Below are 43,946 nucleotides of genomic sequence, written 5' to 3'. Positions count from 1 at the left end.
TAATCGAGGGATCTCCTGAATGTGGAACAGTGCCAGTATTTGGAGATCCTTCACTATGCTCAGGATGACGTGATACCCAAGGATGACGCTATACCCAAGGAACACGTCATCCCGAGTGAAAACGAGGGATCTCCTGAATGTGGAACCGTGCCAGTATTTGGAGATCCTTCACTATGCTCAGGATGACGTGATACCCAAGGATGACGCTATACCCAAGGAACACGTCATCCCGAGTGAAAACGAGGGATCTCCTGAATGTGGAACAGTGCCCGTATTTGGAGATCCTTCACTACGTTCAGGATGAGGAAATTATCGGAATTATTTAGAAAAATCCGAATTAACAGCTGAGCATAGGAGAATGCATCAAAAATACTTTGTTCTCTTTATAATGAATTGTTGCAACAGGAGTAAATTTGGAAAATAACTCAGGAGGTATCTGCCCTACATTAAGCGCATTGATCACCAGATAATTATCTAAATGATTGGAGAACAATTTACATAAATTATTAATGTCTCTTGTGGCGATTACGTTCCCGGAAGTATAAAATTGTGCTGAAAACCAAGTAAAAAAGTCCCAATAAACCAGTTTACTTCCTGGTGCAGGATGTTGCTTCAACCAGGCGGTAACTATAGGTTTTTGTGTTTTAGCAACAATCTCGGGTTTTACTTCAAAGACCAATGTCGCAACCAAAAAAATCAAGCCACAAACTAATGATAATTGCAAAATCCATTTACTATGATCCAAAGAATGATTCGAACGATTCCAAAGCTCTGTAAAAAATATCGCAAATGCAGGTAAAGAGGGGAATACATAAGGATAAATAATATTGCTGGCAAAGGTAAAAAATACAAGAGGCCCTATCATACATATGAATAGATAGCTCATCCATCCATCGTCATCACGAAAAAACGCAGGCAGGGTTTTACCATGCTTTAACAACCACTTGCCCCCAAGAATACTCCAGGGAAATACACCAGCAACCGCATACAGCCAAATCATACCTTTGGGCTCATCATGTGCCATACCGTATTTGTCACCGGTCCATCCAGGAGTTAAGAATCGATTTAAATGCTCACCAATAATAAAATAATTCAAAAACCCAGGGGTACGAATTTCAGCAAGAATATACCAGGGAAGCGCTATAGCCAGAAGAACTAGCGTACCTTTGAACCAGGGAAGCCTCTTCCATAAATTCACCCATTCATTACGTAATAAAACCCAGAAAAAAACAGGAATTCCAACCAGAACAATCGCTATTGGACCTTTTGCCAATAATCCTAGACCTAGCGCGATAAAAAACACATAGGACCAGATTTTGTTTTGATTCACCACGGCATGCCAGAAAGAAACGGTTGCCAAGGTCGTACAAAAGACCAGAGAAGGGTCGGTCATTACTACGCCAGCGTCCAGAAAAAAATATAAAGTTCCAGCAAGCACTAGAGTAGATACAGTTGCGACAACTGAGCCACTGTGTTTTTTCGCTAAATCCCATATGAGCCATAATACGCCGATGGAAAGCAATAATCCTGGCAACCGCGCAGCGAATTCATTAACACCGAATAATTTCATAGAAAAGGCGGAAAGCCATACAGATAAAGGAGGCTTAGCCCAGAAAGGGACTCCATAATCATGCTGCAAGGTCACCCAATCCCCAGTTTCAAGCATTTTTCGCGCTATTTCACCATAACGGGCTTCTGTAGAATCATTGAGAGGAATAAAGTAACTGGCTATAATGCGACATATCAGAAGAAAAACCAGCACAAAGATTGCGTTAGTAAAAAATTTCTGTCTGTACAAATCATCACTCTTAATATTCAAATTATACCTCAAATACGGTATCCAATAGATCATAGGATGGTGCGGACAAGCCCTGAACACTCTTCACTTTTTATGCATCATCCTCGCGAAGGAGAGGATTCATGCAACAATGTGGTATTGTGCTAATGTTTAGGATACCTCCCCGCATGAGCAAGGATGACAATCCTATAGATAGTGCAAATAAAGATTAATCCATGCGCATTTTTAAAAGCGAGGTTCTATCAGAGACGCGCTCAAAGAGATCCTTACTGAATAGAAAGGCTTTAAAAATCAATTAATCTCATGTGCCCTAAGAAACGCTTTAACTCAAACCACAAATCTTAGCAACACAAGGCGTTGTACGCATTTAAATCATGTTACGATCTAAAACTAAAAAGCTGAGTATATTACTCCTTAAATAATTTTGTTCAATATTATTTTGAATTGATACAGGAGTCATATATAAGTGATCCGATATAACATAATGATTTTTAAATATTTTTCTAGAGATTACAAATTGTATAATGAAAATACATGACGTAAAGAAAAGTTTAGTTTACACTGAGTCCTGTAAGTAGTTCTTACATTATCTTGTTTGGAATTTTGGAGAATAACATGACGTTAGTTTTAAAGGATTTTGATGAGTTAGAAAGACAATTTAATGATTGTGTCGCCTTCGTACTTAAGCGAGAAAAAAAAGACTCGATTGCAGCACTACCTTCCAGAAGAAGAGATGAACTTCAATTTTTAAGCACTATAATCCATGAACTGAAAACACAGATTACTAATGCAAAATCTGGTGAAAAACGTGCAGTGGCAACGCGATCTGTTGACGTACTTTATGCCGCTATGAATGTAATCATTGCAGATATCGATAGAAGCAAATCAGCATATGAGTCAAGTGGCAAAGTAAAAGAGCGTTTAAATATTGCGATGGGAATTTCAGTTGAACATCAACCAAGTCCCGATCAAGCTGCAAAATTCTATAAGTCGCTCAACCAATTTATGAAGCAGATTTATGTTGATGATGATTCACGTAAGGGATTTAAAAAAGATCATATACTTCAAAGCGTACCAATGGATAAATTAGTCAAATTTGCAAAAATTTGTTTCGAATTTGAACTATTGGCACAAAACGACATAAATAACAGTTTAGTAGTAGGAGAAAAAGCTAAATCTGATGGCGCTTGGTATAAACCGGGTAAAGAAGTCCCAGAATCTATTGTAGCTCCATTTAAAACTTTTGCTAATTTAAAAGATGAACTGCATAACTTAATTATCACAGAATCAGCAGATAAAAATGCAGCGGATATCGCTTCACTGGATGATAACAGAGCGGTTCAGCTCCAGTTCCTGAACTCTCTGTCAATCAGTCTGTCAGGCCCCAAAGCTTCCGGTATAAAAGAAACGGAAAAAACTGCGATCCTAGCTGGAGCGATGTACCTTGTTCGTGGACATATTGCCACGGAATATGGATATGAACCATTAAGCCATGTTGATATTAAGCCTTCGCTACTAAGAAATGGCTCTGTAGTTCATACTGAATTGACCACTATTCTTAAAGCTAAAGAAACCCCTGTGGAAGATATTGAAGTGTTGGTTACTGCTGCCAATCAGTACATTCGCCATATGACAGTTCAGAGCGTAGAATCCAAAGAATCTATTAAACCTGAACACATATTTTCCACCATCAAGAACTTTCTCTTGAATCCAATTCTTTCAATGGCACAATTAATCATTCGGTCTTGCCGTGATAAAGCAATTGATCATTGCGTTGTAGAACTGAATAAAGAAATTGAAGCATCCAAGCCTAAAGAAGCCAGTTCCTCCTCCTATGCTTCCAGTTTGTATAGCTGGTGGAAAAGGCCATCAAAAGTACAGGATGAAGAGGAAGATCTGGAAGAACAAAAAGCGGACACTGCCTCCTCTTCAACAGATATCACTCAACCAACGCTCTAATTTAATTTAACAGAATCATCTGATTCCTAAATTAAATTTCTTTAATTAAGCAGCAGTTATTAATCAAGCATTAATTGCTGCTTAATCATGTTAAATGATTATTTTTCTATATTATCACTTGGAATAAGCCATTTAGCTTAAATTTTGTTACAATAACCGTAATAAATTAACCCAACTACCATAAAGACAGCTAATTTCTAATGAAAATCAAATCAATTATCAATTCCATATTACTTTGCTTCATGCTTTTAACCATTGCATCGTCAATGTCTTTTGCTCACAAAAAAGAGATCGCCATTACAATTGATGATCTACCCTTTGTAGGCGAATACAGAAATTTTCATTTAAATATGATGATGAATACAATGAAAGTACAACAGATTCCTGCTACCGGTTTTATCATCGCTAAAGAAGTTCGCAATGATAATTGGGAAGTCTTGCAAAAATTTCGTGATTCAGGTTTTGGCCTGGGCAATCATACCTATTCTCATGCCAATTTGAATGTACTTAAAACCAAAGAATACATTAAAGAAATTAAGGAAGCAGACAAGATTCTGGCTCCCGTTCTGACTGAGCCTAAATATTTCAGATATCCTTATCTGGCGATGAGTTCAGGTAGCAAAAAAAATAAAGTACTCTGTTACCTTGCCAAAAAGCACTATCAGGTTGCACCCATCACCATAGACAGTAAAGATTTTGTCTTTAATCAACGTTTATTATCTGTACCCGAATTGAATAGACGCGATTATCTAAGTGAAATGAAGCCTTTTTACCTTGATTTTATCTGGCAGCAAACTGTAAAAGCGGAAGAACATACTGAATATCATCATAATCCGGATCAAGCGCAAATTCTGTTAATTCATGCCAATTTACTGAATGCCTATGTTTTGCCCGATATTATTAATTTATATAAAGAAAAGGGATATACCTTCGTCAATCTGGAAGATGCCCTTAAGACATTTAAGGAATCAGCACACTGTTCTAAAATCAACTTTAAACCCAGATTATTTGCCAAAAATAAAGTGAATACCCCTGCTGTTCCAGATACAGAGATTGAATCTTTTGTCGACTGGGATTGAGTGTTCCTAATCGTCTCCTCATTTTGTGTGAAATGAGAGCTCTTAATTAGTGTCGATAAAGTTTAATCAGTGTTAATTTTTAAAATGCGAGGTTCTCTAACTATTAATTAATTTCCCCTAATCCAACTTATCAAGCAAAAATCATGATACAATTGCACCAAAAATAGTCAAAGAATCTGGGCATCTAGAACAATAGCCCCAAATACCCTGCACATTTAAGGAAACAACATGAGTTTTTCATCATTGGGTTTAATAGAACCAATACTCAAAGCCGTAGAAGAATCCGGCTATACCCAACCTTCACCTATTCAGGCTCAAGCCATCCCTGCGGTATTGCGTGGAAGTGATGTCCTGGCTTCAGCACAAACAGGGACTGGCAAAACCGCCAGCTTTGTTTTGCCCATTCTACAAAAACTGAGTGATAAACCACGCGCTAAAAATAATCGTACCCGTGTATTAATAGTAACTCCAACTCGAGAACTGGCAGCACAAGTACATGAAAGCATCGTCCAATACGGACGCCATCTGACGCTTCGTTCCGCAGTAGTTTTTGGAGGAGTAAAAATAAACCCCCAAATGATGAAATTACGCTCTGGAGTTGAACTTCTGGTCGCAACCCCTGGACGATTGCTGGATTTGCATCAGCAAAGAGCAATTCAATTAGATGAAGTAGACACTCTGGTATTGGATGAAGCAGATCGCATGTTGGACATGGGCTTCATTCATGACATCAAACGAATTATTAAGCTGCTCCCAAGAAACAGACAAAACCTGATGTTTTCAGCAACGTTTTCTGAAGAAATACGCACCTTGGTTAAGGGAATACTGAATCAACCTGTTGAAATTGATGTTGCTCCACGCAATACAACTGTTGTCGCGATTAAACAAAGAATCCATCCTGTAGATAAAGGCCGTAAATCAGCGTTACTCAGCCATCTTATTCATACCAATAAATGGGGACAAACCCTGGTATTCGCACGTACCAAACACGGAGCGAATAAACTGGTTAAGCAACTGGCCGATGATAATATCTACGCCGCAGCCATACACGGCAATAAATCACAATCGCAACGTACAAAAGCTTTAGCAGACTTCAAATCAGGAGAACTGCATATCCTGGTAGCTACAGACATTGCTGCTCGTGGTATTGATATTGATCAATTGCCTTGTGTTGTTAACTTTGATCTCCCTCAAGTTGCGGAAGATTATGTTCACCGGATTGGCAGAACTGGGCGAGCAGGTGCATCAGGACTGGCCGTCTCACTGGTTAGCGCGGATGAAATCGGTCAATTGAACGCGATTGAAAAATTAATCAAACGCAAACTGGAACGAATTGAAATAGATGATTTTGAACCCACGCATAACCTGCCCACTACGTCTGCGCCTGTTCAACCCAAAAGAAATGTTCCTTTTAAAAAGAAATCTCCTCAATCGTCTAAAAATACAGAGCGGAAACCTTTCGCTAAACGATCTGGGAAATAATTTATAACCTGCTTTTAAGACACAGTGCAGGACGCACTGTCATTAAATTACACCTTGTTCCAAAGTACTCTTAATTCGTTCACGTCTCGAAGCCCAGTTTCCCAGGCTTCGAGACGAGGATATAGCCTCTCCTCAGCCCGAACGGCTCGAAGCAGAGTCCTCAATTTAATGACAGTACATCCATCCACCTTTCCACAATCCAGTCATCCCCTGTCGCAACTCCGTCATCCCGAGCAAAGCGAGGGATCTCCTTGATTTAGCACAATGCCATAAAGGGAGGATCCCTCGCTTTACTCGGGATGACGTATCAACTTAATAGCAATGTTCTAGTGATCTCCGTCACAATAATAGATCAATAAATAGACTATAATTAATAGAGCAGTAATTTCATGGTAAAAAAAGGAACATACTTTGGACAGGATGTTAGTTGGTTCACATACTATGGCAATAAAAAATGCAAATAATGTTGTATTATTTCGCGTTTGCGTTATTCCTTTGTCCATTCAAAATGAATTGCAGCCATTTAAAAAAAAATTCAGGACACCATTTAAGCAAACCAGAAGCAGATCCTGTCTTGCAGCATTTACCCTGATTGAACTTTTAGTGACCCTCTTGGTACTGTCCATCCTTTTAATGGTGGCAATACCGGCATTCAGAACTATGGTGTTAAACAATCGTCTCGCATCAAATACCGACTCATTGGTCAATGCGCTCAATTATGCACGCAGTACCGCATTAAATCAGGCAATGACCATAAAAGTGTGTCCCCTGGGTAGTCCTGGTTCGACTACCTGTGGCGCAGATTGGAGTGCAGGATGGATTATCGTTACACAACCTACTTCGGGAACAGCTGCCCTTCTTAAAAGTCAACAGAGTTCTAATACAGATCCAACCTTATCGGCTAATACCACAGAAGTGGTTTTTGACCGATATGGACTATCAACTACACAGAGTAATTTCACTTTATGTGACAACAGAGGCGGAACTTTTGCCCGTTCTGTTGAAGTTCTTGCAACAGGCTACGTACAAACCGGAACAACACCGGGACAAGCAGTCTGGAATAACGGTTCCCTAACCTGTCCTTGATGGAGATTTCATTATGTATGCTGGATTGAGGACAAATTCACGACAAAAAGGGATGACCTTATTGGAAGTCCTGGTTTCTGTTGTCATATTTGCAATTGGATTACTTGGAATAGCCAGTATGTTAATGCTATCCAATAAAGCCAATAACTCAAGCTATGCAAAACTCCAGGCAGTTCAATCTGTATACGACATTTTTGATAGAATTCGTGCTAATTCTCAAGCAGCAATCAATGGAAATTATAATATAAGTAATATTGGAACTAATGGTTTCCCAACATCAGTTTCTACTCCTTCGGTGATGTGTAATTCTGCAACGTGTACACCAACACAAATGGCCACTTATGATACATGGTATTGGTTAACGAAGGACGTTTCCAAATTACCCAATGGTAGCGGTTCAATCACTTCGGCACTTTCTGGTGTTGCAGGAAATACAGTGATTACAGTAACGGTGCAATGGGATGATAGCCAGGCACAAAATCAGTTAGGCGCAAGCAGTGCCGCAGCTGCTAATCCTAATTTTGTGCAATTAAGCATACAGAGCCAAATATGAAAACTTACTCAACACATCAAAATGGTTTTTCATTAATTGAGCTAATGGTAGCAAGCGTTGTTGGGCTCTTGTTGAGTTATGCGGTACTGGAAATTTATCTGGCACAAAGCCAACTTTATAAAGCATCGAACTCTCAGGATCTGGTTCAAAGTTCAGAAAATGCCATTACCAATTTAATTGCCCCTGTCATTCGATCAGCCGGTTTTACAGGTTGTGGTAACGTGACATCGGCTGTCTCGAATTTAAACGCCGGAGGTCCTTCTCCATTAGGCTCAATCAATAACAGCCCTGCGATGCTGACAGGCTATAATGGCAGTACCACAAGTTTTACCATTACCCAGGCAAACCCTGCCAACAGCAGTAATGCCAACAACTGGAGTCCAGCATTGGATGCATCTCTGGTAGGAAATGTTCAACAAGGTAATGATGTTCTGATTATCCTCGGTTCAGCGCCCAATACAGTCCCTTTAGGAGTAACAACCATAGATTCAGGAAGCAGTTCTCTGACGCTACAAAGTGTCAGTGGTACCACTCTATCCAGCGGACAATTCGGGGCTGTCTCTGATTGTATTAAATCAGTACTATTTAAAATTACAGGTGTTGCAGGAACAACAATTACTCATGATGCCGGTACTGGTGTTCTGGCAAATATATCAAGCAGCTTTCCAGTAAATTTTCAACCTGGCGCGCAATTCGTCCAAATGCAACAAACCGCTTTTTTTGTCGGGCAGGGACAGGGAGGACAAAGTGCCTTGATGCGTGCTCGATTAATTGGAAACAGCTGGACCATTGAACCTCTTGTGCCAGGCATCAACATAATGAAAGTACAATACGGAATTGGATCGAATGGCGTGGTAAACCGATACGTCACGGCGAATGCGGTAACAGACTGGACTCAAGTTTATTCTGTACGATTGGGTTTTTTAATAGAAGGAAAAATCGGATCAGGTACTTTGACTACCAACCAATATACGGTCCTGGACACAGTAGTAACAGTACCCGCTGACAATCGTCTTCGTCATGTATTTGAAATGACGATTAATTTGAGGAATGCCATATTATGAATACTCTATCCTCACTAACTCAATTAAAACAAAAAGGTTACATCCTGATTACTACTCTTGTGTTAATGAGCATGCTCACTATGATGGGTTTGACCCAATCATCACATAATACAACACAAACCCGTGTAGCAACCAATGCCACTGATTCAGAAATCAGTTTTGAAAAAACTGAAGGGGCTCTGAATGAAGCAGTGAACAAGATTCTCAACGCGACCTACACCACTCAAAATTTTCTTAATAATACCAATGGACTTTATTTATTTGACTCAAGCACAACACCGATTTGGAAAACCGTAAACTGGTCAAGCAGCTCCGCCGTAATAAATAGCTTCCAAGGTGGTTCAGGTACTCAATCCAGTTATATCATTGAACAACTTCCTTCCGTCATCCAACCCGGACAAAACATGAAATCGCCTACCCATGTTTATCGAATTACTGCACGTTCGGTTGGATCAAACGGAACCTCTTCCGTACTCATACAAAGTACGATACAACTTCAACAATAGGTTATTATCATGGACAGGCTAATAGACACGCTTCAATTCAGAAAGGGAAATTACAGAATAATTAAAATGGTCTCAGGGGCAATACTGACGTTACTGTTATGTGCCATAACTTCCTTATTTAATGCTGCTCATGCTGCGTCCACTTTAAACATTCCCAACATCCCAATAATCATGGCCAGTCCAATTCATCCCCAAGTATTTATTGCTATAGGAAATTCTGAATCCATGGATGGTAATTTAAGTGGCGCCATTATGACAGGCTCAGGTTCCCTCGCATCCAGTTTAAGCTCACTGAGCAGTTCAAGCTCACCACTGAAATACCTGGTACCTACAGGTTTTACACCTCCGATACAGGCAGCAGATGGTACTGGTCAAGCACCTTATACCGTTACGCAAAGTGGCGTTCTTGTTGACAACAGCCCCAGTCGATTAAATGTCGCTAAACAAGGTGTACAGGCTATTCTCGAGAATTACATACCGACTACAGATTTTGCTTTGGCAACATACAGTACTAGCAGTGTACAATCTTATAACACCTGGGTCTATTATATGTCTCAAGGCGACAATAATTTCAGCTTTACCAATACCCAGGTAGCTGGAAGTCGATACGTCATTAATCCTTGTTATAATTACGGCTCCGCATCATCAACTGTATCCAGCAATTGCAGCTCAATAGCCGGTTTTTATGGCGGAACCGTTGTCTCTTCGAGCCAATACATGAAAATAGGAGCCTCAAGTGACGATCCGGAGATCAGTGACGTCCTCTACTCCTCAGGCTCATTAGCCGGAGTGTTTCTAACTTATACAGGGCCTACCCCAGCCACTCCGTTTCCACCTAACTTTTCCTTAAGCAATTATAACTCAGGAAGCGTATTACTTAGCTACTCCAAGTCTTTACCTAATATTGGAAGCTTTGCTACTGGTCCTACAAATGCCGGATTTGTGCCTTACTCAAAACAGGTAATCTACGCCAGGCGAGGATTTGGTTACTATGGTAATCAATCAGCATCAACCGGTACTGTACTGGTCCAGATGACTTCAGCAGGTACCGTACCTACAACAACCACGGTCACTAATGCACTCAATGCTTTTTTACCGTATTTGAAACCTGAAACCAACTCTACATCAACAACTGAAATCAAAGCTTCTGCACTACAATCCCCTATTGCCGGATTGCTGTCCAAAGCCAATAGCTACCTTACTGCTCTTGGTACAACGAGTGGGAATGGCTGTCCGCAACAAAAATTCGTCATATTAATTTCTGATGGATTACCCACCATGGACCTCAGCGGAAAACGTTGGCCGCCATTAGGTAGTGCTGCGGCGGCTGGTTATGGCGTCACAGCAACTTTTAATGCCAATGGCTCCTTAAACACTACGAATAATCAGGCTCTGACTGATGCCATTAATACCATAAAAACATTGAAAAGCAATGGAATACTCACTTACGTAATCGGTTTGGGGGCAGGAGTCGATCCAACCATTAATCCATCAGCAGCTTCAACACTTACGGCTATGGCGGTTGCAGGGGGTACAGAGAATTACTATCCTGCAACAGATCCTAACACCCTTGTAGACAGCCTGAATACCATTATGGTGGCCATACAAAACGGAACCTTCACCACTTCAGCAGCTGCGGTCAGCTCTACTCATCTGAACGGTGAGACAGTAGAATATCAAGCCAACTTTGTATCCAGTGATCTGCCTTACCTGGATTGGACTGGAAATTTAGTTGCGATACAACTGGATCCTAGTACCGGTGCTCCTACTTCAACCATTAACTGGTCCGCTCAAACGCAGCTGGATAATTTAGTTGCAGGTACAGGATGGTCAAGCAGTCGTTTTGTCGCCACCTGGGATCCTGTGGCTTTAAGCGGAATCCCATTTCGCTGGGCAAGCCTTAATACCACTCAAAAAGCCCAACTCCAACCCTCCGATCTTTTAGGACAAAATCGATTAGATTATCTTCGTGGTAATACGGCTCTCGAAAAAAGAAATGGCGGTACCTTCAGAAATCGCTCTCACATATTGGGTGATATTGTTGACAGTCAGGTTATCTATGTTGGTGCTCCAGAATCTCCTTATTTAGATCCAAGCTATGTCACTTTCGCCAAGGCGAAAATCAACCGTCAACCCATGCTTTATGTAGGAGCAAATGATGGAATGTTGCATGCAATTAATGCGACCAATGGTGAGGAGCTCTTTTCATTTATACCCAATGCAGTATTTGCTAATCTGCAAAAACTGACTGCCCCGCTTTATAACCAGAGCCATCAATTCTATGTCAATGGTTCACCACAAAACGGTGATGTGCAATTTTCAGACAGCACGTGGCATACCATACTGGTTGGTGGTGAAAACGCTGGAGGTAATAGCATTTATGCATTGGATATTACTGATCCATTGGCTATCACTTCAGAAAATAATGTAGCCAATTCAGTACTTTGGGAATTTACCGATACGGATATGGGTTTAAGCTACAGTAGGCCACAAATTGGTCAGATAGGGACGTCAACGTCAACACCTCTCACTTTTGCGGTATTTTTTGGCAATGGGTACAACAGTACAATTAATTCATCAATACTCTATGCGGTCAATCCTCAAACCGGTGCCCTCATTAAAAAAATTGATCTTTGTGCTGCTGTATCGGGCGCCTGTAACTCGACGTTACCTCAGGGTTTATCATCTGTCGCTCTGGCACAGAAAGATGGATTACAAGGACAACCCACTACGGTGGTGTATGCCGGTGATCTCCAGGGAAATCTTTGGTCAGTGAATGTATCTGATTCTAATCCTGCCAATTGGACCGTTCGCCTATTATTTCAGGCACGCGACTCGAGCGGTACAGCTCAACCCATTACCACAGCTCCCATAGTCACTCTGAACCCCAATTATCCTAGAAAACAGGGTTTGTTCATTCTGTTTGGTACTGGACAATTAATCGCGTCCAGTGATCTGCTCAACACGCAAACTCAAACTGTCTATGGCGTATGGGATAAACCATTAACTACGGTTACTTACGCTCGTACTGATCTGCAACAGCAAACTCTGAGTCTGATTGCTCCAGGTACTTCCGGCTTATCCGCATCCATCCTTACGGTGACCGCCAATACAATTAACTGGAATAATAAACTGGGTTGGTTCGCGGATCTTGCTATTCCTGGTCAACGTATAATAACAAACCCGGAATTGATTAATGGAACATTCATTGCTACTTTAAATACACCTCCATTAACGGCCTGCGGAATTGGATTTTCCTCAATGTTATTGGAACTGAATTACCTTACAGGCGGATCCTTCCTCCGTGCGCAGATTGATATCAATGGCGATGGTGGTTTTAATGCTCAGGATCAATATAATGGATCATATCCTGTTGGTATTACCTTGTCGGACAGTTATGCAAATTCCCCAACAGTTTTAGGACCCAACCAGGACAACCACATCGTTATATTAATAACTCAATCGAATGGGGTGCAGACTTCAATTATCAACCCTAATAATACTCCAAGGAAAATCGGATGGTGGCAACTTCAATAAGGGATAAAAAATGAATAGGGATAATAGATTAATTAATAAAATCGTACGAGGTATGAAAGGATTTACTTTAATCGAACTCCTGATCGCGCTGGTTATCATTGGAATCCTGGTCGCATTTGCCTACCCTTCTTATTTACAGTTTATCCAAAAATCAAGGCGGGCAGATGCCCTGGCGATACTTACTCAGGATCAAATTATTTTGGAGCGATGTTATTCCCAAAATTTCTCTTATCTTGCTGCCTGCGGCGCAAAACCGACATTTCCTCAAACAACTCCTGAAGGCTTTTACAGTATAAACGTTTCAAACCTCACTGCTACAACGTATACCCTGACAGCAACGCCATTAGGCAGCCAGATACAAGATACAAAATGCGCCAGTATGAGTGTGAATCAAGCTAACGTGAAAACTGCTGTTGACTCAACGGCAACAGCTCAAACCGAATGTTGGAATCCGTAGCGCTGTTTCCATTGAGTTTTGACAGATAGCGCTATACAAAACGAGTTATTTGTGTACATCCGAGCCGCGCGTGTTAGCAAGCGGTATCCTGTTTCAATTTCCGCTCCCTGACGGTCACGGCTCGGTTCAACCAATTAAAACTCAATGGAAACGGCACTAGATGATCTAAATTGTTCTTTACTTCACTGCGTTACATCTATTACATTTACCCTCCAACGGAAAGTCCAACACTAAAATCAATGGAAATTTTTTGCTTTTTCATGGGTATACTCTATCTGTATACCTTTAATCATTTCTTACCTGCCATAACGCTGATACTGTTTTATATAACACCACGTTACCCCATTCCTGTCTTATTTTTTATGGGAATAACTCTTGCCTGGACTCATCAATGGATGACTGCGCCACATGGAATGCCTGATAATCCTGTACTACCTGATGCTGTGATCGTAGGAACCGTTGCGTCTATTCCAATTACCAGCTCTGATAAAACTAAATTCAATTTTAAAATTGAACGCTTGAATAATCGTCCAGCACAGGGCCTTATTCAATTATCCTGGTATCACAAAGCACCGACATTACATGCTGGTCAACTTTGGAGGTTATCAGTCAAATTAAAAAAGCCGCGAAATTACATGAATCCTGGGAGTTCCAATTACGTTAGAACTCTTTCTGCGCATCATATTTACTGGACTGGATATATTCGCTCAGGAGCTAATCAATTAATCAATGAGAACTCCACCATAAACTGGTTGCAGCTTCGTGAACGTCTGGGGACTGCCTTGACACAACGTGCTCCCGATGAAAGAACGGCTGGAATATTGGAAGCCCTTACTTTAAATGTAACGACACACATCAACCAGGAATATTGGGAACTGTTCAGACGAACTGGTACCACGCATTTATTTGGTATTTCAGGGGAACATATTGCCTTGATATCCGGATTGGTATTTTTAATTCTGCGCTGGTTGTGGTCTCGAAGCGTCCGCTGTTGTTTATTTGCTCCGGCCATCTCCATTGCCAGTATTGGTGGATTTGGAATAGCTCTCCTCTATTCATTTATGGCGGGTTTTGAACCACCAGTACAAAGAGCGTTGATCGGCTGTTTTTTTTATACCTTATACTGCCTTGGCATACAACGGTATACCATCTGGCAAGTATGGCGCTATGCTCTTTTTGGCGTATTATGTCTTGAACCGCATGCGGTATTTATGCAAGGATTTTACTTTTCTTTTCTCGCTGTTGCCTGCCTGCTGCTCACCCAGCAACGCTGGGGATTAAGGGGAGTTAAAGGTAATCTGGCATTACAATTAAGCTGTTTAATCGGTTTGATGCCTTTGACCCTGTATTGGTATTCCTATGGTTCAATAAATGGATTTATCGCGAATTTATTCGCAATTCCTCTGGTAGGGTTTCTTATCGTTCCATTAGCGTTAATGACGCTGGCAATCAGTTCTTTCAGTTGGTCCGTTCTATTAATGCATCCCCTGTCCTGGCTTGTATCGCTGCTGTTTAAAATTTTGATCTGGACCGAACATCTGGCAGGAATCAATATCCTCTGGTCACTGAATTCCATAATATCTGTACTTTCTTTAATGGCAGCTTTATTGGTATGGATGGTACTTCCAGTAAAACCCTTTAAATATCTGGCCATAATCTGGATCCTGTTTCCCTTCTTTCCCTATAAAGAAGTAATAAAACAGGGAGAGGCTTTAATTCGGGTTCTGGATGTTGGTCAGGGATTGGCTGTAACCATACAAACCCGAGATCATGTATTGCTTTATGATACTGGTGATCAATTTTTTCAGGGAAGTGACTTAGGTAAAATGGTTGTCCTTCCTTACTTTACGGATATTGGGATAAAAAAAATAGACAAAATAGTCATCAGTCATCCTGATAAAGATCATCGGGGAGGACTCAAATCAATTGAAGCTGAACTCAAAGTCGATCAATTGATTGTCAATGATCCCCAGTTCTATCATCGGGGCTTCAATTGCCATAATTATCCGGAATGGGAGTGGAATGGAGTGCGCTTTCGTTTTTTTTCTATTCCTATTCACTTCAATGATAAAAATAATAACTCCTGCATTTTACAGGTAAGCACCTCAAGCAGCAGCATTTTATTAGCGGGCGATATAGAAAAAACAGGAGAAGATTATCTGGTACGAACCTATGGCGATCAAATTGCCTCGGATGTTTTAATTGTTCCTCATCATGGCAGTAAAACCTCGTCCTCCTATCGATTTTTATTGGAAACAGCTCCTAAATATGCCATTGCTTCCTTAGGATTCGATAATCGCTTCCATTTTCCTCACAATAAAACATTGGAAAATATGAATACTTTGCTCATTCCCTTCTATAGGACAGATGAGTGCGGAATGGTGCAAATGGTGCTCCCAGCAACAGGTACACTAAAAAAACCATCGTGTTTTAGTGGAATTAATTAATAAACGTCCTTCATACGATTCAAAAAAAGAACAATCCTTGATAGAATCCCTCCCCTCTTTATATTTGATGAGCATCATGGCTAAATCACGTAACTCTATTCTCTTTCTTGGTCTTCTCTCAGCTTTTTCTTTGGTAACATTTGATTTATACCAACCATCGCTTCCTTACATTACCAGTTTATTTGAAACCACGCATAGCCTGAGCCAACTGACTTTAAGCGTTTATCTGTTTGTTTTTGGTGTGACGCATCTCTTTTGGGGACCTCTTATTGATCATTTTGGACGACGTGTTCTCCTCCCAGGAAGCCTGTTACTTGCTCTGATCGGCAGCGTACTCTGTGCCTTTGCCCCGAATATAACGGTTTTGATCTTGGGACGAGCCATTCAGGGTTTTGCTTTATGTTGTTCCAATTTAATCGCTTTTTCAACATCGCGGGACTTTGAGGATGAAGTTGAACGAGCAAAGGTACTTTCCTATATCTCCATGATAGTATCTGCTTCACCCATTTTTGCCCCAGTTTTGGGTTCTCTAATTTTTACGTGGTTTGGATGGCAATTTAATTTCATAGTTATGGCAGGAATGGCTTTGATTCTCTACATCCAATCGCGCAGGATATTGGTTGAATCACCGTTCTGGAGTCCGCCAGAAACCTCATTTAAAATTAACAATTTGCTCAACTCCTACAAGGCAATCTTACCCAAAATGTCCTTATGGTCTGCTTCGTTTATTATGATGTTCAGTTTTACGGCTGTTATGCTTACTGTTATTAATTCGTCCTATCTGATTATTGATGTTCTTGGATTTTCTCCTTTGGCTTTTGGCATTATCTTTATCTTTAATGGATTAAATATAATCATTGGAAATTATATAGGGATATGGTTACGAAAGCGCTTCAGCATGACATCAACCATTTTCATGGGAAACTGGTTAATTATTCTGGGTGGAATGGCCATGTTATTGAGTTCAGAACTTTATGGTTTTAGCCTCATCGCTTTATCTTTTGCTTTAATCTGTAATTTAGGGATCAGCGTAAGCGCTGCACCAACGATGTCTCTGGCACTCTCTGATTTTAAAGAGAATGCAGGAATGGCTACTGCCTTTATAAGCACTGTCCGTCTTTTTGGCTCCTCTATTCTATCCATGGCAGTAGGTTATTTATTAACAAAAAATCTCTATGCTCTACCAATAGGTTTAATCAGTTGCGGTGTTTGCGCTCTCTATTCTTCATGGCTGTTTAAACGTCAAATAACACCTTCCGATGACACGGAGGTGGGTGGTCTTCAGGCAAGCGCCTGATTCTATTGCCCGCTATGACCTGAGTTTAAAAATTCGATGCCTGAATTTCGGTCGCTCATTTTTATAAACTCGCTATAGTTACTATTAAGATTCATTATTATGAGATTTTAATTCTACCATGGTAACTGCAGCGATGAACAATGAGTACTATCAGGCTTTACTCGAAAGAAACAGTGAATACGAAGGAGTTTTTTATGTAGGGGTTAAAACTACTGGCATCTTTTGTCGCCCCACATGTCCTGCCAAAAAACCCAAATTGGAACATTGTGAATTTTTTCAGACCGCTCAGGATGCATTGCTCGCGTCTTATCGCCCCTGTAAACGTTGCCGTCCTCTATCCAACCCCAAACAGGTTTCCGAGTTAGTACAAAAATTGGTTGCCGCTGTTGAAGCCAATCCGGAAAAAAGGTGGAAAGACAGCGATTTTGATGCCATTTCGGTAGATGCGTCAACAGCGCGTAGACAATTTAAAAAACGATTTGGTATGACTTTTGTAGCCTATGCCAGGGCAAGACGCATGGGCATTGCCATGAAACACATTAGAGACGGGGATCAGGTCATCGAGGCTCAACTTAATGCAGGTTATGATTCAAGTAGTGGATTCAGAGATGCCTTTACTAAAATCATGGGCACCGCCCCAGGCAATTTTGCCAAACACCCGAACATTCTTAAATCATTCTGGTTGGATACTCCTCTTGGTCCAATGCTTGCTGTTGCTGATGATCAGTCTCTGTTTCTTCTGGAATTTGTTGATAGAAGAGGATTGGAACGTGAAGTAGAACGATTGAGAATTAAAACAAAAGCTGCGATTATTCCTGGAAAATCCGAACCCATAACTTCAATTGAACACGAACTTAAAAAGTATTTTTCTGGTCAGTTAAAACAGTTTCTAACGCCAATTCATCTTATTGGCAGCGACTTTCAAAAGAATGTTTGGCGGGAATTAACAGGCATCCCTTATGGTGAAACCAGAAGCTATTCACAACAGGCACAGCGACTCGGTAAACCCTCAGCATTCAGAGCTGTAGCCAATGCAAATGGCGCAAATCAACTTGCCATTATTGTACCGTGTCATAGAATCATCAATCTTAATGGTGAGCTAGGCGGTTATGGCGGGGGAATTAGCCGCAAAAAATGGTTAATCGAGCATGAAGAGCGAAATAAATAATGAGCTGGGAAAACACGTTAAAGAAAATATCGAGGGAAACGGCATTAAATGCGGCATTAAAATGGGTTGATTCTCCTGAAAATCTCCAATTGATTAATAATCAAATTAATTGTGTTTATCGATTTGAGGATCAGGGACAAGGGTATTACTTAAGGATGACGCATCACGAAATAAGATCATGGCATGAACTGGATTCAGCCATTGATTATCAACGTCATCTGTTTCAGGAAAATGCTCCGATTTGCCGGGTAATTGCATCGAAAAGCGATCAATTTATAGAACATGTCAAACAAAATGATCTTGCGTTCCTGACTCATGTCTGTCTGGAAGTTCCCGGAACCATTATCGATTTTAATGACCAGAACCAATCAAAATATACGGCATGGGGAAAAGCACTGGCTGAATTACACCGCGCAGCACAATCCTATCGTCCCTTAAACCGCAAATTTTTATCCTGGAAGGATCTGTGGCGAGAAACTGAAACTTATCTGCACAATGAAGATAGGGAATTGCTGCAGTTATATCAGCGTATTGATGCACAATTTAATCAGATGAGTTCTACAGAACATAATTTTGGTTTAACTCACGGCGATCATCGCCCTGGAAATGTACTGTATGATGGAAAGCAAGTGCATCTTATTGATTTTGACGAACCCGTTTATCATTGGTTTATGGCCGATATCGCCAAACCGTTTTTAGATTTGTGCCAAAAACCATTTCAGGAATGGCAGCACCTGTTTCATTGGTATCTTGAGGGTTACCGCAGTATTTTACCAATTGATGATCGCGACTTACACCATATCAATGGATTTATCCAAATGAAAAGTCTGGATATTTATCTCTGGTGTAAAAACAACTGGTTTGAACCGACTGCTCCAGGGGGTAAACCTAGAGAATTGTGGTTAAAGGAACTCAAACACATGGCGTTGACTCCCCTGTTTAAATTGAACTAATGAATCCCTCGTCACCCTCCGCATCCCATCCTCGTCACCCTCCGCATCCCATCCTCGTCACCCTCCGCATCCCATCCACGTCACCCTCCGCATCCCATCTACGTCACCCTCCGCATCCCATCTACGTCACCCTCCGCATCCCATCCCCGTCACCCTCCGCGAAGGCGGAGGGTCCATTCTTTATCATTGTGTTTGTGATTCACATAACCGCATTATTCGTGTGTACCCAGACTCTTTTAATGAGATTCAATGTACTGATATGAATATTTTTTATAGTGTTTCTGTATCGGACTTACCATACATTGACCCTCCTGTGTAGCCTGTATTAGACGAAGTCGTAATACAGGATGGATTCCATCCGAATTATTTCAGCTGTTTTCTCCATAATTCCACTCTTAAAAATAATGGATTGCACCATTCACAAATGAGGCGAATCCCCAGGATTTTATATGTCATCATGCTATTCCGTATTGTAATGGATCGAATCAAACCGAATTTGCCAAAAGTTTATGGTTCCGCGTTTGTAATTGAATAATAGAAGGGTGATATTGGGTGAGGTTGATCCTGTATTACGACTTCGTCTAATACAGGCTACGATTGGTATCAAAAAGTAGGAATGTGTAGCCTGTATTAGACGTTTATTATTGAGCAGAGGGTTCATTTATTTGTCAAATGATGTAGAATATATTTTATTATTTATTGCAGGCTTCACTTTGGACCTTAACGAAAAATCCGATCCAAAAAAAAATACTTATAGCCAGAATGCAGCTATATTTTTAGCAACTTCATTGGCTGCTTACGCATTGTTGAAAAAAGGAAATTATAAAGCCGCATTCGTTCTTTATTCCAGAACCGGTGGCGGCGGAGTCAACTTTTATAAAAAAAAACCTGATGGCAAGCTGCATCGATTGTTTGCCTTTGACTACCATCCGATTAAAGATCCTAAAAGCCAACAAAATCAATGGCGTTTCCATTATCACCGAGGAAATAACTCTAATCAGATGAGTAAACACCGTCCTTATCAAGGGGGTTGGTAGATTGTTAAATTGAATGAAGCGGTGCTCATTATATGATTTATCAATAGTGGTTATTACAAACAATTTGTTCTTTTTTTGGTCATATGGAGTTACAATTGTTCCTGTACATTAATTATAGGAGTAACTCAAATGGCAACAGTTTATGAAGTTTTAGGTCTTGAACCCACTGCAGATTTTAATCTATTAAAAAAAGCATACCGCGAAAAAGCGCGTATATCACATCCTGACCGTGGAGGAGATGCAGAGGAATTTAAAGTAGTCGCTAAGGTATGGGAATTACTCGATACTGAAGCGAAAGCTCAATTATATTTTGACCAATTTAGCGCTCAGGCAATTAAGCCGGATTGGACGTCATCACATGCTAACTATCAGCCTGGATCAAGTTCATATAGAACACCATCCCCAACTCGATCTTCACCCACATCTTCATCATTCTTTAAACCGGACATCATTCCTCAAAATCCAACAGTTTCCAGACCAAGTCAATATTTTAGTACATTTGATTTGTATACCGGTGGATTTGCTGGTTTTTTTAAACAGGTCAATGATAATCTTATGGCCTATCTAGAAAGTACCGCTTCTCTTATCTCTTCAACTGATCCTTTAGATAAAAAGTTAGGCTTCGAAATTGAAAAGCTTCAAGGTGATATTTGGCCAGGAGCTCACCCTGACAGAGTAATATCTGCATTTAAGGGAATATTAAATTTAATGGTTAATAATGCTGATCTACATTCTGCAACAGATAACAAAAAATATTTTTGTTTAAATCAATTGGCCGAATTTGTAGGGAAACCTGTAACATTGGAAGCATATCACACGGTTCTCGCTGAATATGCGCGTGCCTATGTAACAGTTGACTCAGTTGCTTTATTAATGGCAATGGAGCGTCAACCAGAACCAAGCAGCTCTGTTCCACTATTAGACTAATCTATAGAACACCCTTCATTCTAATGGGGGGTGTATTTTTACTCTATTCCCTTTTGATATACACTTCGCTTGCAACCTGAGAGCTGATTTTTTATTAATAGTTCGTTATTATGCTTGCTTATCAGGTTTGAATATCATTATTGCCAACAGGTTCCTTCTCGATGTTCACTTATCAATACCATCAGCCAGAAGAATATCGTTGTAGTCTCGATTCAATTCAGTTGGCATCATTTGTTGCGGAACAATTACGGGATCGGCAAGATCTTAACTCGTTGCGCGTATTGGATCTGTGTGCCGGTTCTGGTGTGATTGGTATGGAGCTTACCTGGCATCTTCGTGAACTTAGGTATATTGATTTTATGGATGTTCAGGCTATTTATACGGATTATTTTCATAAAAATGTCGCTTTGATTAACCGGCCTGAGTTGCAATTAAACTGGCATTTGGCCAATTACGATCTCTTGCTTGAAGAACAATGGGCGGAACAATTTGATTTGATTGTAAGTAATCCCCCTTATTTTCACCAAGGGCATGGAGTACTTTCGCCTTCTGAATTTAAAAATCGCTGTCGGTTTTTTTTAGACAGCACCTTTGCACATTTTATAAATGCCTTGGCCAATTCATTGACCTACGGAGGCGAGGCTTATTTTTTACTGAGGCCATTAAAACAACATGGCTATGATTTGCTTGCTGATATTCACAATTTATTGCGGGAAACAACAATGGTCATCAATACAATAACCAATATCCGCGGCACTGACGTGATTTTCTTGAAAAAGATGCAGCCACAATGACGTGTTCTCTTTACCCCGTGAAAAAGTACTCGTCACATCACCTTGGTTTCATCTATAAATTGGTTCAATACCGTCTCCCAACTGATGAGACTAAATACTTATGAATCAAGATCTTGCTTTGTGGATATTGAACTGACTTATTCACACTGCATAGGAGCAAAGATGAGATTGCGATACAAGAAAGGATTAACTGAACGTATTTCGAAGTATTGACTTTTATTTTGTTTACATTTCGGTGCTTGCGTTCAACCCCAGTTTCATTAACATCAATTCATGATTAGAAAAATCACCAATGATGTATCTTTTAGGGGTAGGAAGTAATTTAACAATCGTTGGTATCGCTATAATGTCATCAGATTGGGCGCGTTCAGGGTAAATCAGTAGGTCAATGATTTCAATCGTGTATTGTGCAGGAAGATACTGATCACAGAAATTTTTTAAATTGGTGAACGTTAACATACAATGTGGCGTTTTTCCTGCAATGTAAAGGATCAATCGCCAGTTTTTATACGGAACTATAGATGGCTTTTCTTTTGAGGACATTGATATTTTTGTTATTTTCTTGTTCATCTTAGTTCTCTCTCTTGCCAGCTGATTGGGGTAATAGAGTCCTGGTTTTGCGAATTTTTTTGATACCTTCATCTGTTATTTGTTTAATATGTTTCTGGTTGGAGTCTAATGTTTGTATATCATCCTTAATATTATTGAGTTGGTCGTTTAATGCGTTGATATCGGATTCAACTTTACGCTGTTTGTCTTTAAGTTGGTGCATTTTTTGGGTAAATTCTTGAGTTTTGAGAATATCTTGTATTTCATCTTGCATCGCTTGTACTAAACGAGAAGACCCTACTACAATTTTTCCAGCACCCATGTACACTTCATTTAAAATGATTCCATTTTTCGTGATATTGAATTCTCTCATCTGATGAGAATGGGCCATGCCACGTGATTTTTTGACAATAAGTAAGGTATTTTGTTCTAAATCAATTTCAACGTTATCTAAAAAAATCCACGTGTCCATTAAGGATGAAATACCTATTTGTTTTTCAAAACTATCTTCATGCAATAAACTGGTCATAATTGTTGTTATTTGATTCATCTTAAGGAAGTTGATTAATCGAGTTAACATTAATTTAACGCTGTATTGAGATCCGATAAGGTTTAAGTTGGATATAGGATCGATGACAACACTATCGGGTTTAAATTCCTGGATCAGTTGCACCATTTTAATTAAATGAGACTCCAGGCCATAAATACTCGGTCTTATCGCTTGAAACAATAACTTACCCTTGTTTTTCCATCGCTCCAAATTAATATTAATTGATTTCATATTACGTATTATCTGATCGGAAGATTCTTCAAAAGCAAAGTAAATACACTTTTTACCCGATTTACATTGACTGTCGACGAATGTTGCGGCAAGACTGGTTTTTCCCGTTCCCGCAGATCCGTTAATTAGTATGCTTCCTCCTACATAATAACCATTGCCACTTAACACCTCATCTAATGCCTTAATCCCAGTCGAAACAAAACTATTGGGTACAATAAAATCGAGGCTAATTGAGGTGACTGGAGAAAGAGTAATTCCTTGATAATCAATGATAAAAGGAAACTCATTCGAACCATGAGATGAACCACGATATTTGAGGATACGCAAATAACGAGTCGCTAATTCATTAATAACCCGGTTATCAAGGAGAATAACACAGTCAGCAACATACTCCTCTAGACCATGACGGGAAATGGTATTTTGTCCTTGCTCACCAGTAATTATTGAGGTCACGTTTTTTGTACTCAGCCAACGAAATAGACGTTCTAGTTCTGAGCGAATTATACTGGTATTGTCTAAATGGTTAAATAAAACCTCTATTGTATCAATTACAACTCGTTTTATTTTATGTTTATTAATCAGATAACCGATTCGAATGAACAGCCCTTCGAGATTGTAGGAGCCTGACTCATCAAATTCAGATCGATCAATGTGAATGTGTTGCACAACCAGTTGCTTTGATTTAATTTTTTCATTTAAATTAAAACCCAATGAAAGACAGTTTTTAATCAGATCTTGTTCTGTTTCTTCAAATGAGACAAATAATCCAGGTTCCTTGCTTTTAATGCCGTTGATTAGAAATTGCATACCAAGGAGTGTCTTACCAGAACCAGCAGAGCCAACTACTAAAGTGGATCTGTTTTGGGGAAGGCCTCCATGGGTAATTTCATCGATACCTTTGATGCCAGTTAAACATTTGTCTAACTGCTCAGATGAAGATGGGGTACTTTTTGTTCCTTTTGCCATAGCAATGAACCTTTTATGTAATTCCTGTTTAAAGAATTGTGATGAGTATTTTGTTACAAGACTTATGATTCTCTTCGATTTATTATAGTCTAGAAAAATAGTCTATGCCTGTTCAAATCCTGGATTAATTAATATCAGAGAAATGTGTTCTATACTTTAAACAGTATTAATTGGTCGTTCGCAATAAAGTCGAATAATCAAGCTGATAATTATAGTTATGAGTTTAAAGGGAATATATGGATAGGCTCATGATTTCGCCAACAACCTATACTTTAACCACGGCCATTGTATTTATCATTGTGAGTTGTGCGGTTATTTATTACATCATGCGATCAAAAATACAATCGAAAATCATTCAATATAAAAGTTCTGATGGGGAGCAATTATTTTTAGAATTTACCGAAAATATTCATCAGGTATTATGGCGTATGACAGTCAGTACCAATGAAATAACTTATTTGAGTTCCTATGCTGAAAAGATATTTGGACAAAGGGTTGATTTGATTAAGAAAGATCCCCACGGCTGGTTGAGTTTTGTTATACCTGAAGACAGATCAAAGATATGGGATGCTATTGATAAAACGAAACAAGGTGCTCGAATAATCACAATTGATATTAAAGTCCTGAGGGGGGATGGGGTCATTGCGGTAGTATCGAACCAACTCTTTCCTTCAATGGATGAGCAGGGAAATGTTATCGCAGTTCTTGGTATAATTAGTGATATGACAGCACAATATAATACAGCCTTGCAAAAACGCTTGAGGACTGAGTTGCATAAAAATTTAAGTCAAACACAAGACATGAAAGTCTTTTCACAAAGAACATTACAGTCCATATGTTTGGCTATTGGTTATGAAATTGGTGAATTTTGGATTTTTGATGATAAAGAGAACACCTTGGCATGTTTGGTTCATTGGTCTCGTGATGAGTTGCATGTTACATTTAATAACAAAAAAATAGTGGTTATTTCCGAAAAAATAAAAAACTCATTTCAAATCATTTGTTTCAAGCTAGGTATTATTCAGTACAGTACTCATTATTCTCATTTTAATAAGATTCATGTAGTTGCTCAAGGAAAACCAATAAAACTGAAAGAAGTTGTTGGCGTGCCTATAGTGGTATCCAATCGTAAACTTGGGGTTTTGTGTTTTTATAATCGCCACACATTAAATCTGGATATAGATGGCTATAAGATAATATCCGAACTCGCAGAGGAGTTTGGCGAATACATTCAACATATGTTATTGAATGATCAACTGAAATACATGACTGATTATGATGTGTTAACTGGTCTGCACAATCAATGTTCATTTATGAATAAAATAAGTGAACTGATTGAGCAGAAAACAAAATCTATGATTATTATCACATTACGAGTGAATAATTATCAGCTGATTAATTATGCCCTGGGTTATGATGTCGGAAATCAGGTTCATCAGGAGATCAGTAAGAAATTTGTTGAAAGTTCATCATCACTTATTGATATGGTTGCACTTACTGAGCCAGGTGTATTCGGTTTTTTATCCCATCAATTAGAGGATAATAAAAGTATCATTGATTTTGTAAATAAATTATTAGAAATAATAAAAAAACCCATTAAAAAAAATAATCTCGATATTTTCTTAACAGCGAGTATTGGAATTAGCAGTTATCCACAAAATGGTACAACACCTTCTAAACTATTGAGCAGTGCTAATTTAGCTCTTATTGAATCATTAAAAGAAGGGAGCAATCAGTATAAATTTGCAACTGTAGACACTATAAAACAATCAAGTCACGTCATTGAAATTGAAAATGCAATGCACCATGCTCTTAAACATAATGAATTGGAGCTCTATTATCAACCCAAGGTATCTTTAAAAACAGGGAAAATTACTGGTGTTGAAGGATTAATCCGTTGGCATGATCCAAAAAATATCATCCGTTTACCAGAGTATTTTATTCCCATTTGTGAAGAATCCGATTTAATTCTAGAAATAAATGATTGGGTCTTGTCTACTGCAATTAATGATATAGCTCGAAGTGAGATTCCAATAAAGACTTCTCTTAATTTATCAGCCCGTCAATTCAGTAGCTCCTACAGTTTATTAGAACGATTAAATCAATTGATGACCGCCGCAGAGGTGAATTATCAATATCTTGAATTGGAAGTCACTGAAACCATATTGATGATTAATAAACAACGTGTATCTCAATGTATAATGGAATTAAAACAATTGGGCATTACTGTTTCATTGGATGATTTTGGAACAGGATACAGTTCTTTTGCCTATTTAAAAAATTTTGCGCCTGATGTGATTAAAATTGATAAATCATTTATTGATGGTTTGCCTGACGATGTGGGCAGTATTAAAATAGTCAACGCGATTATTTCAGTTTCTCATAGTTTAGGTGTGTCCGTGATTGCAGAGGGAGTAGAAACCGCTGCTCAAGTTAAATTTTTAATCAACGCGTGTTGTGATGAAATTCAGGGTTATTATTTTTCAAAACCTAAAACGTTTTCAGAAGTTCAAGCGATGATTAAACACGATAAAAGCTTACGTTTCCCTGAGTAGGTTTTTGATACTGTAGATAACAGTCCATTGAATTATAGTCTCTTGTAGGGTTGCTCAGTTGAATTGTGGAAAACTGTTACATTCGCGTTGATAGATCAACATCAAATCAGATAAGTGCTGCGAATCATAACGGCGAGCATGAACTCTCTTTTTCTATAACTCCATTTACGCTTGTTTGATTTTTTTCCAAATAATTAACTGTTGACCTTGTACTAATGCCACTCCCGAGCCGAGATGATTCCAATTCATAATATCTTGAGTCGACACTTTATAGAGCATTTCGAGTGTTCTATACGATTCGTTGGGCTGAACAATATGTATAACTCGATATACCTTCCCTTTTATTGACGTCTGGCTTAAGAATTTTGATTTGGATATTTCATGGAACGGTAATACAGGCGTATTTTTTGTACTCGGGATCAATAAAACCTGATTGGGTCGTATGTAGTGATCGGACAGACGATTTAGCTTTTTTATCAATGTAATCGTAGTATGATACTGTCTGGCTATACTGCGCAAACTGTCACTCGGAAGGACGAGATGCTTGGTCCAGCTCACTCGTTTCTCGACCGGCGAATGGGATAAATTGAAATAAAACTGAGTTACTTTCGCTATTGGAATAAGCAACGTGAAGGGTTTATAGGGCGCAGTGGCCCATCGATTATAACCCGGATTTAATTTGGTTAATTCATTAACCGAAATGCCCGCTAAACTGGCTGCATGACTCAAGTCAATTTGACTGCCAATATTCACTTCTTCAAAATAAGGTCGGAATGGTGTCGCGGGCAGATTTATTTTATAAGCCTGGGGGTTGCTCATGATTTCTGCCAAAGCTAAAAATCGGGGTACATAGACTTGTGTTTCTTTAGGGACATTTAATTCCCAAAAACTGACATTACGTCCATCAGGATTATGTGCTTTAACCGCTCTGCCTATGGCCCCCTCACCCGCATCATAGGCGGCTATGGAAAGAATCCAGTTTCCGTTAAACACTTTATTTAAATGCGTCAGGTGGGTGAGTGCTGCATCCGTTGAATGATTAATACTACGTCTTCCATCAAACCACCAATCCTGAATTAAACCTAATTGATTTCCTGTTACTGGCATGATTTGCCATAAACCTGCAGCACCTACTTTTGAATAAGCAAATGGGTCGTAAGCACTTTCTATCATAGGAAGTAATGCCAATTCTCCCGGTAAATTTCTTCTTTGAATTTCTCGTGTCACATGATACAGATAGGGCTCCGCTTTCTGACATACTTTAGTCACAAAGCCAGGATGATCGAGTAGCCAGCGTATTTGATCTTGAACCTCAGGCCGATTGATTTCATGATTCATCTTAAATTCACCGCGCAAAACATCCCAAACATCAGGTGTTTGAATGGTGTTGGCATGAGTATTGATGACAAAAAAAATAAGGCTACTGAATAGCAGCTGTATTTTTTTCCTGATGAATGTATTAATCAAAATACCAATCCTACTCTATAAAGCAGTCCGCTTGAAAATCTTTGCTTATGCCCGCACAGACCAGCTCTGAGCGTTATGTGTACAATATACTCCTGTTCGAATCGTGTATAAAGCTCTTCATGCAACAGGAAGATTTTAAATTTCTATAGGGGAAATAGTTTACAGGAACATTGCTTATTCAATTGATATTTATTGAGTGAAAAAGCAAGAAGACTTGCTTTTTCACTTAAAGAGAATTTATGGATTATCTACGTTGTAGTTGGCTGGTTTTTGCTGTAAAAAATTCCTCCGTCATGTCAGCAAAAACCTCATCACCGAATGTTTGACGTGCTGATTCAATAGTATCAAAACCCATTAGCCGAACTTTCTCTTGCAGAAATTCTTCTAATTCTTCTTGAAAATCATCGAGTTCTGATCTCCGGGCTGGTTGAGATGATGAACCAAAAAAACCGCCTGCAAAACCGGATGCCGGACGTATGGCTGGTGTTTGATTTGCAGCATCAAACCGCCTCATCAAATCCGCTCGTTGTTCTTCTGTACGAGTTAGCCAGTAAGCAGTCGAATCCAAACCTCCTCGCTCACTACGAAGGGTTGATATAAATTGCTTCAGCTCCAGAGTTAATCGCTCATCAGGTGCAGAAGAACTGCTTGAATCAACTGAAGGTGCTTGTGGTGCCGGACTTGCTGAAGGTTGGCTGCTACTGCTGATCACCGGAACACTTGATGATTGAGCGGGTTGCGCAGTATCAGATGACGCACTCGGGTTGCTAAAGAAGTAATCCATTGGATAGGGTAAAGCTACAATTTCCTGAAGTTTTGGATCGTCTGTAGAACCCAGCATTATAAGTGCACAAGCAAGGTTTGTTGGATCGGTATGATTCGCAATATGTTGACAAGAAACCTCATTAAACAGGTTGGAATTGTGTTGGGTCATTTGTGCAAAATAGCTTATGGCATGTCGTACATCGCCTCGCCGTCCACCATCAGTAATGGGATCTGCAAAACGAGTTAAGGCCGCGTCTAAAGTGAGGAGCCCTGCAACAACTGGAGCTGACGAGCTGGCAACCACAGGAGTTGATGAGCTTGCAACAGCGGGAGCGTTTTGTAGATTGTGTAGTTGTTCAGAAAGATACAAAGTAATCACTACTTCTTTCTCTTCGGCATTCTCTTCTAAATTCGCCGGTAATATGGCGATAAACTCTGGAGTACTTAATAGTGAATTCAGTACATTTCCAGGATTAGATTGAGTAAACTCTTGCGCAAAATCCTTAAAAGATCTTTGTTGCATTAACTCTGCCTCAGTCATTCCTTGTGGAAACTCTACAAGTAAGGCGTCAATTAATGTTCTAATATCATTTTGGATCTGAGGATTGAGCGTGGAGGTATCAAGTCCTTGTAACCCATAACGAAGGGTTCTTTTTTGTCTGACATTCAAACGTGGATTGTTTAAATTGTTCTGGCGTTGTACCGAACTTTCCCCATAGGCTTTGCTAAAGATTCCCAAAAGGTTTTGTACTTCAGCATTGCTCCTGGGACCAAGACCCTTGTTTGTTTTGAGATCAATATCACCAGTTATAATCCCTACAATATTGGCTGCACTGTGAATACCACAACTCCAGCCATCTGATTGTTGTGTAACTGGTGATGCAGGTCTTACTATACGGTAACCATCCAAAATTTCTTCATCAATGGCTGTTTGGATTTGTCCTGTTGCTTCAGGATAAACCTGGTTTAGTGAATCGATAACATGAACTTCACGGTTTTGTGTGTCAATGACAACAGCAACTGAATGGCTACCTTGCAAGGTAGGTAATGAAAAAATGGTATAACGCTTATCTTGAGGTATTTTGCCTATAAGTTGCATATACAGATTAAATTCATCGCCTGCTCTATCTGGGCCTACTTTAATCGCATTTACATTGGTATGTCCATTGGCACGTAATACTTCGAGTGCGCTATAGATAATAATGTCATTGTCAAAGTCACGGAATTTTCGTTCGTAGTTTCTAATTACTGCTTGTTGTTCATGTTGATCAAGTGACGTAAATGGTGGGTAAATCCAAGGCATAATAGCTCCTTAAGGTTGGAAAGTGCATTGTTAACTCCTGGATCCAATAAACTAATCCAGAACTCTAATTACTCATTATGAAGTTCCAAACTTAAGCAATAATTAAATAATGATGTGAAATTTTAATAGTCGTTATTGATATTTTATATGACTTTAAATTATGTGTTCAGAAGGTTGAATAGAAGTGATGGACTGGAGAGTTATCTTCAGCCCATCATTCACAGAACAGAAAGGTAGATTGAAACAATTGAAACCGGGGGCGCTACTGGTTATGGATTAGAACCGGATTATCTTATTTTAAGTACTACATTAGCTGTTTCAATTGCACACACTGGATTAAAAATTGGGTCGTATTGTTCTTTTTTTAAAAAAACATTGACCCATTGTTGCGTATTTTCTGGATGCTCCTTGGACAGTTGCTCTTTAATATAAAATTCGATTTCTTCACGATGCTCTGTCGGTTTTTTAATCCACGAATCAACTTTGGATGGAGGTATTATCAGGTTCAAGACTATTTTGTTCTGGAAAACACTGGCATCTATCAAGACAGTAAGATAATGATTTTTGTAATTGGGCGAATACCTGGCCAAGTAATCACCAGGATTGCAGAGTAAACGCTTGGCAGCCTCCGTATCAATAGTGCCATGGTATAATGGAGCTTCCATCTCCTTTTTTAATTCGGGATTCATTTTAAAGAATACTGCTGATTGACAATAATCCCAGACTTTAGCTTTGTTGCGGGGTTGATCATTGTGTTCAGAACTGTTTTTGTTAAGTATCGTTCCATAAAAGAGTACAGTTCGAGCGAGTGTTATTGCTGTATACACTCTGGATAATTGTTCAGTAAATCCAGCACTGCAATGTCCATGTTGGCAAATTTGATATAATTGAGTACTTATCGATGAGAATCCGATGTTTTTTAAATGAACAAAATCAGACTCGGCAAATTGATCCAATGCTTTGAATAGGTTCGAAGTTTTTGCTGTGAAAGCATCTTCTTTCATAAATGTGTTCCATGAAGAGAGTGCCAATTCAAATTGAGTAAACTCGTCAGTACCTTCACTAAAGCCCCAGCCGCAGTGTAAGTGAATTGCTTTGGCTTTTTGCAAAACATGTTCAAACAGATCGCAAAAAATATCATTAAATGACAGGACAGTATGTATAGCCGGACCAAGAGAATTACTCATCAAAGTCTCACAGCGTTCGTAGACCTTTGGAAAGGTGGTGAAGATTCGAACCAAATCGTCTCTTGAAAAACACTCCACCCAGCATTCACTCCGATCGGAGATTTTCTTACCGCTAATAAAATCATCTAATAAACCAGTCTCATCAATTCGATTAAGAAGCATCTCTTCCGTATAGGTTGCCCTACTGGAGGTGACTATAGTTTGGGGTACGAATTCGTTCTCATCTTTAGGATTAATTGCAATTGGATTCTCAATCTTGAATTCATTCTTCGAAGGATGTACTGGATAGTCGAGTTCTATTTTACCTTTGCTCATATTTGCCTTTTTTGATCTTAAAAAATACTCCGGATTTTTATCCGGTTTATAGGTTTAATTACCTCCTTGCTTGAATTTTCCCTTAGTGAAGTTACAGCAATTGATTACACACTCCAGCTGGCCCAAATTTTATCATAAAAAAGCATCAAATGTGTTTAATTTTGACATAATGCGATTATTTAATTCTGTTTAATGAACGCTATACACGTTTTTTAACCTGCTATCGATTCATAGTGAAGAGCATTATTAGACTTTAATCCATTGAATAAAAAACACTTAAATGGAGCTAATTGACCATATATTATCCAATAGTCAACTATAATTAATTAAATAGCCTAGTTCTATTTTTATGTGGATGAGTTATTCATTTATCTGATCCACCTAAACACCCCACCAGAGAGGATCTGGTTAACAGTTAGGGAGATTAAAATGCCTATTGGAGTTTTGTTTTGGGTGCTGATGCTTGTTTGGTTACTCTTTGGCCTGTATTGGCACCGAGGTGATTATACCCGTGGTAACTATGGTCTGGTTGGGGGTAATCTGATGTTATTTGTCCTGTTAGCGATTCTTGGATGGAGAGTATTCGGCCCCATACTTCAGTAAAGAGATACTTAGAGATAATCAAGGCCCTATAAATTGTATAGTGCCTTGATTACACAAGAGCTTTATAATAAATTTGTATTAAATATTTCTTGTGTTAAATTCATAATCTTATTTGTTTAGTGATGTTCATCAATACTTACGGCTCTATTTTCGGAGAAAGCCAATAAAATAGTCTATAAAAAGTAGTACAATAAATATAAAAGCAAGGTTACCTTTCATAGAGGATACCAGGAGGCTTAGATGAACATAGTAGATTTGAAAACATTTCTTGCTGTTGTTGAATATCATTCAATATCCTTGGCATCCAGGCATATGTTCACATCACAGCCGACTATAAGCAGACGTATTAAAAAATTAGAACAAGAACTTGGGACCCAACTTTTTGTAAATACCAGTTATGGTGTAGAACTGACGAATAAAGGCAAGGCCTTTCTCCCTTATATTCGACAAATGCTCGGTATTTATAATGAAATGATGAAAGCAGAGCATAATGACCGCAAAAGCCAACCTAAATTAACTATTAATATAGGGCTTAATCCTTATGTTTCAATTTCAGCATTTGCCGAATTTACGAATTACATGCATGCTCTTAAAACGAACTATTTTATTGTTAATAAAATAGTTCCTGCAAAAGAGCTTAGCTCTAGTCTGACAAGTGGAAATTATGATCTGATCATTTTACCTCATGCTGGATATTGCCCCGCCAATATAGCTTCTGTGCCTTTATGGAAAGAACGAATTGTTCCGATAGTATCCATCGAACATCCCTTAGCCAACTCCAGGTCGCCAATATCTATAGCTGAATTGGCACAATACGATGCCGTATTGTTAACGAATGACAGCATTATGCGCCAAAAATTTAATTTATTACTGAAGCAAAAGGACATTTCAATTAAAACGATTGCTGAAGTCAATACGATATACAGCAATATTCAAATTGTCGAATCGGGATCCAGTTGGTGTTTGAGTTATGAACGACTACTGAATGAGAAATTAGCTGTAGTCCAACTCAGCGATTTTTCTATGGACATTGAGTTTCACGCCTATTATCTAAAAAAACGTTCTGAAGAACGGCTGATTTGGGAGTTTGTTGAATACCTTAGACAGTGGCTCAGTCAATCACCCGATTTTAGTCAATATTTTATTAAAGCAAAAAGTTTATCAATTCAAGGTGATTCCTAATATCAAATAATTTAATACTCTTATCGAAAATAAAATGAGCTCGAATCGTTCCTTATTGCAGTAAATCTCACTGCTTAAGCAGTAAAAATAACGAGTTAGGCCTTCTGGCCTAACCTTGTTGTACCATTTGCCTGCCAATTTATTAATATGAAGTTGGAGCTGGCACATGTTAGCTCAAGCGTACATTGGATTTGGATTTCAACTCATCAGTTGCTTCTTCTACTATTTTATTGAACTCTTTAACAGAGTCGGTTTCTAAGTTTAATAATGTTGTTACTACCCCTTGTCCTGTTTTTAGAATGGTGTATTCCTGGGATTGTTTAAATCCATTAACTATCAGATTTAACAGAGTATCTTTTTTCAGAGGAAATGGATTGCTTAGATTAATAGCTACAACATGGTCAGAATTTTCATCTTCTTCTCCAATTGTGTTTTTTAAAGTTTGAACAAAGCTTTTATATTTTAATGTTTCATCGCCTAAATCATTGAGAAGAATGACAAAGGGTTGGTCATTTTTTTGCTTTTGATCAGAATCAATCATTTTATCTACGAAAGATAAGTCTCTCATTGTTCCCGGTTCGATTACAGATAAAATGATAATGGGTTTTTTTGAGTAAATATTAGACATGATAGGCTCATAAAGTTAAGAGTTCATGTGTAAAATTTAATCATTTTGGGATTATGGGCAGGTTAATGAGGCCTTTCGAAATGCGTCGGGGGTATGCACTTTATGTGGTTGTGAAATAAGGTTGAACAATTTCGTTTAGGCTTTATCTGGATTGTTTTTTATTGATTTTTTGTCAATGAAAGGGTTGATTATTGCAATTGTAAAAGGCATCATGCGAACAATTTAAAGGACTTTATTGAGAAAATACGTGAAATTAAACAAGGTAGTTACGATAGCATGTGGTGTCACGCTCACCGGGCTGGTATGTGCTGGCGATGGTGGCAGTATTGATGGCTCCTGGAGACCTGCAGCCACCCTTAGTTTAGGCCCTGTATGGAGCACTCCAGGTAAAACCCAAACCATCTATTTACAGCCAGAACTTCGCGAAACCTTCGCTGCAAATTCTACTACCAAGAAATTTGGTAGTGGAGAATTGTTCCTGGGTCTGCACCATTATTTTTCCCCGAAACTGTTTGCTGAATTTGGATTTGCCGTTGCTACAACAACAGCCATTCCGCTCCATGGTGATATTTGGCAAGATGCTGATCCTGATTTTAATAATTTATTTTATGATTATAAAATTAAGCACACTCGCCTGGCGGTGAAAGGCAAGTTATTAACAGATTTTTATCAGCTGGTACAACCCTATCTTTCTGGCAGTCTTGGTGTGGGTGTTAATCATGCGTATAACTACATTACTACACCTAAAAATATTGATATCGAACCTGAGCCTCCTTTTACCTCGCACACAACAAGAGATTTTTCCTACACACTAGGAGCCGGTTTGCAACGGGCACTAAATAGCCACTGGTCTGTTGGTGTGGGATATGAGTTTAGTGATTGGGGCAGGACGTCCCTTGGATCTGCCACAGAACAAGTGTTAACTGGTGGTTTGGATTTAAATCATATTTACACGAATCAATTACAATTCAGCCTCAGTTACGTTGCTTAAGGAATTATGATGAATATTAAAAAAATCCTGAACTTTTGGGTAAGTGTTACCGCAACTTGTCTACTATCGATCGCAATGGTTCATGCTAATACACAACTGCCTATTTTGATAAGCCCAACGACATCTACAACCATTCAAAACCCCAACAGTGGTATAACTATTATCGAATACCTGGTCACTAATCAAATGAAAAGTCGCCATACTTTTGCAATGAAGCCCATGGGCGCGGTCACACAGAATACTTCAGCTGGAAGATGTGGAAATCCATTTGTTCTGCAACCCGGGGCTTCTTGTCTGTTATCATTGAAAGTAAATCGCGATAAATTATCTGATTTAATTGATGGTCCAACGGTCTGTGTAACAAAAAGCCCGAGTGATAATTCCCCAGGTTCGTACATATGCACTCAGGCCAGTCAGAATTCCATTCCGAGAGTTTTGACTATTGACCCTAAATTCCCATACGGTAGCGCTCCTACGGGTAACGTCTGTGTTTCTTCTGATTATTATGCAACGCCGGAAACCATGCTCGGTTCTTGGGCTATGATTCAGGCGGTTACTATGGATGCTCAAGGGAATGTTCTCCCCAGCTTTTTATCGGGTACCAACACGGTTTATGCTGTGGGAACAGCGGCACTGGGCGATCAGCTGGGAATTCCTGGTTGCTCTGGAGGATGTAACCAACTCAATGGTTTTTGTTTTGCTTTAAAATTTAATGGCAAAACCCCATACCCTTATATGATTTTTCAATCAGTGAATACTGGCGCTACTCCTAATACTTTTGATATATACATGGCTGGCGGTGGCTCAGGTAACTATCCCACTCAGTGTCCAATTTTTTGGGGAACCGGTGGCAATGTAAACTGGGGTGATCATATTGAAAGTAGTTCGTGTTCAGCCTATTTTGGCGACTACTCCAGTATAAATTCCACCTATTCTGTTACCTACAATGGTACAGCGTATCCTGCCAAAACGACTTTGCAGAACGCCTGTAATTTTGCTTCTGCAGGACAATCAGGTTTTAATACTCAAAATTGGAGTAATGTCTCAGTTGTTCCAGTAACGTGTCCAACATCTCTAATCCAAATCACGGGTGTCGAGTTACCTGCCAGCATCACGACTGTAGGGAATCAGACCATCCATAATTTAAGTACCCTGACCGATAGTGATTTCGCGGCTAGTACCATAACACCGGTAACTACCACTCAGATGCAAGATTGCAAAACACCGTCTTCGGGTTATTGTTCAAATGTAGCGGTAAGCGTACCTAATTATCAAGCGTCGATTTCTGCCAATTTAACAGCACCACTATTAACTGGCACTCCTCCGAGTAGTACTTATTGTCAATCTAATCCTGGAACAAGTTATTGCAGCTGGAATAACGGGACAACCAGTGCCGGTGGTTCTTATTGCAATGCCAATCAGTCTCAATGCATCAATTGTGGGGGCGGATCACAATGGTGCATTTGTAATGGTCAAACACTGACTGGTTGTAGCTCCTAAATCCGTGGAGTTCGCTCGTTAGGTTGAGCCAGGTATGGCGCAGCCTAACTGCTACAGTCCTATAGTTTCATCTCTTGAATACGTCATTATTTACTCTTGGATTGAAAGTGTAAGAGCTTAAAATAAGACAGGATCTATTTAAAATTTTTAAAACTTATTCGCTGGCTTTAGTAATAAAAGTTCCTCATAATAATTCAACACAGCGTCAGGCTTGTTTGCTAATTCTCTGTATGAACATTAATGTTGTGCACTAATTCAATATAAATAAACTACAAGGTTATAGCATGAAAATAAAATTTTTAGCCGGACGCTTATTTTGTATGATCCTTGCTGTTTTTATACTGACTACCGTACAAGCAGGTAAACCATTATGGACATTTTCTCCCTTAACAGCGACTAGTTTGTCTGTTCCGACTAATACGAATGCATGGATCCAATATCGTGTTACTAATCAGTCAATGAAGCCACACATACTGGTAATGAAACCTATAAGAGGTATTACGCAAATTGTTCAAGGTGTTGGTTTATGTGGAAGTACATTTGCATTACCAGCAAGGGACTCGAACTGTATTCTTTCATTGCAAATTAATGGCAATCAGCTAACGGATAAAATTAGTACTGGCCCAGTTGTTTGTGAACAGGGAAATTACACGTTATGTTATTCCCCAACTTCTGAAAATAGCTTGAGAATTGCCCCAGCACCACCGTTAACAGATGCCGCCATTAGCGTGCTTGATTCGCCCTTAGCATTAACAGCGAATGGTGCAACGGGGTCATTGACCATCAGGAATAATTCAATTTGGGTAAAAGCCTTAAATATTACGTCTGATTTTACTAATACTTCACTGGACGGCATTGTTTTAGAGACAGGAAATAATTGTGACTCCGTGGAACCGCTGGCCACCTGCACATTAACGTTCACAGCGGGAACAACTCCTGTTGCGCAAACTAATTTTTCAATTCAGGGAACAAACACAGCTCCAATCCTCGCAGCAATGAGTATTGCTTCTGTTGCACCAACCCTAGGGTCTATTACTCCAAACGCCGGAACGTCGCTTGGAACTACTTCTGTGACCCTGACTGGAACTAATTTTACTAATTCCAGCACGGTGACTTTTGGTGGGTTGAGCGCAAGTAATATAAGTGTAATCAATGAAACGACTTTAACAGCAGATACACCAGCTCATGCCTCTGGTGCCGTGGATGTGGTAGTGACAACAGCAGCTGGTAGTGCCACATTAACTAATGGCTATACTTACTTAGCAATACCCACTTTAACTTCTATCACTCCAGCATCGGGAACCGCGATTGGAAATACCGGAGTGACATTGTCAGGTACTAATTTTATGGGAACAACCAGCGTTACTTTTGATGGAATTCCTGCAACAGGCGTACATGTTGTCAGTAATAATGCAGTGACAGCTGTAACACCGGCTCATGCAGCTGGCTCGGTCAATGTGGTTATTACCACCCCGGACGGAAGCGCTCTCTTAAATAATGGTTTTAATTATTTGAATGCTGCTATTGGACAAGCTTCAGGTGGTGGTAAAATTGGATGCCTTGGTGGTGGATTCAACAATATGATCGTGGCAAAAGTAGATAATAGCTCAGCCGCTAGATACGATGGATTTGGTGTATTAACCAATGCAAACAGTACCACCAATGGCGCAACCAATACGGCTACTATAGTAAGTATTTATTCAAACCCACCGAATAATATTCCTCAGGCAAACTATGCCGCAGGGATTTGCGGTCTTTATGAAGTTGATTCCCAGGGCAATACACCCTGTCAGTCTGTAAATACGTGCTATAACGATTGGTTTTTACCGGCTCTGAATCAATTAAACTGTTTTTTCACGAATAAAGTTGCAATTGGTGGGTTTAATACCGGAACCGACTACTGGACTTCTACAGAGATTAATAATCAACGAGCATGGTACCAATGGTTTGGTCTCGGTACCCAATCCAACGTCAATAAAAATACAATTCGTCCTGTTCGTTGCGCAAGGTATTTTTAAGCTCCTCGTTTCAACTGTGGAGCTCGTGTTCGAGCCTATAAGGATGACAGGCGTATACTTTATTGGGTGTTTGGACACTCTGTTCATTAGTATCAATCCTAATCGGCATTGAACTCAAATTCTAAAGCTGTTTCAATACCTCCCTATTTTTATGGAGTATCCTATGTACCGTTTCTGGATGAAACTTAACTGTTCCTGTTTAATTCTTCTGTTTTTTGTTCATGCTTCTAACGGAGGTATTATTGGTAAAGTAGTTTTTGATGATAATTCAATCAGTTATCTGACTGAAATTAACCCTTTAAGTACTCCGCAAGCTTATTATGAACAGCACAAAGATCAAATCGATGTGGTACCAGATGGTGTGGGGTTACAGATCTTTTTTAAGTCAGGAAATACACGTTATCTTCTTGCTGGCCCCAGAGATCATCGTTTGCTCACGCTCAATGGGGGTAAGATAGAACATCAAGAATTCTCTTTTGCCAGGCAGCTGCAAGAGGAGTTTTTTGAAGAGACTTTTGGTGTGTTTGAGATTCTAATACGCCGGAATACCCTATATGTACGGATCAATAAACAGATTTATCCTTTGCATTTTTATAAGGACAAAACCCTGGTGCAATATAAAGCAGGGCAGTTTGCCTATGTCACCTTTACTGCTGAGGTTAGAGAAAACATAGATCAGAACATGCTGGATTCGCTGGCAACTCAATTATCACCCACAGCTCTTTATTGGGAACAGCTGGGGAGTTATTTATTTACCCGGTTTCGAGCAGCTCCGCATGATGATGGATTTAGTGACTATTGGATGCAACAAAGAGAAAGTCTGGAGTTAGTACTTGCAGATTTAACCCGTCAATATGATTTTCTTACTCAAAGAGGTCAGCTGTTAATTACTCCGGAGCAGGCTTTTGAGGTCGATCAACTGGATCAGGCCTGGGATAGAATACGTGGATTATCCAGTTTTGCAGAATTAAAAAATTGTTTTCAAAATACAGTAGGACGTTATTCTGAACGGGCTGGTTATTATGTTCTTGATGCCAGGCAAGTCTTGGCTGCAGCAACGGACTCTCAATCTGTTTTTGATATTCACGGCCAGCCAGTAGCTGATTCAATTTTTAATCTGGAGACTGTTTTGGTGGTTTTTTCCAGTATTTTTAACGAGAGCAGTTCGATCAATTGAGGTCGTTTGCTTTTTAAGGAAGTTCGTGTTCAGGTTTGCCCTAGTTATTGCTCATCATAAGTACAATCCTGAACCCGTGTCAGTGTTGAAATTTGTACCACACAGAACAAATATATTATAGTAATTTTATAAACTAAACAGTATAATATTTGACTCATTTGAAATAGAGCGATTTAATTGTGCTTGATAATGCTATTGAATCAACACCCGGTTTTTTAAAAAATAGTCAATATTGGGTTTATGATTACCCTGGATTTTTTACACCTTATAAAAATTGTGAAGACTTTCTATATACTCTTGTAAGTCCGGTTATAGCCCCTGTTGTATTTTGTTTTACGGCCTGTGAATCTCTTGCTTCATCAATTTTACTTGCTATTGCAACATTTCCTCTAACCATTGGGGCTCAGGTTGTTGGAGAAGTATTTAACCAACCAAACTGGGGCGATTTCGTTTTAAAATTTATGACTGTTCATGCTACACAAATGTTAATTGCCAGCGTATGTTTTGCCTGTCTGGCGATAGTTAGCATAGTAGGTGCACCCATAGGATTAGTAACCCGCACTATAGCTTCGATCATTGATGGTATTAATACTTTTTTCAAATCAGATGATGATACACCAAATATAGATGAATCCACGACGTGCGTATTTTCCTAAATTAGGAAGTTGAATTTACCTTGTAGCTACTTTCATCGAGACAGTTGCTAATTACTTAACAGTACTAAACTCTAATGGATTAGGCTCTTCAAAAAAGTCATAGGGTCTACTGAGCAATAGTTATATCAGCAAGAAGCATATGTACTCCTAAAAAAGGCTTGATTCGATTTGTGAAATTTTTTCGACAGGTTCCCAAATTTAAAATACAATCATCAAGTACCATTTTTTATACTCGAATATCTTAGTAAGTGGATGACCATTAAGGGACAAAATGCCGATTACATCAAGGACAGTTATCTATAACACAGCAGATAAACCACCCTTCCTAACTCAGTTACTTCTGGGTGTCCAATTGCTGGTTAAATTTTCTATAATGGCGATGTTTCCGTTGATGGTTGCCAAATACGCAGGGGCAAGCCCTGATGCCACCGCGACGCTTATTAGTATGTCATTAATCTGGGGTGCCATAGCAACACTAATACAAGCAATTGCACTACCTAAAATATCTTCTGGCGCTTTATTACCTTCTTTTACTTCAATACCTTACTTTGTAGCTTCTTTATCGGCGGCTCATTTAGGTGGTCTGAGCATGGTATTTGGTATGAGTTTAATCGGTGGGTTGGTCCAATTAATTTTAACACCGCTCATACGCAGTTACCGCTTTGTTTTTACCAAAGATACAGCGGCATTTATTTTGGTTATGTTGGGTTTTTGGTTAGGTGTGCTCGGTGTGCAAGAGTTATTTAGTCCAAGTGAATTAGGTCAATTAATGATTCACAATACGTCATCTATACCGCAAGCATCTACTGAATATAAACACGGCATTGATATTATTGGTTTTAATGTTTTAGCACTCATGGTTATTATTCGTTTATGGAGTCCACAAAAATTACGACTGTATTGTATTCTGATTGGAATTCTTACGGGCTGGATTTTGGCTTATTTAAACGGGTTTATTCCAGATACTCTTTTACAACGAGTAGAGTCAGCCCCTTGGCTGCAGTTGCCACATTTAATGATGCCGCACTATTCATTCAGCAAGGATCTGCTGTTTCCTTTTTTAATTGCATCATTCATCACCACTTTTGCATTTTTTGCTCTTGCATGTGTCAATCAAAGAGTAGCTTCGAATGACTGGAAAGAGCCTGATCTTTCTACCATTCGCCGGGGTAATTTATGGCTAAGCATCACCACCATACTGGCTTCCGGGACTGGATCTATTGCGCAAAGTCCGCTGCCTGGTGCGGTAGGTCTTTCGATTACCTCTGGGGCTTACAGTAAAATTATTGCTTATACTTTTTCCATGCTGTTAATCCTGATCAGCTTTAGCCCGAAAGTAGTTGCAGTTTTTCTCACCATTCCTGCGGGAGTGAATGGTGCTACAGCGGTGATCATTGGTGCTTCCTTATTTATGTTTGGTATCAATATGTGGAGTTTGCAAAACGCCGATTCAAAAAAAACATACGCCATTGGCATCGCTTTTTTAATTGCTGCCAGCAGCGATATTATTCCCGCCATTTACAATCCTTTTCCTGAGATTGGAATCGTAACAACAGAGCCGGCCTTATTATTAGGGTTAATTTGTTTTATTGTTCTTACGGTTTTATTTAGTATTAAATTATTTAAAAGGCATACATCATGAAAAGACCGCCTCAGCTTATTTATGGTGTAGACGACAAGCCTGATTTACCAACATTATTCTTATTAGGATTGCAATATGTAGCAATTATTACCGCCTTTTTATTATTACCAGTAATTGTCATGCAACACGTACATGTCGATAATGAATTAGCTGCCGGTGTCATTAGCATCGCTATGTTGATTGCTGGATTAACTACTATTTTGCAAGTGATTGGTCGAGGAAAAATAGGCTCAGGTTATTTAGTATTGGCAACACCAACACCCGTTTATATAGCACCTTCTATTATTGCCATTCAGATGGGCGGGTTACCTTTGGTTTTTGGTATGACTTTATTTTCTGGTATTCTCCAATCCATGCTTTCTCTTTTGTTTAAACGCTTAAAGAAATTTTTCCCGGCAGAGATTGGTGGGTTAATTATGGCTTTAATAGGCATAGAGTTAGCTAAAATTGGAATTAATAGCTTTATTACCATCTTTTCCACTGCTACAACCCATGCAGTTTTATCTTCCTGTATCAGTGTTTTTACGTTATTTCTTATTTTGATGATGGTTCTGTGGGGATCCAATTTCTTTAGGCTGTATGCGCTGATTATTGCGCTTATTGTTGGTTATTTTTTGATTTACATCACGGGTTGTATGGATGAGCACGCTATTATGCAGATTAAGCAGGTGAACTGGTTTGCATTACCCACGGTTCCCATGTTTACAACTGGAATGCACTTTGATTCGTCACTAATAATTCCTTTTGCCATTGCAGCGTTGGCTTGTGCAATTAAAGTCAGTGGTGCTGTTACCGCCCATCAAGAATTAAATGATGCAGATTGGGTACGTCCTGAAATGGGTAGCATCAGTAGAGGTTGTTTTATTGACAGCATGGGTACCATTTTATGTGGCGTAATGGGTAGTTTTGGTCAAAATGTCAGTAGTTCTGCTTTGGGAGTGTCACTGTCGTCCGGAGTGAGTTGCCGCAGAGTGGCTTATTCTTTTGCTGCAATCTTTTGGTTATTAAGCTTTTGTCCTAAGTTTGCTTTAATTTTAGTATTAACGCCGGGACCAATTGTCGCATCCATATTATTATTTTTAGCTGCAACCATATTTGTGTCCGGATTAAAAACAATTATTCCTCGGATGATCGTTTCACACCGAGCAATTGTCATTGGTGTTTCTTTTATGCTCGGTGTCAGTCGTGATATTTATCCCAGCACCTATCAACATCTTCCAAATTACATCCAATCCCTGGCGGGCTCATCGATTGCTTTAGCCACTATTAGCGCTATTATTTTTAATTTTATCGGATTATTGGCCATTGATAATTTCAAAAGCGCACGAGTCGCTTTGAGTCCTGATGCAAATGGTTTGAAGATTGGCCTGGATTATTTAGAATCGTTACAACGCGATTGGGATTTACCGTTGTCATTATATAAGGACGTTAAAGTAACCTCTAATAAATTACTCACGATTATTACTGAAAAACACTTGAGCAGTGACCTTATAATTTTAGACATTAAGCTTACTCGA

Annotated in this window: 34 protein-coding genes (1 of these 34 cut by a window edge); 27 read left to right on the top strand and 7 right to left on the bottom strand. The window is 39.3% G+C overall.

The window, feature by feature from the left end:
• The first annotated feature begins 139 nt into the window (after nt 1-139).
• A complete protein-coding gene (locus tag IZU94_RS10660; RefSeq protein ID WP_203110482.1) occupies nt 140-304 on the top strand; it encodes a hypothetical protein in 165 nt (54 codons plus the stop codon).
• A gap of 33 nt (nt 305-337) precedes the next feature.
• On the opposite strand, the gene IZU94_RS10655 is transcribed toward IZU94_RS10660, so the two are convergent.
• A complete protein-coding gene (locus IZU94_RS10655) occupies nt 338-1,819 on the bottom strand; it encodes an ArnT family glycosyltransferase (protein ID WP_203110480.1) in 1,482 nt (493 codons plus the stop codon).
• A 594-nt stretch (nt 1,820-2,413) separates the two neighbouring features.
• Between IZU94_RS10655 and IZU94_RS10650 the strand changes: the two genes are divergently transcribed.
• The 16 genes from IZU94_RS10650 (at nt 2,414) to IZU94_RS10575 (ending at nt 22,144) form a co-directional block, all read left to right on the top strand.
• Nucleotides 2,414-3,757 (top strand): hypothetical protein, encoded by a 1,344-nt coding sequence (locus tag IZU94_RS10650; protein WP_203110477.1) that lies wholly within the window; start codon nt 2,414-2,416, stop codon nt 3,755-3,757.
• Between the two features lie 242 nt (nt 3,758-3,999).
• On the top strand, nt 4,000-4,836 hold the full coding sequence (locus tag IZU94_RS10645) for a polysaccharide deacetylase family protein (protein ID WP_439649229.1): 837 nt from the start codon (nt 4,000-4,002) through the stop codon (nt 4,834-4,836).
• Nucleotides 4,837-5,064: 228 nt separating this feature from the next.
• Nucleotides 5,065-6,318 (top strand): DEAD/DEAH box helicase, encoded by a 1,254-nt coding sequence (locus tag IZU94_RS10640; protein WP_203110473.1) that lies wholly within the window; start codon nt 5,065-5,067, stop codon nt 6,316-6,318.
• 420 nt (nt 6,319-6,738) lie between these two features.
• A complete protein-coding gene (locus IZU94_RS10635) occupies nt 6,739-7,404 on the top strand; it encodes a GspH/FimT family pseudopilin (protein ID WP_203110500.1) in 666 nt (221 codons plus the stop codon).
• Nucleotides 7,405-7,417: 13 nt separating this feature from the next.
• Nucleotides 7,418-7,957 carry a type IV pilus modification protein PilV gene (gene pilV / locus IZU94_RS10630; protein WP_203110471.1) on the top strand — a complete coding sequence of 180 codons (540 nt, stop codon included), beginning with the start codon at nt 7,418-7,420 and terminating at the stop codon, nt 7,955-7,957.
• Complete coding sequence (locus IZU94_RS10625; protein ID WP_203110469.1) at nt 7,954-9,021, top strand: PilW family protein; 1,068 nt, start codon at nt 7,954-7,956, stop codon at nt 9,019-9,021. The genes pilV and IZU94_RS10625 overlap by 4 nt, the downstream gene beginning before the upstream one ends.
• Nucleotides 9,018-9,527, top strand: coding sequence for a pilus assembly PilX family protein (locus tag IZU94_RS10620; RefSeq protein WP_203110467.1), 510 nt, complete (start codon nt 9,018-9,020; stop codon nt 9,525-9,527). The genes IZU94_RS10625 and IZU94_RS10620 overlap by 4 nt, the downstream gene beginning before the upstream one ends.
• 9 nt (nt 9,528-9,536) lie before the next feature.
• Nucleotides 9,537-13,064 (top strand): pilus assembly protein, encoded by a 3,528-nt coding sequence (locus IZU94_RS10615; RefSeq protein WP_238400416.1) that lies wholly within the window; start codon nt 9,537-9,539, stop codon nt 13,062-13,064.
• A 10-nt stretch (nt 13,065-13,074) separates the two neighbouring features.
• The gene (locus IZU94_RS10610) at nt 13,075-13,521 is read left to right on the top strand and encodes a type IV pilin protein (protein ID WP_203110465.1); all 447 of its coding nucleotides are present in this window, start codon (nt 13,075-13,077) and stop codon (nt 13,519-13,521) included.
• Between the two features lie 239 nt (nt 13,522-13,760).
• Complete coding sequence (locus IZU94_RS10605; protein WP_203110463.1) at nt 13,761-15,968, top strand: DNA internalization-related competence protein ComEC/Rec2; 2,208 nt, start codon at nt 13,761-13,763, stop codon at nt 15,966-15,968.
• Nucleotides 15,969-16,044: 76 nt separating this feature from the next.
• Nucleotides 16,045-17,265 carry an MFS transporter gene (locus tag IZU94_RS10600; protein ID WP_203110461.1) on the top strand — a complete coding sequence of 407 codons (1,221 nt, stop codon included), beginning with the start codon at nt 16,045-16,047 and terminating at the stop codon, nt 17,263-17,265.
• 133 nt (nt 17,266-17,398) lie between these two features.
• Entirely contained in the window at nt 17,399-18,433 is a 1,035-nt protein-coding gene (locus IZU94_RS10595; RefSeq protein WP_439649228.1) for a bifunctional transcriptional activator/DNA repair enzyme AdaA, read from the top strand.
• Nucleotides 18,433-19,386: a phosphotransferase enzyme family protein gene (locus IZU94_RS10590; RefSeq protein WP_203110457.1), complete on the top strand. Its 954-nt coding sequence runs from the start codon at nt 18,433-18,435 to the stop codon at nt 19,384-19,386. Before IZU94_RS10595 ends, IZU94_RS10590 begins: the two co-directional genes overlap by 1 nt.
• Nucleotides 19,387-20,051: 665 nt before the next feature.
• The gene (locus IZU94_RS10585) at nt 20,052-20,423 is read left to right on the top strand and encodes a hypothetical protein (protein WP_203110455.1); all 372 of its coding nucleotides are present in this window, start codon (nt 20,052-20,054) and stop codon (nt 20,421-20,423) included.
• A 129-nt stretch (nt 20,424-20,552) separates the two neighbouring features.
• Nucleotides 20,553-21,350 (top strand): J domain-containing protein, encoded by a 798-nt coding sequence (locus IZU94_RS10580; protein WP_203110453.1) that lies wholly within the window; start codon nt 20,553-20,555, stop codon nt 21,348-21,350.
• 161 nt (nt 21,351-21,511) lie between these two features.
• The gene (locus tag IZU94_RS10575) at nt 21,512-22,144 is read left to right on the top strand and encodes a methyltransferase (RefSeq protein ID WP_203110451.1); all 633 of its coding nucleotides are present in this window, start codon (nt 21,512-21,514) and stop codon (nt 22,142-22,144) included.
• Nucleotides 22,145-22,369: 225 nt separating this feature from the next.
• Here the strand turns inward: IZU94_RS10575 and IZU94_RS10570 are convergent, their stop codons facing one another.
• Nucleotides 22,370-22,714: a circadian clock KaiB family protein gene (locus tag IZU94_RS10570; protein WP_203110449.1), complete on the bottom strand. Its 345-nt coding sequence runs from the start codon at nt 22,712-22,714 to the stop codon at nt 22,370-22,372.
• A 1-nt stretch (nt 22,715) separates the two neighbouring features.
• A complete protein-coding gene (gene kaiC / locus IZU94_RS10565) occupies nt 22,716-24,440 on the bottom strand; it encodes a circadian clock protein KaiC (protein WP_203110448.1) in 1,725 nt (574 codons plus the stop codon).
• Between the two features lie 248 nt (nt 24,441-24,688).
• Here kaiC and IZU94_RS10560 point away from each other — a divergent pair, with 248 nt between their 5' ends.
• The gene (locus IZU94_RS10560) at nt 24,689-26,995 is read left to right on the top strand and encodes a GGDEF domain-containing phosphodiesterase (protein WP_203110447.1); all 2,307 of its coding nucleotides are present in this window, start codon (nt 24,689-24,691) and stop codon (nt 26,993-26,995) included.
• Nucleotides 26,996-27,160: 165 nt separating this feature from the next.
• Here IZU94_RS10560 and IZU94_RS10555 read toward each other — a convergent pair whose 3' ends face one another.
• The 3 genes from IZU94_RS10555 to IZU94_RS10545 form a co-directional block, all read right to left on the bottom strand.
• On the bottom strand, nt 27,161-28,462 hold the full coding sequence (locus tag IZU94_RS10555) for a transglycosylase SLT domain-containing protein (RefSeq protein WP_203110446.1): 1,302 nt from the start codon (nt 28,460-28,462) through the stop codon (nt 27,161-27,163).
• A 244-nt stretch (nt 28,463-28,706) separates the two neighbouring features.
• Nucleotides 28,707-30,530: a hypothetical protein gene (locus tag IZU94_RS10550; protein ID WP_203110445.1), complete on the bottom strand. Its 1,824-nt coding sequence runs from the start codon at nt 30,528-30,530 to the stop codon at nt 28,707-28,709.
• 287 nt (nt 30,531-30,817) lie between these two features.
• Nucleotides 30,818-32,032: an SH2 domain-containing protein gene (locus IZU94_RS10545; protein ID WP_203110444.1), complete on the bottom strand. Its 1,215-nt coding sequence runs from the start codon at nt 32,030-32,032 to the stop codon at nt 30,818-30,820.
• A gap of 429 nt (nt 32,033-32,461) precedes the next feature.
• Between IZU94_RS10545 and IZU94_RS10540 the strand changes: the two genes are divergently transcribed.
• Together IZU94_RS10540 and IZU94_RS10535 are read left to right on the top strand one after the other, a co-directional pair.
• Nucleotides 32,462-32,635 carry a hypothetical protein gene (locus IZU94_RS10540; RefSeq protein WP_203110443.1) on the top strand — a complete coding sequence of 58 codons (174 nt, stop codon included), beginning with the start codon at nt 32,462-32,464 and terminating at the stop codon, nt 32,633-32,635.
• A 240-nt stretch (nt 32,636-32,875) separates the two neighbouring features.
• Nucleotides 32,876-33,817 carry a LysR family transcriptional regulator gene (locus IZU94_RS10535; protein ID WP_203110441.1) on the top strand — a complete coding sequence of 314 codons (942 nt, stop codon included), beginning with the start codon at nt 32,876-32,878 and terminating at the stop codon, nt 33,815-33,817.
• A 169-nt stretch (nt 33,818-33,986) separates the two neighbouring features.
• On the opposite strand, the gene IZU94_RS10530 is transcribed toward IZU94_RS10535, so the two are convergent.
• Complete coding sequence (locus tag IZU94_RS10530; RefSeq protein WP_203110439.1) at nt 33,987-34,445, bottom strand: hypothetical protein; 459 nt, start codon at nt 34,443-34,445, stop codon at nt 33,987-33,989.
• 247 nt (nt 34,446-34,692) lie between these two features.
• Between IZU94_RS10530 and IZU94_RS10525 the strand changes: the two genes are divergently transcribed.
• From IZU94_RS10525 to IZU94_RS10495, 7 genes are all read left to right on the top strand, one after another.
• The gene (locus IZU94_RS10525) at nt 34,693-35,436 is read left to right on the top strand and encodes an outer membrane protein (protein ID WP_203110438.1); all 744 of its coding nucleotides are present in this window, start codon (nt 34,693-34,695) and stop codon (nt 35,434-35,436) included.
• A 6-nt stretch (nt 35,437-35,442) separates the two neighbouring features.
• A complete protein-coding gene (locus tag IZU94_RS10520) occupies nt 35,443-36,936 on the top strand; it encodes a hypothetical protein (protein ID WP_203110436.1) in 1,494 nt (497 codons plus the stop codon).
• 284 nt (nt 36,937-37,220) lie between these two features.
• The gene (locus IZU94_RS10515; protein WP_203110434.1) at nt 37,221-38,954 is read left to right on the top strand and encodes an IPT/TIG domain-containing protein; all 1,734 of its coding nucleotides are present in this window, start codon (nt 37,221-37,223) and stop codon (nt 38,952-38,954) included.
• Nucleotides 38,955-39,117: 163 nt separating this feature from the next.
• A complete protein-coding gene (locus IZU94_RS10510) occupies nt 39,118-40,131 on the top strand; it encodes a hypothetical protein (protein ID WP_203110432.1) in 1,014 nt (337 codons plus the stop codon).
• Nucleotides 40,132-40,310: 179 nt separating this feature from the next.
• The gene (locus tag IZU94_RS10505; RefSeq protein ID WP_203110430.1) at nt 40,311-40,787 is read left to right on the top strand and encodes a hypothetical protein; all 477 of its coding nucleotides are present in this window, start codon (nt 40,311-40,313) and stop codon (nt 40,785-40,787) included.
• Nucleotides 40,788-41,058: 271 nt separating this feature from the next.
• Nucleotides 41,059-42,429, top strand: coding sequence for a solute carrier family 23 protein (locus IZU94_RS10500; RefSeq protein ID WP_203110427.1), 1,371 nt, complete (start codon nt 41,059-41,061; stop codon nt 42,427-42,429).
• Nucleotides 42,426-43,946 carry the 5' portion of a uracil-xanthine permease family protein gene (locus tag IZU94_RS10495; RefSeq protein WP_203110425.1) on the top strand. Its footprint extends 171 nt past the window's final position, so the window shows 1,521 of its 1,692 coding nt (coding positions 1-1,521); its start codon is at nt 42,426-42,428; the stop codon falls past the right edge of the window. The genes IZU94_RS10500 and IZU94_RS10495 overlap by 4 nt, the downstream gene beginning before the upstream one ends.

It is taken from the genome of Legionella bononiensis (genome assembly GCF_016786215.1).
Classification (GTDB): Bacteria; Pseudomonadota; Gammaproteobacteria; order Legionellales; family Legionellaceae; genus Legionella; species Legionella bononiensis.
Note: the sequence above shows the minus strand (reverse complement) of the source record. Positions and strands in the feature narration are given on the sequence as shown.

Coding starts and splice junctions, on each gene's coding strand:
- IZU94_RS10650 (WP_203110477.1), top strand. CDS start 2,414: ATGACGTTAGTTTTAAAGGATTTTGATGAGTTAGAAAGACAATTTAAT.
- IZU94_RS10645 (WP_439649229.1), top strand. CDS start 4,000: ATGCTTTTAACCATTGCATCGTCAATGTCTTTTGCTCACAAAAAAGAG.
- IZU94_RS10640 (WP_203110473.1), top strand. CDS start 5,065: ATGAGTTTTTCATCATTGGGTTTAATAGAACCAATACTCAAAGCCGTA.
- IZU94_RS10635 (WP_203110500.1), top strand. CDS start 6,739: ATGTTAGTTGGTTCACATACTATGGCAATAAAAAATGCAAATAATGTT.
- pilV (WP_203110471.1), top strand. CDS start 7,418: ATGTATGCTGGATTGAGGACAAATTCACGACAAAAAGGGATGACCTTA.
- IZU94_RS10625 (WP_203110469.1), top strand. CDS start 7,954: ATGAAAACTTACTCAACACATCAAAATGGTTTTTCATTAATTGAGCTA.
- IZU94_RS10620 (WP_203110467.1), top strand. CDS start 9,018: ATGAATACTCTATCCTCACTAACTCAATTAAAACAAAAAGGTTACATC.
- IZU94_RS10615 (WP_238400416.1), top strand. CDS start 9,537: ATGGACAGGCTAATAGACACGCTTCAATTCAGAAAGGGAAATTACAGA.
- IZU94_RS10610 (WP_203110465.1), top strand. CDS start 13,075: ATGAATAGGGATAATAGATTAATTAATAAAATCGTACGAGGTATGAAA.
- IZU94_RS10605 (WP_203110463.1), top strand. CDS start 13,761: ATGGAAATTTTTTGCTTTTTCATGGGTATACTCTATCTGTATACCTTT.
- IZU94_RS10600 (WP_203110461.1), top strand. CDS start 16,045: ATGGCTAAATCACGTAACTCTATTCTCTTTCTTGGTCTTCTCTCAGCT.
- IZU94_RS10595 (WP_439649228.1), top strand. CDS start 17,399: ATGAACAATGAGTACTATCAGGCTTTACTCGAAAGAAACAGTGAATAC.
- IZU94_RS10590 (WP_203110457.1), top strand. CDS start 18,433: ATGAGCTGGGAAAACACGTTAAAGAAAATATCGAGGGAAACGGCATTA.
- IZU94_RS10580 (WP_203110453.1), top strand. CDS start 20,553: ATGGCAACAGTTTATGAAGTTTTAGGTCTTGAACCCACTGCAGATTTT.
- IZU94_RS10575 (WP_203110451.1), top strand. CDS start 21,512: ATGTTCACTTATCAATACCATCAGCCAGAAGAATATCGTTGTAGTCTC.
- IZU94_RS10570 (WP_203110449.1), bottom strand. CDS start 22,714: ATGAACAAGAAAATAACAAAAATATCAATGTCCTCAAAAGAAAAGCCA.
- kaiC (WP_203110448.1), bottom strand. CDS start 24,440: ATGGCAAAAGGAACAAAAAGTACCCCATCTTCATCTGAGCAGTTAGAC.
- IZU94_RS10560 (WP_203110447.1), top strand. CDS start 24,689: ATGATTTCGCCAACAACCTATACTTTAACCACGGCCATTGTATTTATC.
- IZU94_RS10550 (WP_203110445.1), bottom strand. CDS start 30,530: ATGCCTTGGATTTACCCACCATTTACGTCACTTGATCAACATGAACAA.
- IZU94_RS10545 (WP_203110444.1), bottom strand. CDS start 32,032: ATGAGCAAAGGTAAAATAGAACTCGACTATCCAGTACATCCTTCGAAG.
- IZU94_RS10540 (WP_203110443.1), top strand. CDS start 32,462: ATGCCTATTGGAGTTTTGTTTTGGGTGCTGATGCTTGTTTGGTTACTC.
- IZU94_RS10535 (WP_203110441.1), top strand. CDS start 32,876: ATGAACATAGTAGATTTGAAAACATTTCTTGCTGTTGTTGAATATCAT.
- IZU94_RS10530 (WP_203110439.1), bottom strand. CDS start 34,445: ATGTCTAATATTTACTCAAAAAAACCCATTATCATTTTATCTGTAATC.
- IZU94_RS10520 (WP_203110436.1), top strand. CDS start 35,443: ATGATGAATATTAAAAAAATCCTGAACTTTTGGGTAAGTGTTACCGCA.
- IZU94_RS10515 (WP_203110434.1), top strand. CDS start 37,221: ATGAAAATAAAATTTTTAGCCGGACGCTTATTTTGTATGATCCTTGCT.
- IZU94_RS10510 (WP_203110432.1), top strand. CDS start 39,118: ATGTACCGTTTCTGGATGAAACTTAACTGTTCCTGTTTAATTCTTCTG.
- IZU94_RS10500 (WP_203110427.1), top strand. CDS start 41,059: ATGCCGATTACATCAAGGACAGTTATCTATAACACAGCAGATAAACCA.